We start from the raw sequence: 56,838 nt of genomic DNA, 5'->3' as shown, positions 1-56,838 counted from the left end.
GGCCGGGCAGGGGACGCCTTCCTCGTTCGAGGATGTACCTCGGTTCCGGGCGGCGCGAACGCTCCGTCACGGGCGGTGCCGTTCCGGCGGGGAGGATCAGCAGGAGGCCCGGACTTTGGGGAGCACCTCGGCGCCGAGGCGGGCGATATTGCGGCGGGTCAGCGCCGGATCGCCCGCGCCCTCCACCAGGAGGACCAGGTGGCGCACGCCGGTGTTCGCGATCGTGGCCAGCATCGTGTCCGCGCAGTGCCCGGGTGAGCCGACCGGGTGCAGCCGGCAGAGCAGGTCGGCGTACTCCACCGGGTCCCTCGGGACGTAGGGGCGGTCGTCCACCGGCCGATAGCCCGCGAGCCCGGGGCCGAGCCACCGCGGCAGCGACGCCATCATCGTCGCCACCGCCTCCCGGGTCGTGTCCGCGACATAAGCCACCCCGGCCGCCAGGTGACCACTCTCCGCGACGGCATGCACGGTGTTCGGTGCCTTACGTGCCGCGGCGTACGCCTGGACCAGGGCGGCCTTCTCCTGGTCGCCGATGTGCATGCCGAGCAGCATGGGCAGCTCGCGCGCGGCGGCCAGCCGCACCGTCCCCGCCGAGGTCGCCGCCACCACCGGGCGCATCGGGGTGCCGGGACGGGGGACGATCTCGACCTCGCGGAACCGGAACCGCTCCCCCTCCCCCGCCACCCGTTCCCGGCCGAGCGCGGCGAGCAGCAGGTCCAGGCCCTCCTCGAAACCGTTCTCGTACCGGTCGAGCCCGGTGCCGAAGACCTCGAGGTCCACCCACGGCCCGCCCCGGCCGACGCCGAGCCGGAAGCGCCCGCCCGAGACCCGGTCGAGCAGTGCGGCCTGCTCGGCCAGTGCCACCGGATGCCAGGTCGACAGGACGCTCACCGCCGTACCGACCACCACCCGCTCGGTGCGGCCCAGCACGTACCCGGCCAGGGTGACCGCCGAGGGGCACACGCCGTAGGACATGAAGTGGTGCTCGGCGATCCACACGTCGTCGAATCCCGCCCGCTCCGCGGCCACCGCGGCGTCCACCGCGGCGGCGAGCGCATCCCCGTGCCCCATGCCCGGGAACCCCGCGACCGGCAGGAACACCCCGACCCGCACCTCATCGCCCATGCCTGACACCCTTTCACCGGCGCCCGCGATCATCCAGCATCGCCTGTGGGATGACGACGGCGAAGTGCGTCGTCAAGGCCGGCGACACGGACGAGGTGGCCGCGCTGACCGCCCGCGCCGTCTTCTACGCCCGGTGCGGCGCGCTGGAGGACCTGGCCTACGCCGTCGAAACGGGCCTGGAGGCCTACCTCACCAAGACCCTCGCCGCCCTCCCCTGGCTCTATCCTGCGCGATAGACCCCTGGGCCACGCGCGTCCCACCTCGACGTGAGCGGTCCTGCTGCGTACCCCGTTGACCTCGATGAACTGGCGGAAGTTCCAGGCCTGGATGGCCGGGCGAGGAGATCATCGAATGTCCGCCCGGCGCGGGGCGGGTCGCACGATCGTCCATGTCCGTCCCGGCGCGCGGGAAATCGAGTGGACCGCGGACGAGGCACCGTTACCATGGCGGTTATGTACCGAGCGTAGGACACCTCGATCACAGCAGGGGATGGCGCACCCGGAGCCGGCGAGCCCGGTGCGACGGCCATCCTCCGTTCACGTCTGCCGTCGACAGCGAGCCGCCGAGCCGCTGCCCGACCGGCTGAACGCAATCCACCTGTGAGCGATGTGCGGGCGTCCAGCACGCCCGGAAATGGATGATCCATGGAACTCCACGAGTACGCACGGTACGACGCCGTTGGTCTTCACGACCTCATCACCACAGGTGAGGTCACCGTCGAGGAGGTCGAGGCGACCGCCCGTACGGCCCTGGCCGAGGCGAACGCCCACGTGAACGGCCTGGCCATGCCGCTGTTCGACGCCCCGCTGTCCCACTCCGGTGATGGGCCGTTCGCCGGAGTGCCCTTCCTGATCAAGGACGCCGGGCCGATGGCGGAGGGCGTGCCGTTCTTCATGGGCAGCCGTGGCCTGGGCAACGTCCCGGCCCGGCACGACACCGAGCTCATGCGCCGTTTCCGTGGTGCCGGTCTGGCCACGCTCGGCCTGACGGCCATGCCGGAACTGGGGCTCAACTTCGCCACCGAACCGGTCAGGACCGGAGCGGTACGCAACCCGTGGAACCCCGAGCGCGGCGCCGGAGGGTCCAGCGGGGGCGCGGCCGCACTCGTGGCGGCAGGAGCCGTCCCGCTCGCCCACGCCAGCGACAGCGGCGGATCCATCCGCGTTCCCGCCTCCTGCTGCGGCCTGGTCGGGCTCATGCCCTCGCGGGGGCGCACCTCGTGCGGGCCCAACCTGGGGGAACCCATTTTCGGGCTCTCCTACGACTTCGCCGTGACGCGTACCGTCCGCGACGCCGCCCGGTTGCTGGACGCGCTCCGCGGACCCGGCGTGGGCGACAAGTACACCGCCCCGCCGCCCGGCCGGCCGTTCGCCGACGAGCCCGGCGCCGATCCCGGCCGGCTGCGCATCGCGCTCATGACGCGGCCCTGGTCGGAGGTTCCGGTCGACGCGGAGGTGGCCGCCGCCACCACGCGGGCCGCACATCTGCTGGAGGAACAGGGGCACCATGTCGAGGAGGCGCGCCCCGCGCTGGACTGGGACATGGTCATCGAGGCCATGGTGGCGCCACATATCGCCTTCCTGGCCGGTGTCTTCCGCCACGTGCCGCGTCCGCCCGACCCGGCGCTGCTGGAAGGCATGACCCGGCGGATGTTCCAGGAGACCGCCACCTTGACGGTGCTGGACCTGATGGCCGCCTTCGACGCGCAGAACCGGATCAGCAGGGCCGTCGGCGGCTTCTTCACCACCTACGACCTGCTGGTCACTCCCACCGTGGCCCGGCTGCCCCTGCCGCACGGGACGCTGCGCTACGACACCCCGGACCACACCGTGGCCGGCTGGGTCCGCTCGGTCTTCGACTACGGGCCCTTCACCGCGGTGTTCAACATCACCGGCCAGCCCGCGATCAGCCTCCCGCTCGGCCAGAGTGCGGACGGGCTGCCCATCGGCGTGCAGATCGTGGCGGCGTACGGCCGGGAAGACCTCCTGCTGCGCGTCGCCGGCCGGTTCGAGCAGACCGCGCCGTGGCGCGCCAGGGTTCCACCGCTCTCGTGCGTACGAGCAGCCTGACGCCATGTGTCGCATGCCCGTGACCGCGCCGCGGATCGTGGTGCGGTCACGGGCGTGGCGTCCGCTCGGGTCAGCCGGCCTGGTCGCCGGAGGGGAGGAAGGGGCTCTCCTCGTCGATCGGGCCGGACCGCCCGACGCCGGTGTGCTGCTCCGGGGCCGCGATGCCGACCGGGCGGCGGGCGGGGCCCTCGTGGCCGATCCGGCGGCGGCCGCGGTCCTCCTTGCGGGAGGCGATGTGCTCGCCGCGCGCGGTGGCGCTCGCGCCGACGCCGAGCGGCGAGGTGGCCTCGGTGTCCATCGGGGACACGCCGTGCCGTTCCACCTCGCTCATCACCCGCGGCGGGCGGTAGCCGCCACGTGGCGGGCTGTCGAACGCGCGGTCGCCCGCGGTGGCGACGTCCCGATGGACCTGCCTGCGGATCTCCTCCATGTCCGGCGTGCCGCCGGTGCCGGACCGTCGCCGCTGCGCCATCGTGACCACCCCCGTGGAGGATGACCGTCACCGGCCATCAAATAAGACATCTGCCACCACAAAGGGATATACCCATCTATTCAGCAATGGATAGGGCCCGCCTGGCAGCGACCAGCCTGTTCGTCGATCTCCTCGACGACCGCGGCACGGTGGTCACTTGGCACGGGGGCGGCGGGTGCGGCGGGCAGCGGTCAGCAGATGCGCGGCAGCGGGTCGCCGACCAGGACGTCGACGATGCGGGTGCCACCGAAACCCGTCTTGAGCAGGACCAGCCCGGGTGGGTCCTCGGCGACACGGCCCACGACGGCGGCCTCCTCGCCGAGCGGGTGTGACCGCAGCGCGGCCAGCGCGGCGTCCGCCGACTCCCCCGCCACCACGGCGACCATCCGGCCCTCACAGGCCACGTACAGCGGGTCGATGCCGAGCAGCTCGCACGCGCCGCGCACCACCGGCCGCACAGGAACGGCCTCCTCCGTAATGATCACCGCGACCTCGGACGACCGGGCGATCTCGTTGAGCACGGTGGCCACCCCGCCCCGGGTCGCGTCCCGCAGGCACCGCACCCGCCCGTCCGGGCATGCCTCCAGCAGCCGGGCGGTCAGCCCGTTGAGCGGCGCGGTGTCGGAGACCAGCTCGGCCTCGATGTCGAGCCGGCCGCGCGCGAGCATGACCGTGACGCCGTGCTCGCCGATCGGCCCGGACACGATGACCGCGTCACCGGGACGGACGGCGTCGGCGCCGAGCCGGACTCCCGATGGCACCATGCCGACGCCTGCCGTGGTGATGTAGCAGCCGTCGGCCTTTCCGCGCTGGACCACCTTGGTGTCACCCGTGACGATGGTCACCCCCGCCGCCCGCGCCGCGCCGGCCATGGTCGTGGCGATGCGGCGCAGGTGCTCGACCGGGAAGCCCTCCTCGATGATGAACGCGGCCGACAGGTGCGCCGGCCGCGCCCCGCACATCGCCAGGTCGTTGACGGTGCCGTTGACGGCCAGGTCGCCGATGTCGCCACCGGGGAAGAACAGCGGGGTCACCACGTAGGAGTCGGTGGTGAACGCCAGCCCGCCCGTCGTCGCCGGGCCCCCCGCCCCGCCGCCGACCGGCTCCCCGACGTCCAGGCTCACCCCGTCCGGGGCCCGGCCGTGCGCGGCCTCGCCGTCCAGTCCTCCCCCGTTCTGGGCTCCGCCGTCCGGGGCCTCACCGTCCGGCGGGGCGGTGCCGGGATGGAGGTCCAGCACGGCGCCGTCGGCCAGCGGCTCCAGGTGCGGGTTGCGGAAGGACGGCAGGAAGACGGCCTCGACCAGGGTGCGGCTCGCCTTGCCGCCGGCGCCGTGCGCGAGGGTGACGAGCTCCTCCCGCAGCCGGGGCCTGCTGCGGCGCGCGCGTTCGATGCGCTCCAGGACCAGCTCCTCGCGGTTCACGTGCGTGTCGCCTCCTTGACCCGGTCGCGCGAGAAGCGGCCGAAGTTGTAGTACGCGGCGCAGGCGCCCTCGGAGGACACCATGCAGGTGCCGATCGGCGTCTCGGGGGTGCAGGCGGTGCCGAACACCTTGCACTCCCACGGCTTGAGCACGCCCTTGAGCACCTCGCCGCACTGGCAGGCCTTGGGGTCGGCGACCCGGGCGCCGGGGACCTGGAAGATCCGCTCGGCGTCGAACTCGGCGTACCGCTCGCGCAGGCACAAGGCGGAGTCGGAGATGAAGCCGAGGCCCCGCCATTCGAAGTGCGGGCGCAGCTCCATCACCTCGTTGATCACCGCGAGCGCCTTGGGGTTGCCGTTCCAGGGCACCACCCGGCCGTACTCGTTCTCCACCTCGGCCCGTCCCTCGGCGAGCTGGAGCAGGTTGCGGTGGACGGCCTGCAGGACGTCCAGCGGCTCGAAGCCGGCGACCACGATCGGCTTGCCGTACTCGCCCGGGATGAACTCGTACGGCCGGCAGCCGATCACGGTGGAGACGTGGCCGGGGCCGATGAACCCGTCGAGCCGCAGGCCGGGCGAGTCCAGGATCGCCTTGATGGCCGGAATGATCGTCACGTGGTTGCAGAAGACCGAGAAGTTCGCGATGCCCTCGGACGCGGCGCGCATGATGGTCATCGCGGTCGACGGGGCGGTGGTCTCGAACCCGATGGCCAGGAAGACCACTCGCTTATCCGGATTGTCGCGCGCGATCTTCAGGGCGTCCAGCGGCGAGTAGACCATGCGGACGTCCGCGCCGCGCGCCATGGCGTCCAGGAACGAGCCGTTGCCGCCGGGGACGCGCATCATGTCGCCGAACGTCGCCATGATCACGCCGGGCTGCGCGGCGATGGCGATCGCGTCGTCCACCCTGCCCATGGGGATGACGCACACCGGGCAGCCGGGGCCGTGGACCAGCGAGATCCCTTCGGGCAGGTAGTCCTCCAGGCCGTGCTTGTAGATCGTGTGGGTGTGCCCGCCGCACACCTCCATGAACTTGTACGCGCGGCCGGGCTCGCACAGGCCGGCGATGCGGGCGGCCAGCGCCCGCGCCATGCCCGCGTCGCGGTACTCGTCGACGAACCGCATCGGCCTCACCCCTGCTCGATCACCGAGTCGCGCAGGGCCGCGATCTCGTCCTCGTAGGCCTGGCCGATGCTCTCCAGGAAGTCGAGCGCCGACCGGGCCTCCGCCTCGTCGATCTTGGACAGCGCGAAGCCGACGTGGATGAGCACCCAGTCGCCCGGCGCGAGCGGCTCTCCCTCAAGCAGGCCGATGTTGATGGCCCGCCGTACCCCGCTGACGTCGACCTTGGCCAGGTCAGGACGATCCGACAGGATTTCCACGATCTCCCCGGGAATCCCCAGGCACATGGGTCGCCTCCGCGAGCTGGATGGATTCGAGGACGAGATCGTCGCCGCCCTCGGTGTCGACATCGGTGGTGCCACAGGCCGGGCACACCGCATAGGGGTCCACCGAGGTGGTGGTGGTCCCGCAGTCCCGGCAGGTGAGCCGTACGGGGAGGGTGACCAGGTCGAGGCGGGCGCCCTCGGCGAGCGTCCCCTCGGTGACCAGGCTCCAGGCGTCGTTGATGGACGGTTCCGCGACGCGGAGCAGGGCTCCCACCTGCACCCGCGCCCGGCGTACCCGCCGGCCGTCCGCACGCTTCTCGACGGCGGCGAGGATCGACTCGGCGATCCCGAATTCGTGCACGGTCTACCTCTTCTCGATCTCAAGGTCGGTGTCCGCCACGCCGCGCCCGCCGCCGCCCGCGCCTTGCGGGCGGCGGGCGGGGGCGGGCTCGGCGGCGGTCGCGGGGGCGGCGCTCACATCTGGCGGATCTTCATGTACCGCTTGATGTCGGGGATCGACCGGTACACGATGACGCCGATCCCCACCATGACGGTCAGCGTGAACAGATGCCTCATCCGCCATCTCCTCTCCTGTGTGCTCTTCCGCACCGCCTCCGGTACGGACTCCTTGGCGGCCGGCCGTACGGTCCGCCGCGCGGCTCGCCGTCGGGGCCACCGCGCGGGCTCCCCCGGCGCCGGCGGCAAGCTCGGCCGAGATCTCCGGCGGGAGGTCCGCGATGAGGTCGAGGACGAGGTCCGCCGCCGGGCCGACCGCCGCGGCGACCGGCGGGCTCAGCTCCATGCCGGGCGAGACGTCCGCCGGCGCGCACCCGACGAGCAGGACCGGGACCACGGGCCGGCCGAACGTCCCGGCCAGCGCGAGGACCGCGTCCGGGGTCATGTCGTGGGCGTCGACGAACGTGCCGGGCGCCTGGTCGGGCGAGGGCAGCAGTACGCGCAGGGTGCCGGGCGGGTCGTCCCGGGCCGCCACGGTGTCGACCAGGACGGCCAGGTCGTACCGGCCGCCGGTCAGCTCGTAGGCCAGGTGGACGCCGCGGATGCCGAAGTCGGACACCATGACCCCCTCGGGGACGCCGGCGGCGGCCAGGTGCCGGGCCACGGCGACGCCGAAGCCGTCGTCGCCGAGGAACACGTTGCCGACCCCCGCGACCAGGACGTTCATCGCTCCGCCTCCCCGCCGCCGGCCGCGACCGGCTCCACCTCGTCGGGGGCGAAGTACAGGAATCTGCCGTGCGAGCGGTGCAGGTCGGCGCCGGGGTCGTCCTCCAGGACGACGGCCAGGTAGCTCCCGCCGTCGACGTCGCGCAGCACCGCCTCGACCTGCGCGGTCCGGCCGGTGAGGAACATGTCGTGGGCGTCGGCGCGGCGCGCGCCCGGGGCCAGCCGGACGCGACTGCCCCGGCCGATCTCCACCCCCGCGACGGTCACCCGGCCGCCGTCGATCCCCTCGGTCCATGGACCGGCCAGGAGGTCACCCATCGGATCACCCGGGGAACCGGGCGACGGATCGGCCATCGGCCCGGCCGCCGGTCGCGACGGCGCCGCCGCGGACCCGTCCACCGGTCGCGATGACCCCGCAGGGGATCCGTCCACTGATCGCGATGACGTGCCCCGCCGGACGGGTCCGCCGGCGGGACCCGCCTGCCGGCCAGGGCCGGGCGCGCCGGAGGGCGAGGGCACCGCGGGCGTCCGCGCGACCGGGCCGAGGTGGCGGATCGCGCCGTGCAGGCGGTCCAGCAGCTCGGGCGGCAGCTCCCCGGCCCGGTCGATGATCTCGGCCGCGCGCGGATCGGTGGCCCGCGCCTCGCGCTTCTCCGCTTCGGTGAGGGTGTGCGTCCGCAGGTGGAGCAGCTCGTCGATCTCGGTGCCGTCGAACAGCTCGCCAGGGCTCTCCGGGGCGATGCCCGGGTGGTCGTACAGGATGATCGGCGACGACAGCACGGCGTCGCGGTGCCCGGGTCCGCCGACGAGCACCGGGAAGGTGCCGGCGTTGCGGCAGCCCTCGGCGGCGCGGCGGGCCCACTCCGGTGGGTCCACGAGCGACAGGAACGACCCGGCCGTCACGCCGAGCACGAGGTGGGCGGCCACGAGCGAGTGCCGCAGCGCCTCCTCCCGGGTGGCCGCGGGCGGCGCCTCGGCGGCGTTCTCGACCCGCACCCGCAGTTTGAGCAGCCCGTACGGGCCGTCCTGCCGCTCGGCCGCGAGCCGGAGCACCGCCCGCACCGGCCGATGGACGGTGACGACGCGACCGGCGACCTGCCCGGACGCGGCCACGATCGGCTCCTCGGCCCGGTCGCCGGGCAGCCGTACCGGGATGACCCGCTCGGCGCCGAGCAGTCCCGGCATCGGTACGACGGCCTCCACCTGGCGCGCGGTGGCCTCGTCGAACGTGAGGTGGGTGGTGCCGTCACAGGTCAGCTCGGCGACCGGTGTGAAACCGCCGTCCCGCGCCCGCTCGACCCTGCGCTCCTTGACGTGCAGGAACCGCAGGCGCAGGCGCAGCAGGGCGTGCGCGCAGCCGTCCAGCAGGCATTCGGTCACGCTCGCGGACGGCTCCCCCGTCTCGGTGTACGCGGGCGGCACCAGCACGCCGAACTGCCAGCGCACGCGGTTCTTCACGGCGGAGGCCCGGTAGGGGTAGAGGAGGTACCCCTCGTACAGGACCGCGTCGGCCACCGCGCGGGCGAGGTCCATCGCCCCGTTCCTCCGCGGCCGTCCCTGCGCGGCCTCGGACGGCGACCGCGCCGGTCGTGGACCCGGCGCTCCTCCGGCGCTCATCCGCGGGCCTCCTTCAACAGGGCTTCCATGGCCTCGTCCCAGGTGGGCAGGGCGCGCTCGGACTTGAAGCGCTGCAGTGCCCGGAGCGTCCCGGTGCCCAGGCGCAGCCAGCCGCCGCCGGGGAAGTAGCGGTCGAGCATCTCGCGCCACACCTCGACCGGCAGGCCCTGGCGCGCCTCGCGGTCCCACGGCACCTGCCGTACGGTGAAACCCTCCCCGTCCCTGGCGAACACGGTGCCGCTGAACAGCAGCAGCAACGGCACCTCGCCGTCGTCCAGGGCGGCGAAGTACTTGCCGGCGGCCACCTCCAGGTCGTAGCCGCACGGCACCGGCAGGTCGATCTCCGTGCCGCCGGTGAACCTCGGCACCAGCGTGGAGACGTTGGCGAACACCAGCGGGCGCAGCGTCTCGCCCCATCGGGACGGGTCCCCGAACAGGTCGGCGAGCAGTTCGCTCTCCGCAGGGGCGTACCGGCGCCGCTGGGGCTCGATGCGGATCTGGCAGCGCAGCGCGATGGCGTGCACGGCGTCCTGCTCGGGCGCGGTGATCGCGAGCCGGAACAGCAACGTCGGGAAGGCGCCGTAGGGATCGGCACGCACGCCACGGCACTCGAAGCCGATCTCACTCATGGCCGCGCCTCCCGTCCCGCGCCGTCACCGGCGCAGGCTCGTCCAGAACCCGGACCGCTCCCCTGCCGCCCGCCCGCATCGCCACCACGACCCCGGTCACCACCGGACGCTCCGCGCGTGCGAGCGGCAGCGGACGCGGCGAGATCGGGTCCGGCGGGACGACCGGTCTCGGCGATCACTTCGCCGCGGCGGCGGAGCCGGTCGAAGAAGGCGTCGATGGCCCGCGCCGCCTCCGGCCCGCCCTGGAACCCCTTCCAGTGCACGCGCACCAGCCCGACCAGCTCGTAGCAGGCGTCGATCGGGACCAGATAGCAGGCGAAGCCGTCCTCGCGGCGGTCCACGAGGTACGCCTCGACGTCCGGCCGGGCCGTTGGCAGGCCGGGGTTGGCGGCCAGCACCCGGTCCCAGGCGGACAGGTCGAGCAGCGACTCGGTGGCGCCGCCCGGGCTGGGATAGAACGCCACGAACCGGCCGAGGGCCGAGTTGTGGAACAGGAAGGCCGTGCGCACCGGGATCTGCAGTTCCGTCCAGTCGGCCTCGCTCATCCGCAGCGACGGGACGTACAGGTAGCGCTCGGGAACCGCCTGGTAGCGGCCCTGGACGACGGTCCCGCCGGCCGAGAGCAGCATGCGGCAGGCGCCGCAGACGCACAGCAGGGCCCGGGTGCCGGTGTCCACGGCGTGGCCGTGCCGCTCGTCCAGCGGCTCGGCGCACATCTCGCACGCCTCCTTCTCGGGCGTGCGCGGCTCCCGGAACCGCCGCAGCACCAGCGGACCCCCCTGGCCCGCCTCGGACGCTCCCCCGGCATCGGAAATTTCAGGTCCTGCCCCACCGCTACCGGACGTCCCAGAGCCGGCTGCCCCCGCCCCGGACGGCCCAGGACCGGAGGAAGTCCCAGAACCGGACGTTCCAGGACCGGAGGAAGTCCCAGAACCGGACGTTCCACGGGCAGAGGAAGTCCCAGGGGTGGACATTCCGGGGGCGGATGTCATCCGCCCGGACGTCGCAGGACCGGAGGAAGACCCAGGGGCGGACGTTGCGAGGCCGGAGGACGTTTCGGCGCCGGACGGTGCCGCGTCGGACGTACCGGGGCCGGACGTTCCGGGGGGCGGTGCGGTCATCGCGCGGCCTCCTCAGGGAGAGGACGGGAGTCCGGGGGGCGGCGCTGGATTTGTAGCAGGGGCGGCTCGGGCTCGGCCGGGGCCTCGACCTCCAGCCGGGTCACCTCGGGGGCGGCGCGCAGCACCGCGCGTTCGACGGCCCCGGCGACCGTGGCCCGGGACGAGGCGCAGCCGTGGGAGCCGCCGGACAGACGCAGCCGCACCACCCCGCCCGGGTCGACGCCGAGCAGCTCCACCCCGCCCTCCCGCGGACCGAGGGCGGGGTGGAGCTCGGAAAGCGCGGCGCGCACCCGCTCCTCGGTGCCGAGCGGGTGCAGGTCGTGCAGAACGAGCAGCCCGGAGACCAGCTCGTCTCCGGTCAGCCCGCGCAGCACCTCGGCGGCCTCCGCCCCGACCACGATGTCCATGATCCGCTCCAGCCCCGCGCCGTACAGGCCGACCAGGCTGCGCACCAGCTCTTCGGCGCGGGCCCGGGCCGCGGGGTCGGCGAGCGCGCCCAGCTCGTCGATCAGCGCCTCGACCCGCTCGCCGGCCGCCCGCACGTCCAGCGCCTGCCGCCGCCGCGGCGCGCCGCCGCCGCGCTCGCCCGGCACCCCGTGAGCGCCGGAACGATCACCCGCATGCGGGCCAGGACGCCCGCCGGGCCCCGGCTGCGGTGCGGGGCGATCGGCGGGCGCCGGTCGCGGGGCGGGGCGCTCAGCCGGCATCGAAGGCATGAGGAGTGTGGACCTTGCGAAGCTCCCGGCCCTGGCCGAGGGACATGTGCACCCCGCACGGCAGGCACGGGTCGAAACTGCGGATCGCGCGCATGATGTCGATGCCCTTGAAGCTGTCCGGTGGGTTCTCCTCGAAGATGGGCGTGTTCTGCACGGCGTCCTCGTACGGCCCCGGAGTGCCGAGGCTGTCGCGGGAGCTGGCGTTCCACGGCGTCGGCGGGTACGGATGGTAGTTCGCGATCTTGCCGTTCCTGATGACCATGTGGTGGGAGAGGACGCCGCGCACCGCCTCGGTGAACCCGCAGCTGATCGCCTCCTCGGGCACCTCGAACGGCTCCCAGGTCTGCGTGTGCCCCCGCCGCACCTCGTCCAGGCCCTTCTCGGCGAAGTACAGGGCGCAGGCGGCGGCGTACGCCTGGAAGTAGGTGCGGGCGCGGTTGCGTTCGATCGCGTTGGACAGCGGCTCACCGTTGTGCCGGGGGATCTTCCACTCGAACGTGGTCTCCGGCTTGGTCGCGGTCCGCGGCAGGCGGATGATCACGCTGTGCCCGGTGGCCTCGATGCCCCCGATGTCGACCCGGCCGTTCAGCGCGGTCGACCAGAGCCGGGCGATCGGCCCGCCGCCGGTGTCCAGCGGCAGCATGTCCTTGCCGTCGAACCAGCGGGGCGACATGACCCAGCTGTACTTGTCGGCGAAGTCGCGCTTCTGCGGGCGCGGGATCGTGTACTGGTTCCAGGGGTGCCGCATGTCGACCGGGTTGCCGAGCGGGTCGTGGGTGACGAACGGCTCCTGACCCGCCCAGTCGTCGTAGTAGGAGCTGCCGAGCAGGATGCGCATGCCGAGGTTGATGTCCACCAGGTCGTTGGTGACCAGCTCGCCGTCGACGATGACGCCCGGCGTGACGAACGCCTCCCGGCCCCAGTCGCCCATGTTCGCGTAGGTGAAGTCGCAGTGGTCCGGGTTCTGCAGGGTGCCCCAGCAGCCGAGCAGCACCCGCCGCCGGCCGACCTCCTCGTACCCGGGCAGCGCCTCGTAGAAGAAGTCGAACAGGTCGTCGTGCATCGGCACGACCTTCTTCATGAACTCCACGTACCGCATGAGCCGGGTCAGGTAGTCGGTGAACAGCTGCACCGTGGCGATCGTGCCGACCCCGCCGGGGTAGAGGGTGGAGGGGTGGACGTGCCTGCCCTCCATCAGGCAGAACATCTCGCGGGTGACCCGGCTCATCACCAGCGCCTCGCGGTAGAACTCCCCTTCGAGCGGGTTGAGCGCGCGCATGATGTCGGCGATCTTGCGGTAGCCGTGCGCGGCGGCGTTCGGGGACTCGGTGCGCTCGGCCTGCTCCAGCACCCCCGGGTTGGTCTCGCGGACCATCCGCTCGCAGTAGTCCACCCCGACCAGGTTCTCCTGGTAGATGCAGTGGTCGAACATGTACTCGGCGGACTCGCCCAGGTTGATGATCCATTCGGCCAGCGCGGGCGGGCGCACCCCGTAGGCCATGTTCTGGGTGTAGACCGAGCAGGTGGCGTGGTTGTCGCCGCAGATGCCGCAGATGCGGCTGGTGATGAAGTGCGCGTCGCGGGGGTCCTTGCCCTTCATGAAGACGCTGTAGCCCCGGAAGATCGACGAGGTGCTGTGGCACTCGGCGACCTCTCTGGCCTTGAAGTCGATCTTGGCGTAGACGCCGAGGCTGCCGACGATGCGGGTGATCGGGTCCCAGGCCATCTCGACCAGGTCGCGGTTCTTCTCGGTGGTCATGTGTCAGCTCCAGGGCGCGCGGTAGCCGGTGAGCAGGGCGCGGCCCTTGGCCCGCCACTTCGGCTCCTTGTCGACGGTGTGCAGCGTGATCTCGCGCAGCTTGCGGATGAGGACGCCGTACACGGTGCTGACCGAGGAGGACACCATCGCCCCGGGCGGCTCGTCCATGAACGGCATGAACTTGTCCGGGAAGCCGGGCATGGTGCAGGCGATGCAGATGCCGCCGACGTTCGGGCAGCCGCCCAGGCCCATCATCCAGCCGCGCTTCGGCACGTTGCACTTGACGACCGGCCCCCAGCACCCGATCTTCACCAGGCACGTGGGCGAGTCGTAGGCCATGGCGAACTGGCCCTGCTCGTAGTACCCGGCCCGGTCGCACCCCTCGTGGACGGTCTGGCCGAACAGCCAGGTCGGGCGCAGCGCCTCGTCCAGCGGGATCATCGGGGCCTGCCCGTTGAGCTGGAAGAGCAGGTACAGCAGGGTCTCGGACATGTTGTCCGGCTGGACCGGGCAGCCCGGCACGTTGACGATCGGGATGCCGGCCTTGGACCGCCAGTCCCAGCCGAGGTAGTCGGCCAGCCCCATCGACCCGGTCGGGTTGCCCGCCATGGCGTGGATGCCGCCGTAGGTGGCGCAGGTGCCGGTGGCGACCACGGCGGTCGCCTCGGGGGCCAGGATGTCCAGCCACTCGGGCAGGGTCATCGGCTGGCCGGTCTCGGGGTTGTTGCCGAACCCCGACCAGTACCCCTCCTGCTTGATCGACTCGTTGGGGATCGAGCCCTCCACGACCAGTACGAACGGGTCCAGCGCGCCGCGCGCGGCCAGGAAGTACCAGTCGATCATGGCGTCGGCGCCCTGCATCGGCCCGCTGTGCATGTCGATCAGCGGCCAGTGGATGTCCACCGCGGGCAGCCCCGGGATCGCGCCGAGCGCGATGTCCTCGATCGCGGGCTGCGTCGCCGCGGTGAGCGACACCGAGTCGCCGTCGCAGCTCATGCCGGCGTTGAGCCAGAGGATGTGGACCAGGGGCTCGCCCTGCTCCCGTTCCCTGCGCTCGGCGGCCTCCGTCTTGGTGGTCCTCGTGGTCATGTCCGCCTCCCTCACTCGTGGCCGGCGTCCGCGGGCGCCTTGGCGCCCGGCCGCGCGACCTGACCCGCGACCGGCGCCGCCGGGCCGTCCAGCAGGTGCTGCGTGACCTCCCAGAGCACGTGGTAGATCGTCGTCTGTGCCTCCTGGATGCGGTGCACGGACGTGGACGGGATGACGAAAAGGTGGTCCAGGACGTCCAGCTCGGCCAGCTCGGCGAACCGCCCGCCCTGGTAGCCGGCCAGACCGATGGTGAGCAGCCCTCGCCCCCGCGCCTCTTCGAACGCCTGGACGAGGTTGGCGGAGCCGCCGCTGGTGGACAGCCCGAACGCGATGTCGCCGGGCCGGGCCAGCGCGGCGATCTGCCGGGCGAAGACGACGTCGAAGCCCACGTCGTTGGACAGGGCCGTGACCACGGCGACGTCCGAGGTGAGCGCGAGCGCCGGCAGCGGACGTCCGAAGCGGGGACGCAGATGGAGGGTGGCGACCTCCTGGGCGTCGGTGCTGCTGCCGCCGTTGCCGAAGGTGAACAGCCGGCCGCCGGCCGCGAAGCGTCCGGCCATGTCCCGCGCGCACGCGGCGAGGCGCTCGGCGTGCATCTCGCCCACCTGGGCGCGCAGCCGCAGGATCTCCCCGGCCTTGGTCACGGTGGAGCGCACGGCCTGCTCCTCCAGCTCGGCGCGCTCGCCCGCCGTCCCCTCGCCCGGCCCGCGCAGGAAGGGGTACAGGCGGCGCATCCCCTCGGCCGCCTCGTCAGCCCCGCCCATCGGCGCCTCCCTGGGCGTCCGGGCGGGTGCGGGCGTGGAAGACGTGCACCAGTTCCCACAGGACGTGGTACATGGTCACGTGGATCTCCTTGACCACGGCGGGGTCGGCGGACCCGGCGATGAGCACGTGGTCGACGGCGGTGCTGCGCGCGATGGCGCCACCCTCGGCGCCGAGCAGGGCCATGGTGAACAGGCCCAGCTCGTGGGCGGTCTCCAGCCCTTTCAGCACGCTCGTGCACCAGCCGTCCGGCGAGACGCCGAGCGCCATGTCGGCCGGCCCGGCCCACTGCCGCACCTGGTGGGCGAAGACCTCGGCCAGCCCGTCGCGGGCGCCGACCGCCGAGACGGTGGCCGCGTCGTTGCCGAGCGCCATCGCGGGCAGGGCCCGCTTGCCGACGATGACCGGATGCATGAACTCGACGGCGATGTGCGAGGCGTCGGTGCCCGCGCCGCCGTTGCCGAAGACGATGAGCTTGCCGCCGCGGTGGAACCGCTCGGCCATGGCCCGGCACGCGCGGGTGATGCGCTCGGCGTCCTCCGCGAGCCGGCGTCCCGCGGGCTCCCGCCTGGCGAAGGCTTCGCTGACCGCCTCGCGCGTGGTCGACGTCCCAAGCATGTTCACGCTCCGTTATGTACCGTAGTCGCCAGGCTACGATCCGTACACATGGCACCGACACCCCAAGCCGGACAACCCGCAGTAAAGGCTTGATCCCCGGCACCTGGCCGGCACCGCACGCAGAGCGGCGGGGCCTCAGGCGCCGGAGGGGAAGTCGCGCGGGAGCGGGCCGAGCTCCCATTCGCCGGCCCCGTCGAGCGGCTCGACCGCGCGGGTCTCGTCGAAGTGCAGCACCGCGTCGAACTCATCGCGCAGCCGCGCACGGAAGTAGTGCCGGCCCCGCTCGGACCTGGGGCGGTACACCGCCGGGATCATCCGCTGCGGCCGCGCGGAACGCAGCACGTCCGAGCTGCGCGGGGCCGCGGCGAACCAGACCAGGAAGCGCTTCTCGCCGACCTCGTGGAACAGCTCCTCGACGCTGTCGGACAGCGCCGGGCGCAACCAGGTGCGCCGGGGCTCGCCTCCCCACTCGCCGGCCGCGGTGACCGCGCCGGTGTAAGTGGTCATGCCGATGATCCGGCAGGCGTCTCCGTGCTCCTCGCGGACCAGCCGGCCGAGATTGACCTCGCCCCGGCAGGCCGCCTCGGTCGCGCTCGCGTCCCCGGCGTGCGCGTCGTGCGCCCATACGACGATCTTCGCGGGCGAGCCGCGTTGCCGGCCGAGGTGCGCGGCCAGGGTGTCCAGCGTGGTCGCCATGTGGCGGTCGCGGTGGTTCCACGCCGAGATGCGGCCGCGCAGCAGCGAGCGGAAGTGCTCGCCGGCCTCCCACATGGCCGCCTCGTCGAGCTGGGCCGCGAACAGCTCGTCCTGCGGCAGCAGGCCTCCCTCACGGGTCGCGTGCGCCGCCGCACGCCGCCGCTCCAGCAGCCAGGTGATCATCTCCTCCTCGTCGCCTCCGCCGTCCCGGCAGGCGGGGCTGAACCCGTACGGCCGGTCTTCCGGGCCGATGTGGTCGAAGGCGGCGTACTGCTCGCGGGCGCGGGCCGCGGCCTCGGGATCGGTACCCTCCAGGTACGCCACGATCTCGTGCACGCCACGGTGCGCGCCGTGCACGTCCAGCCCGTAGAAGCCGGCCCGGCCGGACGGCGCGCCGTCGTTGTGCTCGCGCAGCCAGCCGACGAAGTCGAGCACCACGGCGTTGCGCCACATCCACCGCGGGAACGCCTCGAAGCCGCGCAGCGCCTCCTCGGCGGTCCGGTCCGCGCCGTGTCCGTGGACGTACCGGTTGACCCGGTAGGCGTCCGGCCAGTCGGCCTGCACGGCGACGGCGCAGAAACCCCGTTCCTCGATCAGGCGCCGGGTCAGGGCGGCCCGCGCCGCGTGGAACTCGTGCGTCCCGTGGGAGGCGCCGCCGATCAGGACGAAGCGCGCGTCGCCCACCAGGTCGAACAGCACCTGCGCCGCGGGGGCGGCGTTCTGCACCGGCACGGCCTCCGCGCGCAGCGCGGCGACCTCCCCCGGCCCCTGAGCGGCCGCCCTGGCCGGCGCGGACGTCGCCGACGCGCGCAGCAGGTCGCGTACGTCCTCCAGGGTCACCTCGGCGTACTCCCAGTAGGAGGTGTCGGGCACGAAGAACGGCGAGGGGGTGGTGGCGATGACCACTTCGTCCGCCATCTCCCGCAGCTCATCGTGGGTGGCCGCGGAGCAGGCGGGCAGCGCGACGACGACCCGGGCGGGCCGCAGCCGCCGCAGGGCCTTGAGCGCGGCCTTCAGGGCCGACCCGGTGGCCAGGCCGTCGTCCACGAGGATGACCTCCCTGCCCTCGACCGGCCGGGCCGGCGCACCCTGCCGGAAGTGCCGCTCCCAGTGGGCGATCTCGCGTCCCTCCCAGCTCGCGACGTGCTCGACGACCTCCGGCGGGATGGCCAGCCCTCGGACCACGTCGTCGTCGAGCGCGATCTCACCGTCCCCGGCGATCGCGCCCATGGCGAGGTCCTCTTGCCCGGGGACGCCGAGCGTGCGGGTGACGAAGACGTCCAAGGGCGCGCCGAGCGCTCTGGCCACCTCGTACCCGACCGGGGCGCCGCCGCGGGGCAGCGCGAGCACCAGCAGGCCGGGCCGGCCGCGATAGTGGTCGAGCAGGCCGGCCAGCGCCCGACCGGCATCTCTGCGGTCGTAGAAGAGGCGGTCCGACATGCGGCCTCCCTGACGTGCGCGGAGGCGGACCACCCCCCGTGGCACGGCACTCGCCGGCGCCGTCCGGGGCGGCCCGGCCCATAACGACGAGCCTACGCCTTCTCTTCGCCGCCCCCTGGCCCGCCGGTCTCGGCGCCACGCGGACTTGGGAAATCCCACCAAAAACCGCTTATCCCTTGAGGGTCGCCAAATGCCATAATTCCCCGCTGTACTGAAATAGTGGCCACAAAGGTTTTCCGGCGGTGAATCTCTTTCGCCCCATCGCCCGCCGGGCAGGAGAAACCGTAATTGACACGCTGAAGATCGTGGCCCCATAATCGATGGGTCCGCGCCGGCCAGGGAAAGCGGCGGACGACAAGACCCCCCGTTTCGACGTACACGACCATTCCCCCGACCCCGGCGAACAGCGCGCACTTCACGGCGTTCGACCGATTCATCCTGGCCATCCAGTGCTTCATCCGATTCCCCGGTACGCTCCGCCCCCGCTCCCGGAGAACACCGAGGCATCCGGCCGTCCGCGTTTTCCATGGCGTGCGGATGAGCCCGCAATACGGCCGGCCCGGCCGCACCACGGCGCCCGCAACCGCCGTACCAACCGCACGATCCGGGCGACCGGCAAGCCCTTCCACTGCGCACCGCACGACCCGGAGCCATCCGGGAAATCTCGCTCCTGCTTTCAGCGTGTTCCTCGTTCGATGCGATAGGGATTGGTGGTGCGGTCGTGACCCAGACGACCAGTGAGACGACAGGCACGGAAAACGGCAGGCCGCAGCAGAGCCTGGCCACTGCGGCGGCGCGCAACCTGGCGACGACCACCAAGTCGCAGCCGCAGATGCAGAACATCTCCTCCCGGTGGCTGCTGCGCATGCTGCCCTGGGTCAACACCCCCGGCGGCGCCTACCGCGTCAACCGCCGCCTCACCTACGCCATCGGGGACGGGCGGCTGAGCTTCACCAACCAGGGCAACGACGTACGGGTCGTCCCCCCTGAGCTGCGCGAGCTCGCGTTGCTGCGCAGCTTCCCCGACGACGGCATCCTTGAGGCCATGGCCGGCCGCTTCACCCAGCACCAGCACGAGCCCGGCGACACCATCGCGCAGCTCGGCGAGGCCGCCGACGGGCTGATCCTCATCGCGCACGGCAAGGTCAACAAGATCGGCGTCGGCGAGTACGGCGAGCAGACCACCCTGGCCGTCCTGGCCGACGGCGAGTACTACGGCGACCACGCCCTGGCCGACGCCGATCCGGCACCCTGGGAGCACACGATCAGGGCGGTCACCCCCACCACCACGCTCACCCTCTCGCGCCAGGCGTTCCTGGAGCTGATGGACCAGGCCCCCGTGCTGCGCGAGCACGTGGAGGAGCAGCGCCGCAACCCGCGGCCCCCGCACAACAAGCACGGCGAGGCCGCCATCGAGATCACCTCGGGCCACTCCGGCGAGCCCGCGCTGTCGACCACGTTCGTGGACTACGAGGCCAACCCGCGCGAGCTGGAGCTCAGCGTGGCGCAGACCGTCCTGCGCATCCACACCCGGGTCGCCGACCTGTACAACCAGCCGATGAACCAGACGCAGGAGCAGCTCCGCCTCACCATCGAGGCGCTGCGTGAGCGCCAGGAGCACGAGCTGATCAACAACCCCGGGTTCGGGCTGCTGGCCAACACCGACCTGCGCCAGCGCATCCAGACCCGCACCGGCCCGCCCACCCCCGACGACCTGGACGAGCTGCTGTGCCGCCGCAGGAAGTCGCACTTCTTCCTGGCCCACCCGCAGACGATCGCGGCGTTCGGGCGCGAGTGCAACCGCCGCGGCATCTACCCCGACACCGTCCAGTTGCTCGACCACACCGTCCCCGCCTGGCGCGGCGTCCCGCTGCTGCCGTGCAACAAGATCCCCATCACCAAGACCCGCACCAGCTCGATCTTGGTGATGCGGGTCGGGGAGGACGACCAGGGCGTCATCGGCCTGCACCAGACCGGCCTGCCCGACGAGTACGAGCCGAGCCTGTCGGTGCGCTTCATGGGCATCGACGATCGGGCCATCATCTCCTACCTGGTCAGCGTCTACTACTCGGCCGCCGTTCTGGTGCCGGACGCGCTCGGCGTGCTGGAGCACGTCGAGATCGGCCACTGAGCCGAGCTTCGCCACCCGACGTCGCGGCCGCCCGCCGACACCGCTCAGGCATCGACGCCCTGAGCGGCCGCCGGCGTCCGCGGTCGGCGGCCGACGTCGAGATCGGCAGCCGGTGACGTGCGACCGGGCATGCCGTTCAGGAACACACCGGGTGACGCCCCGGGGCCGCGCGCACGGCCCCGGGGCGCCGCCTCTCGCTGGACAACCACGGCAGGAAGGGGTGTCATGCGCATGATCGGCACCAAAGGCGAGGTCGGGAAGGAGCCAGGCGCATGGCAAGGACGGTGACCAGCGGTCGTACGGCCGCTGAAGTGCTCGCGTGGAGCCGCGACCTCACCGGGCCACCGATGCGGGCCGCGGTCGACACCCTGCCGCCGTCGATGCGGCGCATCGCCGGCTACCACTTCGGCTGGCTCGACGAGCACGGGCGGCCGGCGTCGGGCGGGGCGGGGAAGGCCGTCCGGCCCGCGCTGGTGCTGCTCGCCGCCGAGGCGGCCGGGGGCTCGGCCGAGGACGCCGTCCCGGCCGCGGTGGCGGTCGAGCTGGTGCACAACTTCTCTCTGCTGCACGACGACGTCATGGACGGCGACGCGACCCGCCGCCATCGGCCCACCGCCTGGAGTGTGTTCGGGGTCAGCGGGGCCATCCTCGCCGGAGACGCCCTGCTGACGCTGGCCTTCGACGTCCTCGCCACCGCCTCCTCCCTCCGTACCCCAGAGGCCGCGCGGGTGCTGAGCGCCGCGGTGCTCGACCTGGTGGAGGGCCAGAGCGCCGACACCTCCTTCGAGACCCGCGAGGAGGTCACTCTGCCCGAGGTGGTGGCCATGGCCGAGGGCAAGACCGGCGCGTTGCTGGCCACCTCCTGTGCGCTCGGCGGCCTGGCCGGCGGAGCCGGTGTCGAGCGGGTCGAGTGCCTGCGCGCGTTCGGCGCCCGGCTCGGCCTGGCGTTCCAGGTGGTGGACGACCTGCTCGGCATCTGGGGCGACCCCGCGGTGACCGGCAAGCCGGTCCACTCCGACCTGCGCAACCGGAAGAAGTCCCTCCCGGTGGTCGCCGCCCTGACCTCCGGCACCCCGGCCGGCGACGAGCTGGCCGCCTTCTACCGCCGCGAGCAGACGCCGTCCCCCGGTGAGCTGGCCCACGCCGCCGGCCTGGTCGAGGCCGCCGGCGGCCGGGCCTGGGCGCAGGCCTACGCCGACGAGCTGCTGGGTGAGGCCCTGGCCCACCTCACCGCCGCCACCCCCGCACCCCGCCCCGCCGCCGAACTCCACGCCCTGGCCCACCTCCTCACCCACCGCGACCACTGACCTCCGCCGCCATCGCTCAAAGGGCTCCACCGCGGGGAGAGAGCCCACCCCGGTCCGGCAAATCTGCCACGCACCTTCCGGCAGATCTGCCACGACAGCCACGGCGAACGGGCTCCAGGCTCGTCGTCCCGCCGGCGGGCTAACGGCCACCGGACGCGTTCCCAGACCGCTGCATGGGTTGGTCGTCCTGGTCAACTGACGCCTTGAGGGCACCGGACTCGCAGTCACGAGCGGAGAGCAGGAACCAGAGGACACATCGAGAGCCCTCCTCCGTGAAACCCCAGCGTACGGACAAGGTGCGTACCAACCGAATTCCGCGGCCGGAGGTTGCGGGCTCGTCGTCGCTACCAGTAGAGGAAAGAGCGGGAGTGGTCTGCGCGCCCTGATCGATCACCTCGATCCGCACATCGCCGTTCACCTCGATCCGCACACTCACCTCGATGCTGGTGGAGTCGGTGTGTACCAGGGAGTTGGTGACGGCCTCCGACAGCAGCAGTACCGCGTCGTCCCGGCGAGGATGACCGGCGAGGGCCTTGCTCAGCCAGTGCCGGGCCTCGCCCACGGAGGTCGGGGTGGCGGGAAAGGCGGTGGACTCCGTCCGCCGGTCGAAAATGGTCATCGAATCGTTCGTCCTTCTTGTGCGGGGAGAGAAATCGAAGGGCCACGCGGCACGGTGCCCCGACTGCGTCCGATCTCGCCGTTCACCAGCGTCACCGAACGTGTCGGTGCAATCATCTAGGGTGATCGGCGCTGGTCCCAGACAAAGAAGTGGGCGGGCAGTGGTCGCGCCGGACCACGCTCGCGAGAATCATGAGGGGTGTCATGAGCGCGGACCCGATCGACCCGCACGCCTCCCTCTGGCACCTTTTCGGCGCGGTCATGCGCCGCTGCCGGGAAGGAGAACGCAAAATTGCGCTGCGCAGAGCGGCAGCCGATCTTTACATCGACTTCTCCAACCTCGCCAAATGGGAGCGCGGCGAACGCACACCTCCACCGGACATGATCCAGCGCCTGGACCAGGTGTACGGCGCGCAGGGAATTCTGACCGCCCTTTATGGCATGCTGCTGCGCCTTAACGCCGTCGCCGAATCGGAACGGGTTAGCGCGGGTATGTCTCCGGCAACCCCCCGACATCGCGATGGAGACGATGACATGGAACGCCGGACCGCCCTTCAACTCCTCGCCGGACTCAGCACTGTCGGCGCCATCGGGGTCTCCGGCGAACCCGTACGCCAACTGCTCGACGCCTCCTTGGGGCAGGAATACCGCGCCATCGAAGAATGGGAAGTCGTCTGCGCCGACCACCTCCACGCCCTGCGTACCCGTCCTCCAGTACAGGTGGCCACCGACCTACTCGTCGACCTACTCGCGCTACGCCACCAAATCGACACCGCACCTCCCACCGTCGCCCCCGACCTGCACCGAGTCATGGCTGTGCTCGGTGACATCCACGCGAGCGCTCTGACTCGGCTTGGCGACCACGGAGCCGCGATCCGCTGGTGGCGGACAGCCCGTCAATCCGCCGACACCAGCGGCGATCTGGGATTGCGGCTACTGGTACGGGGAGACGAAGCAGGACATGGTCTGTACGGACAGCGTGCTCCAGAAACCGTGCTCCATCTTGTTCGCCAAGCCCAGCACCTGGCCGGCGGATCGACTGTTGATTTCCTGACCACGGAAGTAAAGGCCCTGTCCCTGCTTGGTCGGCATGACGAGGCGCTCGCCGCATTGAACACTCTGCACACGTTGGCGGAGAAGGGAGTGGCCGCAGACCGCTACGGCTTCTGGAGTCCTTCGCAGGTCCACTTCGCCGACAGTTGGGTGTACGCCGCCACGGGCCATGAGGCGAGGGCGGACACCGCCCGAGAGAGCGTCCTGCAGATCACGCGGGATTACCAGTACCGGGCGAACGTGCAGCTCCACGAGGCGCTCTGCATGGTGGTCCAAGGCGGTATCAATGAGGGCATGCGTCACGCGATGACGACGCTCGACTACCTTTCACCCGCCTACCGCAGCCGACACATCATCGAAACCGGCCGTATGGTGCGCCAGGCCGTACCACGCGACCGGCAGAGCCAGCCCTCGGTCACCGAGTTCCGCGTGCTACTCGCCCACCAGCCGACCATCAGCTCCTGATGCGCCCAGCGGTTGCACTTCAGCGCAATCATCATTCTTGGAGCAGTAGTTGCCTCCCTTGCTCGGCGGCGTCCCAGCAGACGGGACCCCACCGCCGTTTCGCCTTGAGCGGGGAGGCTGGTACCGCGAGATGGATCTTCATGTAACAGAGCAGAAAATCCACTCACGGCTCTCGCAGTCTCCCCGCCCGAGTGATTATGCTGCTGCTAGCCCTTGCATGCGGAGGTCAGCAGCATCGCTAGTGCTGAGGCCACCAACAGCAGGACGCAGAGACGGACGGTGCGGGGCGTGCTTCGAATCGTGTCCCGCACCGTCCGCGATACCTCGCGAATCACGACGATGCGCCAATCGTTCATTTCGGACATTGTTCACCTCCCTTGCAGGTAGGTGCATCTCGCCAACGAGCAGAACTCTAGCCGCTAACCCCCCAGGGCACTTTGATCAGTCAGTCGCCGGGCGACGGGATGGTTGAGTACGCATACCACTCGGATGGGTTGAGTTCATCCGCAAGTCAAAAGATGCGCCTCCCCGGCTCTGATGTGCCTGGATTCGACATGTACGATTTCGACACCCGGGTGCGAACTCTCGGGAAAAGGCGACGAGAAGAGTTCCTGAATGCATATCGATCTTGCTCGTGCCCGACTTGAGTCGGCGGCGAACTTCACACAACTCTCACCTGAGAGCCAAGCTGTAGTTAAACGTGCCATACGGACCGATTTCAGACAGTTTGAGCTTAAGGAGCCAAAGGGCACACTGGGCGTAGGACTGCATGTACTCACCTGCCAGCGAGAAGAAAAGAGCGTCGTAGAAAGAGTTGAACAAGTCAACATCTACACCCCGGAGAAAAGAAGTGTACCCCGCTTAACAAGCCGACTCCACGACGAACGTCATCAGGTTTGGGAGGTTCGACGCCATATTCATGGGAGTGCGCCCACGATTTGGGTGCACGAGCTCCCCGAAGAGGCGCTTAGAATATACCTTTACGTCCTGGCCGACTGGCTTGGCCCCGATGGGGCGAGTTTTCTCAAAGGAGGGAGCGTCAGCATAGAGAAGCTTTTGACGCAGGCGTTCTTTCAGACGGTAGATCTAGCCGGCACGACAGTACCCAGCCCCCCCACCAGCACCGACGAATCGAGTGATTCTGCAATAGCCGCACTCGAAGCCGAGATAATAGAGGAGCGCAGCTCGGGGGCCTCCACCAAGCGACTAAAAGAGCTGGCCGTAGCTCTATACTCAGAGGGCGGAACAAATATTCTTCGTATTAGTCGACTGACCGGTCTGGCAAGAGACACAATTTACAGAGCTCTTGATCAGCAAGATGTCAGGCCGATTAAAGAACGACTGCAGGTCGAGGTCCAGCGCGAGCAAAGCGAACACGAAAAGTTCGATCGGTTCATCGCCGATCTCATGCAAGGGCGAGCCAAATAACAATGACCCTGGCCGCGAATATCCCGTGATCCGAGCATGCTCGTCAGCCCTACCCGAAGGCCATCGGAACGAGACACAAGCGTGACGAAGAGCATTCGAGCGCGGCCAATCATCCACCACATTGGCTATGTCTTCGCTCGCGATCGGTTATGACGGCCACACACGCAATCATCAGATCGGACGTGCGCGGACGCTAAGCGATCTGAACCGCCTGGAAGCAGACGGGGCGTGCAGTTCCTGGCTCGTCGAGCATCTAGGGCACGACGGCGGGGTAGTCAAGGACTGCCTTGGTGCCATCGCGATGGCCGCCCGGTGCGATGAGTGCGCTGGTAGCCCCTGTACGGGTTGTCGTCACGGTTGCCGGGCAGTTTGGGGTGGACGCTCGCCGCGCCCCCGCGCCTCGTGGCGGGGATCATTTCACGAGGGTGGCGAGGATGCGGTCGAGGGTGGCGAGGTCGGCGGGGTCGAGGTCGAGCAGGGGCGGCGGGGGCTCGCCGAGGATGCGCTCGGCGATCTCGGCGGTCTTCTCGCCCTCGGGGGTGGCCGTCACGATCTTCTGACGGCGGTCGTCGGGGTGGACGTCGCGCACGACGAGGCCGCGGCGGACGAGGTCGTCGACCACGAGCGTGGTGTACGGGGCGTCGGTGGCCAGCACGGCCGCCAGCTGCCGCATGGTCATGGGCGCCGCGGCCAGGTGGCGCAGCGCCTTGGCCCGGATGAAGCTCATGTCGAGGGCGGCGGTGACCTCCTTGCGGCGGTCGTACCGCTCAAGCACGAGTGTGCGCAGGCCTCGCCAGACACGGGCGGCCATCTGGGGGTCGTGGCTCATTGCGTGACCGGGATCCTCGTGTCGTCGACGGAGAGGTGCGCCGCGGTCCGCTCCGCGGTGCCCTTCGCCCATCTGCCCGTGGTGATGATACCCAGGACGAGCACGAGCGTCCCGTACCCGGCGATGATCCACCAGCCCGCTCGACCGGCCGTGGCGAAGCTCTCGCGCAGCGATCCGGACAGCCCGGTGGCGAGCACCGAACCGGCCACGGCGACGCCGAGCGACTGGCCGACCTGCCGGCTGGTGGAGGCGACGGCCGCGGCGACGCCGGCCTGGGAGAGCGGCATGCCGGAGACGGCCGTGTTGGTGATGGGGGCGTTCACCATGCCCGAGCCGAGGCCGAAGACGGTGTAGCTCGCGAGGACCCACAGCAGCGAGGTGTCCGGAGTGAGCCGGGTGAGCATCAGGCCGCCCACGGTGAGTGCCACCCCGGCGATGATCAGGGACGGCCGTGGCCCGCGCTCGCCGACCAGCCGGCCGGACAGCGGCGCGCCGACCAGGGTCAGCACCGCGATCGGCAGTGTGCACAACCCCGCCTGGAACGGGGAGAGGCCGCGCACGTCCTGCAGGTACAGGGTGTTGAGGAACAGGAAACCGCCGTAGGCCGCGAACGCGCTCACCGCGATGACCGACGCGCCGGAGAACGGGGCACTGCGGAAGAACCGCAGGTCGATGAGGGGCTCCGTACGGCGGCGCTCGTAGGCGATCAGCCCGGCGAACCCCGCGGCGGCGGTGAGCACGATCCCGGCGATCAGCGGCGAGCGCACTCCCAGGCCGGGTGCCTCGATGATGGCGAACGTGAGCGAGGCCAGGGTGACGATGACCAGCACCTGCCCCACCGGGTCGAGGCGGCGTGGGCGGGCCGCACGGGACTCGGGCACGAACAGGGCGGTGAGCACCAGCGCGGCCAGCGCGACCGGCACGTTGATCCAGAAGATGGCGCGCCAGCCCACCGAGTCGATGAGCGCGCCGCCGACGAGCGGGCCGAGGCCGATGCTGATGCCGACCACACCGCCCCACACGCCGATGGCGCGGGCGCGTTCTCTGCGGTCGGTGAAGGTGTTGGTGATGATCGACATGGCCACGGGGTTGAGCATCGAGCCGCCGATGGCCTGCAGCACGCGGAAGGCCACCAGCCAGCCGAGGCCGGGGGCGAGGCCGCACAGGGCCGAACCCGCCGCGAACACCACCAGGCCGATCTGGAACGTGCGCCGGCGGCCGATGCGGTCGCCGGTGGAGCCGGCCAGGAGCAGGAGGCCGGCCAGCACGAGGGTGTAGGAGTCGATGGTCCACTGCATGCCCGACACCGGCGCGCGCAGGTCACGTGCGATCGCGGGGAGGGCGACGTTCACGATGGTGTTGTCGATCCCGACGAGGAACAGGCTCATGCAGCAGATGATCAGGACGAGTATCCGCCTGCGGCGGCTGAGCTCCGGCACGTCTGCCCCTTAGTTGTACGGATACAATCTTTTCAATAGTACAACCAACGTCGCCGATAGCCTGATTTATGCCCATGAACTGCGGATATAACAAGCGCAGCGCGGGAAGGACGACCATCGTGGGGTGGGCGACGACCGGCCATCCACGGCGGACCCCGTTCCCGGACGTCCGCCGGGGTGGCGCACAGCGCGTTCAGGCCGGGCTCCGCCGTCGCCACGCTCCAGGGGGACGGCTGCCTGCCTCGCCGTGGCCGCGGCCGATCTCGTCCGGACGCGGCCACGGCATCGCCCGTGCCGCCGTCCCCCACCCGGCTCGTGGGCGCTCCCGGTCGCGCCCCGGGTGAGGAGGCGAGCGAGATGCCCGGTAACAAGGCCGTGGCCTACCTAGGGCCCGGCAGGGTCGAGGTGCGGGACACCGACTACCCCGAGTTCGAGCTGAAGGACGGGCCGGGCGTCAACCCGGCCAACATCGGCCGCAAGGTCCGGCACGGCGCGATCGTGAAGGCCATCGCGACCAACATCTGCGGCAGCGACCAGCACATGGTCCGGGGACGCACCACGGCGCCCCCCGGGCTCGTCCTCGGACACGAGATCACCGGCGAGGTCGTGGAGACCGGCCCGGACGTCGAGTTCGTCAGGACCGGCGACCTGGTGTCGGTCCCGTTCAACATCTCCTGCGGCCGGTGCCGCAACTGCAAGGCCGGCCGGACCGGCATCTGCGAGAACGTCAACCCCGACCGGCCCGGCGCGGCCTACGGATACGTCGACATGGGCGGCTGGGTGGGCGGGCAGGCGGAGTACGTGCTGGTGCCCTACGCCGACTGGAACCTGCTCCGCTTCCCCGACAGGGACCAGGCGATGGAGAAGATCCTCGACCTGGCCATGCTGGCCGACATCTTCCCCACCGGCTACCACGGCTGCGTCACCGCCGGAGTGGGGCCCGGCTCGGTCGTCTACATCGCCGGGGCGGGCCCGGTGGGCCTGGCCGCCGCGGCCTCGGCGTTCCTGCTGGGCGCCGCCGTGGTGATCGTCGGCGACCTGAACGGAGACCGTCTGGCGCAGGCGCGCGGCTTCGGCTGCGAGACGGTCGATGTGTCGCAAGGCGAGCCGAAGGACCAGATCGAGCAGCTCCTGGGTTTCCCGGAGGTGGACTGCGCCGTGGACGCGGTCGGTTTCGAGGCCCACGGGCACGGCGCCGAGGCCGCGACCGAACGCCCGGCGACCGTGCTGAACAGCCTGATGGACCTCACCCGGGCGGGCGGCTCCATCGGCATCCCCGGTCTCTACGTCACCGGCGACCCGGGGGCCGCGGACGAGGCGGCCCGCCAGGGAGCGCTGTCGCTGCGGCTGGGTCTCGGCTGGGCCAAGTCGCACGCGTTCTTCACCGGCCAGTGCCCGGTGATGCGGTACAACCGGCAACTCATGATGGCGATCCTGCACGACCGGGTACGGATCGCCGACGCGGTCAACGCGACGCCCATCCCGCTCGACCAGGCCCCGCAGGGGTACGCCGACTTCGACAGGGGCGCGGCGCGCAAGTTCGTCCTGGACCCGCACGGCATGCTGACACGACGGTCATGAGCCCGGACGCCGGGCCCGCGGGCGCACCAGAGAGGGCCGAGACCGGCGATGCGCAGCCCGAGAGGCGGCTGGACGAGGGCCGGAACGCCAGTGGTCCCGCCCTCCGGGGGACCCCCTGTCCGGAGTGCGGGACCACTTGGTCGTGCGGTGTTGGTTGCGGGCCCCGCCCCGGCTGTCGTGAGCCTGGGCAGGGTCCGCGGTCTTGGGTGATCACCTGATCAGGCGGACCCGATCAGGTGATCATGCGATCAGTTGATCGGCGGGTAGGCGTTGGCGAGCAGCTGGCGGAACTGCGCCGAGAACCACTTGCCGGAGATCGGGGCGTTCGGGAGAGCGCCGGTCCGGTTGTTACCGTTGCGGTCGTTACCGGTGTAGGTCGGGTCGCACATCCGGTCGAAGCCCTTGCCCTCGTTGTTCGGGATCTCCTCGCTGGCGCCGTCCGACTCGCCCGGCGGCTTGATCCAGACGTAGGCGTCCAGACCGGTCGCGGGGTTCGCCCGCGGCCGCTCGCCCATGCCCGCACCGCTCTGGTTGCACCAGTTGCCGGCGTGGATACGACGGTCGACCCGGGAGTCGTTCACGAAGGTGTCGACGTTGGTGCTGGTGCTGGGCGCGGCCGGCCTGGCGGAGCCGCCCCAGCCGTTGCGCGAGGTGTCGATCAGCATGCCGATGTTGGAGTTGAAGCCCTGCGAGACCAGTTCCTGGCGGAACGCCTGGGCGTAGCCGAGCTCATCGACGTAGTAGTTCCAGTCCACCCACTTGGACTGACGCACCGACTGGCCGTTCACCTGGGTGTTGATGGTGAAGTGCGGCTCCTGCAGCGCGGAGTAGTTGGCGGTGTTGGTGATGAAGCCGTCCACGCTGGCGAAGCCGGCGGTGGTGCCGCGCACGGTCTCGGCGAAGAGCTGGGCGGAGGGACGGAAGTTGCTGTCCCAGCCGAGCCAGCCGTGGTGCCCGGCGTCGACGTAGGTGTAGACGTTCTGGATCGCGTGCAGCTTGTTCAGCGCGTACCGCACGCCGTCGACGTAGGCGCCGCTGGACTTGGCCTCAGCGCACGCCGCCAGGTTGGTGTTGGTCACCAGGTTGGGCAGCGAGTCGATCTCAACGATCGTCACGATGCGCAGGTTGGAGTACTTCGAGTCGCCCAGGATGGCGGCGATCGGGTCGATGTACTCGGTCTTGTACCGGGCGAGACCGTTCTCCGAGATCTTCAGCTCACCGTTGGAGGCGAGAGCGGAGCAGTCGCGGTTCGGCAGGTTGTAGATGACGAACTGGATCGTCAGCGGGGTGCTGCCGTTGGCGGCGTCCTGCTGCACGGCCGCGTCGAGGTGCGCGCGCACGCCCTTGGCGCTGGAGGAGCCCTCGATGGCCGCGATGCGGTCGATCCACACGCCGGTCGAGACGTTGGCGACGGCGGAGCCGCCCGGCTCTGCCGCGGCCTGGGTCGACCAGTCGCTGTTCACGTAGCCGGTCGCACCCGCGTACGGGTTGTCGACGTGCCCGGGGTTGGTGCCGCCGTCGTTGTCGGCCTCGGTCGCGGTCACGTTGACCGACGTGAGACCGGAGGATGCGACGGAGATCGACCGCGTGCCGCTGGTCGTGTCGCTGTCCTCACGGGCCGACAGGGTCACGTTCTGCGCCGTGTTCCAGTTCGACGAGGTGAAGGTCAGGCTGGACCCGCCGGTCACGGTGATGTCGCTGTCGCCCGAGCCCGCGGTCGAGGTGACCGTCACGTTCGAGCTGGGCTGCCGCGCCAGGCGCACGCCGTAGGTGGCGGTGCTGCCCTCGGGAACGGTCACCGAGGTGGGGCTGACGACCAGCGCCTGCTGCCCCGGCGAGGGGGACGGCGACGGGGACGGCGAGGGGCTCGGCGAGGGGGAGGGACTCGGCGAGGGGTTGGAGCCGCCGTTGCAGGTCGTGCCGTTGATGGCGAAGCTGGTCGGGCTGGCGTTCGAGCCGCTGAAGGTGCCGTTGAACCCGAGGGTCCACGAGGCACCGGAGCCCTGGCTGCCGTTGTAGGACTCGTTCCGCACGGAGACGTTGGAGCCCGACTGCGACCACTGGCCGCTCCAGCCGTTGGACACCCGCTGACCGTTGGGGAAGGCGAAGGTCAGCGTCCAGTTGCTCAGCGCGTCACCGAGGTTCTTGACGGTGATGTTGGCGCCGAACCCGCCGCCACCTTCCCAGGACTTGGTATAGGTGACATCACAGGCGACCGCGGCGTTGGCCGAGGTCTGTCCGGCGGCGAGGCCGATGCCGGTGAGCACAAGGGCTGTCACCGCCGTCAGTCCTCGTCGCCAGTAACTCTTTCGGGGGCCCATTGTCTGTTTCTTCTCCCTCATGAAACTGATGGGGTCGCCGCCTTCTTGAGGCGGCCAAGCAGCACCCAGCACGACGTCGGCGGTGGGAGCGCTCCCATCGTCTGAGTGTTTCGACAGGATGTACAGCACATTGCGCGACGCCTCCCCCGGCACGCCAGCCTGTGCCATCGACCTCCGCGTACATACGCACAATGACCTCGGCAAACCCGCACCTCGCTCCGGCCGTGGAACACGGAGGTCGATGAAACATTCATCTAGATCGGGGGTCATCGCCGGATCTTTCCCATGGTCATCCGCCCACGGCCGTCCCACCGGCGACCGCCGCGCCCGTACCGATCGCCGCCACGCGCTCGGGCCGCCGTAGGTGGCCGGCCGAAGCGGTAGGGTCGCCAGTGATCACGCCCCCGAGGAGGCCGGGATGACGGACCTGCCGCGCATGTCGTTGTCGGGCATCGTGCTCGGCGCGCCCGACGCCCGCGAGCTGGCCGCCTTCTATCGCAGGCTCCTCGGCTGGGATGTCACACAGGACGAGCCCGACTGGGTGAAGCTCGTCCCGCCCGGTGGCGGTCCCGGCCTGTCCTTCCAGACCGAGGCCGTCTACGTCCGTCCCACCTGGCCGGCCGGGCCGGGAGACCAGCAGATGATGATCCACCTGGACATCGAGGTCGACGACCTGGACGCCGCCGGAGCACACGCCGCCGCCGCGGGCGCGACCCTCGCCGGCTTCCAGCCGCAGGACGACGTGCGGGTGTACCTCGATCCCGCCGGCCACCCTTTCTGCCTGTTCCTCGCCGACTGACGGCGTTCGCCGCCCCGCCGGCCGGCGTTCCGGAGCACACCTGAGGTCCGGGCCGCGCGGACGCGTCCTCATCGCGGGCTCGGCGCAGGCGCCAGGATGCGGCGGACGGCGTCGGCGAGGTCCCGGGCGACCTCGGGTGCGGCGGCGACCTCCTCCGGAAGCGTCACCGGGGTGGGGACCAGGATGGCCCTCGCCCCGGCCGCGCGAGCGGCGGCCACGTCACGGCCGATGTCGCCAACCACCACGCACGCGGCGGGGGCCACGCCGAGCGCGCCGGCCGCCCGGATGATCAGGCCGGGCCGGGGCTTGCGGCAGTCGCACCCGTCGCCGTCGTCGTGCGGGCACACCGCCCAGACGCCGAACGGGCCGAGCAGCTCCTCCACCCGGGCGTTCACCCGGCGCAACGCCTCCGCGCCGATCAGTCCCCTGGCCACCCCCGCCTGGTTGGTGACCACGCCGAGGGCCAGCCCCGCCTCGCGCAGCCGGTCCAGCGCGGCACGCGCCCCCGGCATCGGGCGCACCAGACCGGGGTCGGCGTTGTACGGGACGTCCTCGACCAGCGTGCCGTCTCGGTCGAACAGCACCGCGTCGGGGCGAAGGTCCATGGGCACCGGCCACCTCCAGCGGACGTCTGCCCCTTCCAGGCGAGCACAAAACGATCACTTCCGCCAGGTGACCACCCCGGCCGGCATCGGTTTCGGCCGGGCCTCGTCCGAGGACCGCGCCGAGGAGGGAAAAGCGGTGACCCGATCTCTCATGTCCCATGGCCCAAGTGGCCGGCTCAGGTGGTGAAGATGTCGAGCCAGACGGTCTTGCCCCGGCCGCTCGGCGAGTTGCCCCACGTCGCGGCCAGCCCGCTGACGATGATCAGGCCGCGGCCGTGCTCGGCGACGGCGTTGGCCTCCTCGGACAGGACGATCGGCTCGGGGACCGCCGGGTTGGGGTCGGTGTCCCTGACCTCCAGGTGGATGCGGTCGGGATATTCGCGCAGCCGGACCTCCACGTCGCTGTCGGCGTGGGTGAGCGCGTTGGTGACCACCTCGGAGGCCATCACTTCCAGGTCGTCGGCCAGCTCCTCCAGGCCCCACTCGCGCAGGTGGCGCCGCACGAACCTGCGGGCCGCCCGCACTCCCTGCAGGTCGTGCCGCTGGATGGCCATGCGGTCGATACGGCAGCGCTCGCCGCTCGGATATCCCTCGTACCGGGCCAGCAGGACGGCGATGTCGTCGCGGCGCGTCTCGTGGTCGGGGGCGACGGCGATGACCCGGTCGGCGATGCGCTCCAGGGACGTCTCGCCCTGCTCGACCGACCCCAGCAGCGCGTGGGCGCTCATCACCGGGTCGCCGTTCGCCGGACGGGCGAGCCCGTCGGTGTAGAGCATGAGCAGCGCGCCCTGGCGCAGGACGATCTCGGCCGTGCGGTACGCGCCGTTCATCGGCACGCCCAGCGGCACGTTCGCCGGGACGTCGGGCACGGTGATCGTGCCGTCCGGCTCGCGCACCAGTGGGACCGGATGGCCGGCGAGCGCCACCTCGGCGCTCCCGGTCTGCGGGTCGATGCGCACGAAGCAGCAGGTGGCGAGCAGGTCGGTGTCGAGGTCGGCGAGCAGGTCGCTGGAGCGGGCGAGCACGCCGGCCGGGTCGTGCCCCTCGGCGGCGTAGGCGCGCAGGGCGCTGCGCAACTGCCCCATGACCACCGCGCTGTCGATGTCGTGGCCTTCGACGTCCCCCACCACCAGGCCGATGCGGTCACCGGGCAGGCAGACCGCGTCGTACCAGTCGCCGCCCATTCCGGTGGCGGTGGGCGCGCAGAGGTAGCGAGCGGTGGTGACCACCTGCGGCAGTTCCCCCAGGGTTCGCGGAAGCAGTCTCTTCTGCAGGCCCTGGGCGAGAGCCCGTTCGTTCTCGCCGCGCTGCGCCCGCTCCACCGCCAGGCCGATCTGGTCGCTCATCATCACCAGGACGGACCGCTCCTCGGCGTTGAACCGCCGCGGCTCCGAGAAGCCGAGGACGCAGGCGCCGACCGGCGCGGCGCGCGACCCGACCGGCAGCACGGCGAGAGCCTGCGCGCCGGGGGCCGTGCCGTGCGAATAGGACGACAGCTCCTCCGGATCGGTGAGGAACAGCGGGGTACCCGTGCGGATCACGTCCGTACAGGGACTGGAGTCGGGCAGCCGGAGGTCCTGTATCTCGTCGTTCAGCCCGGGCAGGCTGCCGGCGTGCCCGTCGATGCGCAGCCGTCCCTCTCTGAGAGTGGCCAGGGTGAGGCAGCGGGCGCCGAACGGCACCAGCATCCGCTGCCCGGCGACCTCGACGATCTCCCGCAGGCTGCTGGCCTCGTTGAGCGCCCGGGTCAGCTTGTACACCTGGTACATGAGCGACGTGCCGTACGACCCGGGCACCTCGGGCAGGCCCCAGCCCGGCTCCCGGCCGGCGCTGTCGTAGATCGGCACGATCACGGGCGCGCGGGGTGCGGTGAGCGGGGCGCCGCGAGCCGCGAAGCCGGCCAGCTCGCCCGCCAGGCCGCCGGCGATGCAGGTCAGGCGCCGCATGTCCTCCTCCGGCAGCCGTCGCCGCCGCGGCGGCACCCAGACGAGGGTGAGCGTTCCGTAGCGGCCCTCCGAGGTGGACAGCGGCACGGCGACGGTCGAGTACGGGAACGGGATCAGCGGCACGATCTGTACGCCGGGGTGGCTGGCCTCCGGGTCTCCCGAGTTCACCGGCTCCAGCAGGCGGAAGGCCAGTGAACTGGCGTAGGGGCCGTCCACCGGCATGCGATCGGGCATGGCGAAGACGGCCGGAGGCGACCCGCACAGCACGGTCGCCGCCAGGTGCGTCCCGTCCTCGGTGAGCAGGTAGACCGCGCCGCAGTAGGCGCCGGTGCGCCGCACCGCCCGGCTGAGCGCAGCGCCGATGACGGCGTCCCGCTCCGGACCGGGCGACGGGACACCGGAGAGGTGGCGGTGGTTCTCGAGCGTCAACCCGCTCCCTTGGCGCTGGACGGCCTCCGTCCCGGCAAGGCGCGGCGAAGGCATACGGACTTCACTCTATCCGCGCAGGTCAGAGGGGCTCCATGGGCCCTGTCGGAGGCAGGGCGGCCGCGCCGCACCGCGATACCGGTTCCGGGTATGCGCACCGGCCCCACGGCCTCCTGCTCGCGAGGGCGTCACGCGTGTTCGCTCACCGGGGAGGGCGGGCGTTCTGTCGCCGAAATTCGCACCGATTCCGCGATTTCTGCGGGCTTTCGACGGACGCACGGATATCTGTCGGTGAACTCTCAGTGAACTGCCAGGAAGCGTGGGTAGCCTGCCACGACATGACATGGCACGGCAAAGTCAATCATGCGCTGACCAAATATGCGGGATTTCAGATCAAGAGAGTCGGGAAAGCGAAGAAAGGGTCTGGTCCGGGCGGCGGCGCATCCGCGTCCGCCGGTGACAGGCGGCTGGTCAGAGCGCCTGCGGACCCGGCGGACCGGCTGCTGGTGGCCCCGATCTTCATCCTCTCGCCGGTCAGATCCGGATCGACATTGCTGCGGGCGACGCTCAATGCGCATTCCATGCTGCACGCTCCCCACGAATTGCACGTACGGCGGCTGACCGTCGGTTTCGGCACCTCGCTCGCGCGGGAGGCGATGGAGGCGCTCGGCCACAATCAGGCCGATCTCGAACACCTCCTCTGGGATCGGGTACTGCACCGGGAACTGGTGCGCAGCGGCAAGCGATTCGTGGTGGACAAGACCCCCGCCAACGCCTTCGCGTTCCAGCGCATCGCCACCTGCTGGCCGGACGCGCGGTTCGTCTTCCTGCTGCGCCACCCCGCGTCCATCGCCCGGTCCTGGCACGAGGCGAGCCCCGGCAAACGGACGCCGGAGGAGGCGGCGCTGGACGCCCTGCGCTACATGAAGGCCGTCCAGCGGGCCAGAGAGGCCCTGCCCGGGCGTCCCACCCTGCGCTATGAGCGGCTGACCGGCGATCCCGAGGGAGAGTTGCGGCGTCTGTGCGCCGCGCTCGACGTCCCCTGGGAGCCGGGCATGCTGACCTACGGGCCGCAGGAGGTGCTGCGCAAGGGCCTCGGCGACTGGAAGGACAAGATCCAGAGCGGGGCCGTCCAGCCGGGGCGCGCCCTCCCGGCGCCCGAGGAGATCCCCGAGGTGCTGGTTCCGATCTGCCGCGAATGGGGCTATCTCCCGGACTCGGCGGAGCCCGCGTGAGGCCGCCCGTGCCCCCGCTCGCCCGCCCTGCCACGCCGGGGGAGGCGCGCCTGAGGATCCAGTACCTGCTCCTGCACGCCTACGGCGTCGGCGGCACCATTCGCACCGTCTTCAACCAGGCCAATGCCATGGCCGCCGCGGGCCACGAGGTCTCCATCGCCAGCGTCGTCCGCCGCAAGGACGAGCCGAGATTCCCGCTGGACCCACGGGTGGAGTTGCTGACCCTGAACGACCAGCGCTCGGGCGTGCCGGCCGACTCGCTGCCCCGCCGGGCCTGGCGCCGGATGCGCGGGAAGATCGTCCCGCTCGGCGAGTTCGCCGCCTCCTATTTCACCGAACGGGTGGAGAAGGCCGTCATCGACCACGTCGCGGCCCTGGACGGCGGTGTCCTGGTGACCACCCGCCCCGCGCTGAACCTCATCGCCGCCCGCCGCGCCGCCCCCGGCGTGCGCAAGGTCGCCCAGGAGCACATGAACCTCGCGACCCACCGCGATACGGTCCGCCGGGAGATCGCACGGCACTACCACGCCTTCGACGCCGTCGTCGTGCTCACCGAGACCGACCGGCGCGCGTACGAGCGGCTGCTGCCCGGCGTGCCGGTGGTGCGCATCCCGAACGCCGTGGACGTACGCGGCCGGGAGCCTTCCCGGCAGGAGAACCCGATCGTGGTCGCCGCCGGGCGGCTGGTGCGGCAGAAGGGCTTCGACCTGCTCGTCCCGGCGTTCGCCGAGGTGGCGCGGCGCCACCCGGACTGGCGGCTGCGCATCTACGGCACCGGCCCGAAGAAAGCCGAACTGGCCGGGTTGATCAGCGCACATGGCCTGCAGGACGTCGTGACGCTGATGGGCCACAGCACAGGGTTCGACGAGGCGCTGTCCGAGGCGTCGATCTTCGCGCTCAGCTCGCGGTTCGAGGGCCTGCCGATGGTGATGATCGAGGCCATGGCTCACGCCCTTCCGGTGGTCGCGTTCGACTGCCCGACCGGCCCGGCCGATGTGATCACCCATGGAGTGGACGGGTTGCTGGCCGGGCGCGAGGACGTGGCCGGGCTCGCCGCGGCCCTGGACCGCCTGATCACCGACACCGCCCTGCGCCGCCGCATGTCCACCGCCGCCCGGCTCGCCGTCCAGGACTACTCTCCCGAGATCGTGATGCCCCGCTGGGAGGCCCTGTTCCGCGGCCTGTGACGCCGCCCGCTCACACGCTCGGGGCCCCACGCACCGCACGCCGGCCGCTCGCGCTCCGCCGCGGCCGGCGGCCCGGTTCGTGGGCGCCATGTCACATGGCAGGACCAAGGTGGTGTCGAACCCGTATAGGGATCTTGTCGATATACCGACATTCCTGGAGATTGCGGTCAATCCCCCGCTCTAGGAGGCCCTCGTGCCACGAATACGAGCAACCCTCGCCGTCGCCGTCGCCGCCCTGACCGCGATGGGCGTCACCCCGGCGCAGGCGGACGCCGCCCCCACGATCACCGTCGAACAAGGACGCACCCAGCCGGTGTTCTCCTACGCCGACGCCGTCCGCGAGCACGTCTACGTCCAGTCGCCGGTGGACAGCGACGCGGACGGCCGTCCCGACCGCGTACGGGTGGACATCATCCGGCCCAAGGAGTCGGGCCCCGGTCTCAAGGTGCCGGCCATCATCGACGAGAGCCCGTACTACGACAACTCCGGGCGCGGCAACGAGTCGGAGCGCAAGATCTACGACGAGAACGGCGAACCGGCCAGGTTCCCGCTGTTCTACGACAACTATTTCGTGCCCCGCGGGTACGCCGTGCTGAACGTCGACATGATCGGGACCACCCGGTCCGACGGCTGCCCGGACGTCGGAGGCCGGGCCGACGTGCTCGGCGGCAAGGCCGTCATCGACTGGCTGAACGGCCGCGCCCCCGCCTTCCGCGAGGACGGCACGCCCGCGGCCGCCGACTGGAGCACCGGCAAGGCCGGCATGATCGGCAAGTCCTACGACGGCACGCTGGCCAACGCGGTCGCCGCGACCGGCGTCGAAGGGCTGGAGACCATCGTCCCGATCTCGGCGATCAGCTCCTGGTACAAGTACCAGCGCTCCAACGGGGTGATCTACAACTACAACTACATGTCCTACCTGTCGCGTGTGATCGACACCGACGGGCTCACCACGTGCGCGGCGAACCGAGCGCGGCTCGACGCCGGCGCCGACGACGCCACCGGCGACTACAACGCCTTCTGGGCCGAGCGCGACTACGTCGCCGGGTCGCTCGGCGACGTCTCCAAGGTCCACGCCAGCGTCTTCGTGGTCCACACCGTCAATGACCTGAACGTCAAGCCCGACCACTTCTCCACCTGGTGGCAGGCCCTCGCGGCGCGGGGCGTGCCGCGCAAGATCTGGGTCGGCAAGTACCAGCACGTGGACCCGTTCGACTTCGAGGGACGGCGTGAGATCTGGGTGGACACGCTGCACCGCTGGTTCGACCACTGGCTGCTCGGCGTGCGCAACGACGTCATGCGGGAGCCGCGCGCCGACGTGCAGGTCGGCCCGGCCGAGTGGATCAACCAGCGCGACTGGCCGGCGCCGATCAGCGTGGACGTGCCTCTGCGCCCCGCCGCCGACGGTTCGCTCGGCCTGCTCCCGGCCAGGAACGGCGCGACCGCCTCGTTCACCGACGTCCGCCAGTCCGAGGACGCGATGGTGGCCGACGTGGGCACCGCCAAGCCGGGGCGGGTGGCGTTCACGACCGGCGAACTGCCGTTCGACCTGCGGCTGTCGGGCACGCCGGTCGCGGACCTGCGGGTCTCGCTGGACGCGCCCACCGCGAACCTGACGGCTCTCCTCGTCGATTTCGGGGAGGAGAGCCGGATCGACTGGCGTCGCGGGCAGGGCATCACGACCCTGGCCGAGGAGGACTGCCACGGCGAGAGCACGGCCGCCGACGACGGCTGCTACAAGAAGACCGTCACGAACATGGCCACCCGGCCGCTGGAGATCGTCGCCCGCGGCTGGATCGACGCGCGCAACCGTGACTCGCTCACCAGTCCCTCCCCGATGACCCCCGGCGTCTCCGCGCGGATCAGGTGGAAGACCCTCCCGCAGGACTACACCTTCAAGAAGGGCCACCGCATCGCCCTGGTCGTCGCGGGGACCGACTCCAGCTACAGCGGCGAGCCGGCGACCGGCGCGACCGTGACATTGGACCTGCCGCGGAGCAAGGTGGAGATCCCGCTGGTGCTCGGCGCAGGCAAGGGCCTGGCCGACCGCGACCTGCCGAAGGGCGGCGGATGGCACGGCCCGCGCAAGGTGGAGCTCCCGGTGCCGGACAACCGCCTGTACTGATCGGCCGCAGCGGGGCACGGCTCGGCCCCCTCGGGCCCGGCGGCGCGCGCCGCCGGGCCCGCCCGTCTCTTCCCCGGTCCGGCCGGCCCCTCCGCCCGGGCCGGTACGGCACCCGCGCCACCCCGCCCGGCGCGGGAGCCGTACCGCCGGCTCAGCGCGGCACGCGCCCGACTCCGCCGAGCACCCGGAGGCCGGACGGCGGGCCGGGCTCGCCGTCCGGACGCCACTGCTGTACGTCCACCAGGCCCGGGCGGACGAACTCCAGCCCGTCGAACAGGGCGGAGATCTGTCCGGGGGTGCGGAACACCGCCGGGCACGCCGTCTCGTCGAAGATCTCCTGCAGCGCCCGCAGCGTCTCCGGCGCCGTTCCATCGTCGGCGCCGTGCGAGACGACCAGCAGGCTCCCGGGGACCATCAGCGTGCGGAAGACCCCCAGGATCGCCCGCGGGTTCTCCGGGAGGTAGTGCAGCAGCGACGTCGCCATCAGCGCGAACGGCCGGTCGAAGTCGACGAAGGGCCGCAGGGCGTGGACGATCCGCTCCGGGTCGCGGACGTCGCCCCAGACGAACTCGGCGCCCGGGCGCAGCGCCCGGCCGTAGGCCAGCACGACGGGGTCGATGTCGACGCCCACCACCGTGACCTCCGGGTCGGCCGTGCGTGCCACCTCGTCGAGATCCGGCGGCACCGGGATGCCGGGGCCGAGTTCGACGATCTGGCCGACCTCTGCCGCGCAGAACCGTGCGGCGCGCAGCGCGAAGGCGCGGCCCTCCTGCGCCAGCAGGTCGGCGTCCGGCAGCACCTCCCTGATCCGGGCGGCGGTCTCCCGGTCGGCGGCGAAGTTGTCCTTGCCACCGAGCAGGCAGTCGTGGATCCGCGCGCTGGTCGGCCGCGCGGGATCGATCCACCGGTCGGACGCCTCCTTCCGGCGCCACGCCGGCAGGAATGGCGAGGCCGTGACATGGCGGTCAATCATGATTTCCTCCGTCGATGTACGGAGCCGTCACCGCCGGACTCCTTCCCCCGTCGGCACTAACGGATTACCTCTTTCCTGCGATTCGGCCAGGAATCTATTGAGCGGCCGCGCCGGGCGACCGCGGACGGAAACCTCGATGACGTCGCGCGGGAAACGTGCGTCGCCGGGGAGTTGTGTGCCCGCTGAGCGGTGACGTCCACCGATCCAGCGCCGACGGGCCCACAACGCCCCCGCAATATCCGACATGTTCCCCATTCGTCCTTTAGGTCGACAAGTAGGATTTTGGCTGCTATCCCCGACATGGCTACCCCTGACAGGGACAGCGGACGCGGTCCGTGATCGGCCGATCGCGAGGTCAGCCGGATTTCGGCGATCCGACGACCACTCACGGTCACCGAACGACATTCAATAGGGCGGTATCCCGGTTGAATCTCCGGCCCGCGTCGCGCTTCTCCGGGAGTGCACGACATCTCCCGCACATGTCGCAATCGGTGCTTCAATTCCGTTTCGCCGACATAAGCGGCGATCTATACGCTATGGCAGCATGAGCAGCGTCCAGCCCCCTTCGTTCGGGGAATATGTGCGCCACCTGAGGTCGTCGCCCACCGCTCCCGGCTTCTCCCCCGGCCCGCCGGCCCGCCGGCAACCACTCAGCCGCGAGAAGCTCGCCGTCGCGACCGGCATCAGCCAGAGCTACCTGACCAAGCTCGAACAGGAACGCAACATCCACCCCTCCCCAGAGGTGGTGGACCAGCTCGCCACCGCGCTCGAGGTGAACGCGGTGGTCAGGAAGCACATGCACGACCTGGTGGCCTACACCCAGGCCAGGCCGGTCGGCGGGGCCGCCCCCGGGCCGCGCCCGGAGATCACCGCCGAGGAGCGCGAGCACATCGAGGCACTGCGCCCGAACCTCGCCGGCTGGGTCGACGACGCGTGGTGGGTGCTATACGGCAACGGGGAGTACAGCCGCATCTACCGGCGGCTGGACGAGGTGGGCAACGTGCTCATCTGGTTCTTCGCCGTCCCCGAGTCACGGAAGATCATGATCGAGTGGGAGGTCGAGGCGCGGCTGACGGTCGCCTGGCTGCGCACGCACATGGTCCAGCGGGCCGATGACCCGTCCTTCCCGAACGTCCTTGCGGAACTGTCGCGGTTCTCCGATTTCGTGAACATGTGGCGCCGGCAGGAGATCTTGATGGGCCGGCACACGCCGTACATGCGGGTGCGCGACCTGGACACCGGCGAGGAGCTGACCCTGCTGGCCAACGTGTACCGCCATCCCGATCCGACACGGGGCGTTCAGCTCTATATCGGGTCGCGGCATGAGAGCAAAGAACACCGCTAGATCCACCGTCTCAGCCCTTTTAGCCGACATACGGTTACGAATGGTGTGATTTGGTCGGCCTCCGCGAAATCGTTATTCTGCTGTCGTGTCAAACGTCAAGGTTTCTGAGCTGTTCGATCCGCTCGCGTGGGACGAGGTCAAGGGGTTCGACTTCACCGACATCACCTACCACCGCTCGGTGGAGACCCGGCACGGCAAGCGCGTCGTGCGCATCGCGTTCGACCGGCCGGAGGTCCGCAACGCCTTCCGGCCGCACACCGTGGACGAGTTGTACCGCGCCCTGGACCACGCACGGATGAGCTCCGACGTGGGCTGTGTGCTGCTGACCGGGAACGGCCCCTCCCCCAAGGACGGCGGCTGGGCCTTCTGCTCGGGCGGCGACCAGCGCATCCGCGGGCGCTCGGGGTACCAGTACGCCAGCGGTGAGACGTCCGACACCATCGACCCGGCGCGTGCGGGCCGGCTGCACATCCTCGAGGTGCAGCGGCTGATCCGCACGATGCCGAAGGTCGTGATCGCCGTCGTGCCCGGGTGGGCCGCGGGCGGCGGGCACTCCCTGCACGTGGTCTGCGACCTGACGCTGGCCTCGGCCGAGCACGCCAGGTTCAAGCAGACCGACGCCGACGTCGGCTCGTTCGACGCGGGCTACGGCTCGGCCTATCTCGCCCGGATGACCGGCCAGAAGTTCGCCCGGGAGATCTTCTTCCTCGGCGAGGACTACACCGCGGCCGAGATGCACGCCATGGGCGCGGTCAACCGCGTCGTGCCGCACGCCGACCTGGAGACGACCGCCCTCGACTGGGGCTGGAAGATCATCGGCAAGTCGCCCCAGGCGCAGCGCATGCTGAAGTTCGCCTTCAACCTCGTGGACGACGGCCTGGTCGGGCAGCAGGTGTTCGCGGGCGAGGCGACCCGGCTGGCGTACATGACCGACGAGGCGGTGGAGGGCCGGGACGCCTTCCTGGAGAAGCGCCCGCCGAACTGGGAGTCCTTCCCCTACTACTACTGACCCGGCACCACGGGCACGCCGCGCGGGCCCGCGCCCGCGCGGCGCCCGCGGCGTTCCCGTCCCGCTCCGGGCCTTTCCGTCTCCGTCCGTCCCCCTGTCTCCTCCTGTCTCCCCACGCGGCCGTCGCGCGCGCCGGGGCGTGAGATCGTCACCACTCTCTAGGAGTCACTTTGGCCATCGCGTACGTCAATGGGCGGCATCTCGGCTACTCCGACACCGGAGGCGACGGGCACCCCGTCATCCTCGGCCACGGCTACTTCACCGACCATTCGGTTTTCGCGGCCCAGGCCGAGGCGCTGCATCCGCGATGGCGGGTCATCGCCTGGGACGCGCGCGGGCACGGCGCCACCGCCGACGACGGCGAGCCCTGCACGTACTGGGACCAGGCCCGCGACGTCCTCGGCCTCATGGACCACCTCGGCCTGCCCCGGGCCACCGTCGGCGGCATCTCACAGGGCGGGTTCATCGCGCTGCGCACGGCGCTCCTCGCGCCCGAACGCGTCAGCGCCCTGATCCTGTCCGACACCGAGGCCACGCCGTGCGACCCGGCCGACAAGGCGGGCTACGGGCAGATGTTCGCGGCCCTCGCCGAGCACGGCCCCATCGACGACCTGCTGATCCCGCTCTCGCGGCAGATCATCGGCGACGACCCGCACGCCGACGAGTGGCGTGAGCGGTGGAAGCACGTCGTACTGCCGCTGGGCGCCGCGGCCGGCTGCCTGCTGGAGCGCGACGACGTCAGCGACCGGCTGGCCGAGATCACCTGCCCCGTCCTGCTGATGTGGGGCTCAGAGGACCGCTCGCTGCCCCGGGACCGCATGGACCTGCTCGCCGAGCGCCTGCCCGCCGCCACCCCCGTGCGGGTGATCAGCGGCGCCGCGCACACTCCGGCGCTGACCCACCCGGCGGAGGTCAACCGCGTCCTGCTGGAGTTCCTCTCCACCAGCGCCTCCTCCGCCGCCGCCTGACCCGGCCGACGCCCGCCGACAAAGCCCAGGCGCGCCCCGATCGCCCTGGGCTCGGGGTGAGCCTGCACGTACGTAGGCGGCGGAACCTCGTTTCGATCTCGCGGCCACGCCGCACCGCTTCCTCGGGCCGTCAACAGTGGGGTGCTCGCGGTCAAGCGATTGCGGTGATGTCACCGTTGTCGAAGTAGATGGCCTGGTGAAGGCGTCCGCCGATAGCGGCGGCGTAGCGTGCGAGTACTTCCTGTCCGGAGATCTTGCCCGGTTCGATCTGGGAGACCCGCCCCTTGGTCACCCCCATCCGTTCGGCGACCTGTTCCTGGGTGAGGCCGCGGGTCCGGCGGATTTCCGCGAGTCGATGTCCGAGTACTTCGGCGAGGAGTTCGCCTTTGCCTTCGGCCACAGCGGCTTCCCCGCCTGCTCGCTCGACATGCTCGGCCCGGATGTCGCTCCATCGCGAATAACCGCTCATCGTCCGTCTCCCTCCTCTTCCTCTTCCGCACGGGACCGCAGATAGATCCCGTATCGCTTCTCGGCTAACGGGACCGCCTCTTCGTACCATTCATTCCACCGACCGGCCTTGTCAGCGGCCACCAGGAGGATGCTGGACCTCCATGGATCGAAGGCGAACAGGATGCGTACGGTGTCCGGTCCGTGAATGTCACTGTCGCGTCGGTGGGCGAGTGGGGATCAACCGGTCGTGATGGGGTCCTCTGGGCAGTGGACCGCCACTGGGCTTCCCTCTGAAAACGGGCAGGGCGTCCATGATCTCGATCATGGACGCCCTGCCGGTTGCCGTGCGCCGCCAGGGACTCGAACCCCGGACCCGCTGATTAAGAGTCAGCTGCTCTAACCAACTGAGCTAGCGGCGCTGGAAGCACGACAAGATTAGCGCACTCTCCGTCCCACTTCGTACCGCTTAGGCGGTCGGGTGGCCGCAGGACGCCGTCCGGCCTCTCGTGGACGCCGGACGGAGTTCAGCTCATCCGGCGGAGGATGCGCGCCGCGGTACGGGCGAGCACCTCCACCTGTTCCTCGTTCAGGTCGGCGTGCGCGTCGCCCAGGATGTACCTCGCGGCCTTGCGCGGCAGGAACAGGATCAGCCCTTCGGCGGAGACGAACGGGCCCCGCAGACGCCCGCCGTGCACCGCCAGCAGCGGGGAGATCTCGACCGGGACGCCGGACTCGCGGCTCAGGAGCTCACCCATGGCCGCGGCGGCGTCCACGAGTTCCTTGGCCACCTTCGAGCCGTACTTCTCTCCCAGGAAGAGCCGGCCGCCATAGGCCGCGATGTCGGTGTCGGGGGACCACGCCTCGTTGTCCACGATGTACACGCCGCCCGGCCCGATCACCAGGTGGTCGATGGACGCCTTGCCGGGGACGGCCCGCCCGTCCAGGACGCGGTACCCGTGCTTGCGCAGGCTGCGCCGGAGCAGCCGCCCGGTGCGGACCGCGCCGCTGCGCTTGCCGCGCCAGACCGCGGTGGCCTCGAACATGCGCCAGGAGATGACCGCGTCGGCGCCCCAGACCAGCCCGCCGCCCACGATGCCGAAGAGGAAGGGCAGCGGGGCGCCACGGTAGAGGGCGAGGGCGAAGATCAGGATCGCGCCCGCGCCCGCCATGAAGTGACGGCGGCGACGGCGCTCGGACCTGGTCTCCCGCCATCGGAGCTCGTACATCACCGATGGCGAGCCCCACTTGAACTTGTCGTCAGGCGGTACGTAGATGGAACCATTGGGCACCGGAAACCCCCACGATTTCGGGCTCAGTCGACTACGTTGTGGAATACCCAATCCGGGGCTCCAACTTGTCCAAGGTTACGGAACAACCCCCTCCACGCCACAGCGCGGGCCGGTGAGAATCCCGATTCCGGGGGCAAGTGGGCACTCCGGAAGGCGCGATGTCACAGAGCGTTAACCGACCAGTCGGTATGCTGCTGGCATCGCGATACAGGGGAGGCGTCCGAAATGGCGCGCAACGGGGCCCGGCGGCCGGCCACCACGGACGACGCCCCGGCCGACGGCACCGGGACGGGCGGGCCGGGCGAAGGCAGGGCCGGGGGCGCCCGGGCGGACGAGCCGGTCCGGCGGCGGCTGCTCGCCGAGGCGACCCGGCTGTTCGCCGAGAAGGGCTTCGAGAACACCTCGGTGCAGGAGATCGTCGGCGCCGCTGGGGTGACCAAAGGGGCGATGTACCACTATTTCGGCTCCAAGGATGATCTGCTTAAGGAGATCTACGCCCGCGTACTGCGGCTGCAGATGGAGCGGCTCGACCGGTTCGCCGACGCGCCGGGGCCGGTCGCCGAGCGGGTGCACGCGGCCGCCGCCGACGTGGTCGCCACCTCGGTGGAGAACCTCGACGACTCGAAGATCTTCTTCCGGTCGATGCACCAGCTCGCCCCGGAGACCCGCAAAGCCGTGCGGGCCGAGCGGCGCCGCTACCACGAGCGCTTCCGCGACCTGCTCACCGAGGGGCAGCGGGCCGGCGTCTTCCGCGACGACGTGCCCGCCGACCTCGTCGTCGACTACTTCTTCGGCTCGGTCCACCACCTCGGGAGCTGGTACCACACCGACGGTCCGCTGGCGGGCGCGGAGGTCGGCCGCCACTTCGCCGACCTCCTGCTCGCCTCTCTGCGCCCCTGACGGCGACCAGGCCGGCTCAGGCGGGGAGCGGGGCGGGCAGATCGGCGAGGTCGGCGAGGGCGTCGCGGTGGTCGCCGGGCGTGCCGAGCGCGATCTCGTCGGCCTTCGCGCGCTTCAGGTACAGGTGCAGCGGGTGCTCCCAGGTCATCCCGATACCGCCGTGCAGTTGCAGGCACTCCTCCGCCGCGTGCACGGCGGCCGTCCCGCACCACGCCTGCGCGACCGCCACCGCCAGCGCGACCTCCCCCGCGCCGCCCTCGTCGGCGGCCCCGGCACCCGGCGTCCTCGCCAGGGCGTCGGCCGCGCCGCGCGCCGCCGCCCGGGCCTGGACGATCTCCATCCACAGATCGGCGAGCCGGTGCTTCAGCGCCTGGAACGAGCCGATCGGCCGGGCGAACTGATGACGTTCCTTCACGTGGGCCAGAGTCGTGGCCAGGCACCACTCGGCCAGCCCGAGCTGCTCGGACGCCAGCAACCCGGCCCCCATCGCTAGCGCCGCGCGCAGCGGCGCGAGGTCGGCGCCGACCGGCCGGCCCGGCGTGCCGTCGAAGGTCACCATGGCCACCGGCCGGGTCAGGTCCAGCGAGGTGACCACCTCGACGACCGCGTCGGCGGCGTCCACGGCGTACAGCGCACCGGAGGCGGGGACGATCAGCAGGTCCGCGGCGTCGGCTCCCGCCACGGCCGTGACCCGTCCGGTCAGCCGCCCTGCCTCGGCCCGCACGGCGGCCGGCGGGGTGCTCAGGGCGTACGGCGAGGTGGCCAGCGAGACGGCGAGGGCGGCCGTGGTCTCGCCGACGGCCAGTTCGCCGAGCAGCTCGCGGGCGGCGTCCCCGCCGCAGCGCACCAGCGCCCACGTCGCCATGACGGCGCTGGTGAGGAAGGGCACCGGGGCGACCGCACGGCCGAGCTCCTCCAGCACGACCGCCGCCTCGCGCGCCGAGGCCCCCGCGCCGCCGAGGTCCTCGGGGATCAGCAGCCCGGCCGCGCCGATGTCCCGGGCCAGGGCCTTCCACAGCTCGGCGTCGCGCCCCGGGGCGCTCTCGGCCCCGGCGAGCACGGCCGCGGGCGGGCACCGGTCGGCCAGCAGGTCGCGGACGGCGGCGCGCAGCTCCTCCTCGACCTCGGAGTACAGCAGGGTCATCGCGGCAGGTCCTTCCAGGGGACGTTCTTGTCGGCGCGGGGCTCGGCGGGCAGGCCGAGCACCCGTTCGGCGATGATGTTGCGCAGGATCTCGGAGGTGCCGCCCTCGATCGAGTTCCCCTTGGCGCGCAGGTAGCGGTAGCCGGGGCCCCGGCCGAAGAAGTCCACCGACTCCGAGCGGCGGAAGGTCCAGTCGTCGTACAGCAGGCCCTCCTCCCGGCGCATCTCGACCTCCAGGCCGGACAGCGCCTGGTTCAGGCGGGCGAAGGCGAGCTTCACCCCCGAGCCCTCCGGTCCCGGAGCCCCGGCGGCGAGCTGCTCACGCAGCCGCGCCCCGGCGAGCCGGGTGACCTCGGCCTCGACCCACAGGTCGAGCAGGCGCCGGTGCAGGTCGTGGGTGCGCAGCTCCGGCCGGTTCCGCCAGGTCTCGGTGATCTCGGCCAGCATCCCGCCGCCGCGCCGCCCGGGCGCGCCGCCGATCGCGACCCGCTCGTTCATGAGCGTGGCCTGGGCGACCCGCCAGCCGTCGCCCACCGCGCCCAGCCTCAGGTCGTCGGGCAGCCGCACCCCGGTGAGGAACACCTCGTTGAACTCGGCCTCACCGGTGATCTGCCGCAGCGGGCGCACCTCCACGCCGGGGGCGCGCATGTCGCACACGAAGTACGTCAGGCCCTGGTGCTTGGGGACGTCGGGGTCGGTGCGGGCGACGAGGATGGCCCAGCGGGCGAAGTGGGCGCCGGAGGTCCACACCTTCTGCCCGTCCACGACCCACTCGTCCCCGTCGCGTACGGCGCGGGTGGCCAGGGTGGCGAGGTCGGACCCGGCGCCCGGCTCACTGAAGAGCTGGCACCAGACCTCCTCGCCGGTCCACAGCGGCCGCAGGAAGCGTCTCTTCTGCTCCTCGGTGCCGAAGGCGAGGATCGTGGGCGCCGCCATGCCGAGCCCGATGGCCAGCCGGCCGACGTCGTGCTGCGGCGTGCCGGTGAGCGCGCGCTCGACCACGCTCTGCAGCTCGCGCGGCGCGCCGAGCCCGCCGAGGCCCTCGGGGAAGTGCACCCAGGCCAGCCCGGCGTCGAACCGCGCCCGCAGGAAGTCGAGCGGCGGGGTGGCCGCCGGGTCGTGCCGCGCGAGGAACGCGCGGACCCGCTCCTCGACCGCCGTCTCGTCCACTGTCACGAACAGGTCCCTTCGATCGTCCCTATCGGAATACGGCCTCCCCCGAGGAGCGGGGTCATCCGCCGGAGTACGTCACCCCGCCGGGGCATGCCGGGCATGGGGAGAGCAGGCCGGCGCCCGCCGGTACGGAGCGCGGCGGGCGGGGCGGCCTCATTCGACGGTCAGGTACTTCTTCAGCTCGCGGCGGGCCAGAGAGCGCTTGTGCACCTCGTCGGGTCCGTCGGCGAGCCGCAGCGTACGGGCCGCCGCCCACAGCCCGGCCAGCGGGAAGTCCTGGCTGACGCCGCCGGCTCCGTGCACCTGGATGGCCTTGTCCAGGATCCACTCCACATCACGCGGCGTGGCGATCTTGATGGCCTGGATCTCGGTGTGCGCGCCCCGGTTGCCGACGGTGTCCATCAGCCAGGCGGTCTTGAGCACCAGCAGCCGCAACTGCTCCACCTTGACCCGCGACTCGGCGATCCAGTCCTGGACCACGCCTTGCTGGGCTACCTGCTTGCCGAAGGCGACACGGGCCAGGGCCCGGCGGCACATCAGCTCGATCGCCCGCTCGGCCATGCCGATCAGGCGCATGCAGTGGTGGATGCGGCCCGGCCCGAGACGCGCCTGGGCGATGGCGAACCCGCCGCCCTCCTCACCGACCAGGTGGTCCACCGGGACGCGGACGTCCTCGAACCGCACCTCGGCGTGGCCGCCGTGGTCGCCGTCGGTGTACCCGAACACGTGCATGCCCCGCTCGACCGTGACGCCGGGAGTGTCACGGGGCACCAGCACCATGCTCTGCCGCCGGTGCTCGGGGCCCTCCTGCGCGGTCTTGCCCATGACGATGAAGATGGCGCAGCGCGGGTTCATCGCCCCGGAGGCGAACCACTTACGGCCGTTGATGACGTACTCGTCACCGTCGCGCACGATCGAGGTGGCGATGTTGGTGGCGTCCGAGGAGGCGACCTCGGGCTCGGTCATCGCGAACGCCGACCGGATCTCGCCGTCCAGCAGGGGCCGCAGCCACCGGTCGCGCTGCCACGCGCTGCCGAAGGTGGCGAGCAGCTCCATGTTCCCGGTGTCCGGCGCGGCGCAGTTGGTGGCGGGCGGGGCGATGCGCGGGCTGCGGCCCATGATCTCGGCGAGCGGGGCGTACTGCAGGTTGGTCAGCCCGGCGCCGTACTCGCCCGGCAGGAAGAGGTTCCACAGGCCGCGCCCGCGCGCCTCCGCCTGGAGGTCCGCCAGCATGGGCGGGGCGGTCCAGCCGCTCTCGGCCGCCTGCCACTCGAAGGCCTCCTCCGCGGGGTACACGCACTCGTCCATGAACTCCAGCAGGCGCTTGCGCAGCTCCTCGGTGGTGCCGTCATAGGCGAAATCCATCAGCCCTCCAGTGCGTCGAGTGCGTGCAGGCCGTGCGCCACCAGCGGGGCGACGTGGCCGCCGATGTCGTCGAAGCCCTCCCCGACGGTCAGGCCCTGGGTGTGCCGGAAGTGGATGCCCTCGGCGATCACCGCCAGCTTGAAGCACGCGAGCCCGATGTACCAGCCCAGCCCGGACACGTCCAGGCCCGCGCCGCGCGCGTACCGCTCCGCCAGCCCGGCCCGCGCCGTCCCGGCGGCCGGGCCACCGCCGGTCGCGGAGCCGTCCCCGAGGGTGGGGTCCTCGGCCGCGGCGGGGCGTCCGCCGGTGTCGAGCTCGGCGAAGTCGCCGTAGAGCAGGAAGAGGGCCAGGTCGGTGAGCGGGTCGCCGAGGGTGGACATCTCCCAGTCGAGCACCGCGGCCACCCGTCCGTCCGCGATCAGCGTGTTGCCCGGCTTGTAGTCGCCGTGCACGATCGTGTGGCGCTGGGTGGCCGGGACGGACCGCGCGAGGCGGCCGGGGAGGTCGTCGATGCCGGGGATCTCCCTGCTGCGGGAGGCGTCGAGCTGGCGCTTCCAGCGCCGGACCTGGCGCTCCAGGAACCCGTCCGGCCGGCCGAACGTGGCGAGCCCGACGGCGGCCGGGTCCACGGCGTGCAGCCGGGCGAGGACGTCGGTCAGCTCGGCCTCGATGGCGGGGGTCGCCGGCGGCTGAGCGCCCTCGACGTACTCCATGACGTAGAAGGGCGCTCCGATGACCTCGGGGTCCTCGCAGAGGTGGAAGGTGCGCGGCACGGGGACGCCGGTGTCGCGCAGCGCGGTCATCACCTGGTACTCCCGGGCCATGTCGTGCGCCGTGGCCAGGACGTGCCCGAGCGGCGGCCTGCGTACGACCAGACGGTGCCCGCCGTCGTCCACGAGGTAGGTCAGGTTCGACTTGCCTCCGTGGATCACCTCGGCGCTGAGCGGGCCCGCGGCGAGGCCGAGCCCGCCCAGATGGGCCGCGAGCCGGCCGAGGTCGAGGCCCGGTGGGCCGGCGTCGTTCCGTACGGGCATCGCGCTCCCCAGTCGTCCCAGTCCCCGGAGCGTACCGACCGGACGGTATGCGTGTCGACATTCCTCCGGCACGGCCCAGCCTACGGCCGGGAGGGTCCGGCGGCACGAGATCACCACCGTCACCGGAGCTGGGGAGCACGTTCGCGAGGGCCCACGGCTCTCCCGATCACGGAGATACGGGATCTTCCCCACCAGGTCGCCCGGGTCATCTGGCCCAGGCGGACGAACGCCGGATCGCAGGACCGGGTCGCTCGGATCGGCTGCGGACGCGGTCGTACCGGATCAAGCTCGGCCGATGGGGTCCGCGCCGCTCGCGGGCCCGGCGAGCATCCCGTGCAGCACCTCGCGCATGCCGCTGCGCAGCGCCTCCTGCGTGGGGGTGCCGCCCGCGCCGGCCACCGCGTCGAACAGCACGCCCTCGGCGAAGGCGACGAACTGCCGGCCGTGCCGTTCGGGGTCGCGGGAGCCGGCCGCGGCCAGCACGGCGGCGGCGACCTCACGGAAGCGGCGTCCCGCCTGGTCGTACACCTGGCGCAGGTCGGGACGGCGGGTCGCCTCCAGCGCCAGCTCGTACCGGGCGAGCGCGGTGCGCCGGTCCTCGGTGAGCCGGCGGTACAGGAGCGTGGCCATCAGGTCGGCCAGCCCCGCCGCCGACAGCGACCCCGGCGGTCCCGGCGAGGGGGTGGCCGCGAAGTACGCCTCCTCCAGCGCGGTCAACCGGGCCAGGGTGAGCGCGAGGAGCGCCGCGCGGGTGCGGGCGAGGTTGGAGGTGGAGCCGAGGGGCAGGCCCGCCGCCTCATCCACCGCGCGATGGGTCAGGCCGCGCATCCCGCGCTCCACCAGCAGCGTTATGGCCGTCTCCGCGACGAGTTCCTCCCTGTGCACCAGACCAGACTACATGTGTAGTAGCGTTACTACAGGTGTAGTGGAGGAGGGGACATGTCCCAGGCCGTGGTGATCGGCGGTGGCATCGGCGGGCTGACCGCGGCGGCGGCCCTCGCGCGGGAGGGGTGGTCGGTCACCGTGTGCGAACGGGCGCCCTCCCTCGCCCCCGTCGGCTCCGGCCTCGCCATCGCCCCCAACGCGCTCAGGGCGCTGGACACGATCGGCGTGGGCGACGAGGTGCGCGAGCTGGCGGCGATCCAGGGCCCGGCCGGGATACGCAGGGCGGACGGCCGGTGGCTGCTGCGCACCAGCGCCGAGGCCGCCCTGGCCCGGTTCGGCGAGCCCACCGTCGTGCTGCTCCGCGCCACGCTGGTCGACCTGCTCGCGAGCCGGATCCCCGCCGGAGCACTGCGTCTGGGCACGACCGTCCACGGCGTCGACCCGGGATCCGGGCGGGTCACCACCAGCGGTGGCGAACTGGCGGCCGACCTGGTGGTGGCGGCGGACGGCATCGACTCGGCCGTCCGCCGCGCGCTCTTCCCCGGGCATCCGGGCGCCGTCCATTCGGGGGTGACGAGCTGGCGGCTGCTGGCCGACCGCCCGGCGGGCGAGTCGCACGGCGGCGAGTCGTGGGGGCGCGGCACGCTCTTCGGCGTGATCCCGCTCGCGAACGGCCTGGTGTACTGCTACGCCACCGCCCCCGTCCCCGTCCCCGGCGACGCGGCTTCGGTGCCGGACGGCACTTCGCGGACCGCAGGGCGTACCGGCGACGGCTCGGCGGCCGGTGGCGGTCATGAGCTGGAAGGCACCGCCGGCGAGGACGGTCGGCGGACCGAACTGGCGCGGCTGTTCGCCGGCTGGCACGACCCGATCCCCCGGCTCATCGCGTCGGCGCATGCGGGGTCGATCCTGCGGCACGACATCCGCTGCCTGGCCGCTCCCCTGCCCGCCTTCCACTCGGGCAGGGTGGCGCTGCTCGGCGACGCGGCGCACGCGATGACCCCCAACCTGGGGCAGGGCGCGTGCCAGGCGATCGAGGACGCGGTCGTGCTCGCGCGGCTCGCGGGCGATCTTCCCGCCTACACCAGGGCCCGGCTGCCCCGCACCACCATGATCATGCGGAGGTCCCGTGCCCTCTGCCGCCTCACCCGCTGGTCCAACCCGCTGGCCGTCGGCGCCAGGGACGCGGCCATGGCACTCGCGGGGCGTGCGGGCGATGTGACCCTCCGCCGGTTCGACGACGTCTTCACCTGGCGCCCGCCCCGGTGACCAGGCGCTATCTGATCCCGGCCTCGACGCCCGCCTCGGAGGAGACCGGAAGGGGAATGTCCGGGTGCGGCGGGCTGACGGCCTTGGTGCTCTCGGGGGCCAGGCGGCTCAGAGTGATCGTTCCCGCGATGAGCACGGCCGCCGAGACGACCGCCGGGATGACGTCACCGGCGCCGCTCGGCAGCGGCTCGCCGAGCAGGATCGCGCCCGCGAGCACCGAGGTGATCGGGTCCACCACCTGGACCCCGGCATAGGCGATCCCGAAATATCCGACCGCGTAGGACTTCTGCAGCAGCACGATGGCGAAGACCAGCAGCACCGGGATGGCCAGGGTGAACCAGTGCAGCAGCCGTGACAGGTCGCCGCCGAGGCCACCGCCGACGACCCGTACGAACGTCGACACCGACGCGGTGACCGACCCCGCGCCGATGGACAGCAGCAGCGCCTTGGCCGAGCCGCGGACGCGCCGGGCGGCGAGGTTGCACACCGCGACCACCACGCCGACGACGGCGAGGAAACCGATCGCCTCCGGCGTGGACAGGACCGGCCGGGTGTTGGTCTGCGGGATCAGCAGCATCAGCCCGAGGAGCCCGGCGGCGACCGCGATCGAGCCGAGCACCTCCGGCCGGCGCGGCCGCCGGCCGTGCAGCACCGCCGCCAGCGGGACGGCGAAGACGAGCGTCGCCACGCTGACCGGCTGGATCAGCACCAGCGGGGCGAAGCTCAGCGCCACGGCGTGCAGCCCGGCGCCCAGCAGGCCGATGACGCCGCCGATCAGCCATCGCGGCCGGCGGACGAGCTTGAGGTTCGCGCCCCCGTGGACGGCCTCGTACTGCTGCAGCGCCGCGCCGCCCGCATAGCCGAGCGCGCCGACCAGCGCGATCGACACGCCGAGCCAGATCATGAGGTGCCACCGGCGGGTGGCACGCGGACAGCCAGGAGCGCATGTGAGGTCATCAGAGGGAGCACCCGGTCAAGCTTAGGGACTAATTTCGAGGACACGGTCGCCCTTGGCCGCATTACCCCACGAACGGCGACATATGCCCACCCCTAAGATTCCCGCCGGTCACCCGGCGCTGGGCCTCGCCGGCACCCCGCCACCGGCCGCCGCAAGCGATGCCGCGCCCCGCCCGTCCCGGCCTTGAGCCCGCCGGGCGTCACGGCGGGCCCGGTCCGGGTCAGGAACGCTGGGGGCACACGCAGAACAGGTGACCCTCCGGGTCGGCGAGCACGACCCAGCCGTCCCCGGGCTGGAAGTCCGGCTTGGTGGCGCCCAGCTCGAGGTACTCCTTGACGGCCTGGTCGACGTCCGGGACGCGGAAGTCGAGGTGGAACTGCTTGTCCGGGCCCGGCCACACGGCCGGCTTCCGCTCGGGGACCCGGCCGAAGTAGATGTTCGTCGTCCCGTCCCCGACTGCGGCGTACTCCGCTTCGGCGTACTGCACCTCGAACCCGGTGATGGCGGCATAGAACTCGGCGAGCTTCTTCGGCTCGGCACAGTCGATGGTCACGGCGATCAGAGTCGCTTTCGTCGTCATGCGCTCCATCGTGGCCGCCATACCTGTCACCCAGTGTCAGGTACGGAAAGAACCCTGTGGCCCGCACCGCCGCGGCGGCAGGCGGACGGAGCGGGCGGACGCGGCTACGCTGGCCGCGTGCGTCCGATTTTGTGCGTTTCACCGCCGCCCGCCGCTTAGCGGGCGGTTCCTCGTCTTGAGACCGGGTCTGGACGGCCCGGCGAGTGGATGCTGCCCGCAGTCCGGGGCCTTTTCCGCTTCCACTCCTCCGGAGAGAGTTCATGACGCACGTCTCCGTACGGCGAGGCATGCTGTACGTCATCATCGCGGCCGCCATCTGGGGTACGGGCGGCCCCGCAGCGGCGCTGCTGTACCAGGTCAGTGGGCTCGGACCGCTGGCCGTCTCCTTCTGGCGCTTCGTCTTCGGCGCCCTTGTGCTGTTCGCCGCGGCCCGTCTGCCGGGGCTCGGCGGGCCGCGTCCCGCTTGGGCGGGGCTGCTGACCGTGGGGGCCGGGCTGGCGGTGTCCCAGGCGGCCTACTTCGCCGCGGTCGCGGTCGGCGGGGTCGCCGTGGCGACCGTGGTCACGCTCGGGACGACGCCGTGCCTGGTCGCGCTGGGGGCGCGGTTCGTCCTGGGGGAACGGCTCGGGCGCCGGGGTGCGGCCGGCATGGCGCCGGCCCTGGTGGGGCTCGCGCTGCTGGCCGGCGGGCCGTCGCAGGTCTCGGTGGCGGGAGTCGGCCTGGCTCTGGCCTCCGCGGTCGCCTACAGCGGGATCACCCTGCACTCCCGGTACACGCACGCCGACCGCGCGTCAGGCCCGCGTACCCGCCCCGGGGATGCCCGGGGCGGACGGCCGCCGGTGATCCGGGCCGATGCCTGCGGAGAAGGTCCGGCCATCGCGAGCGAAGAAGCGCCCGCCGGAGGGTCCGGGTCCGCGGCGTACGGGGCGGCGATGTGGGGGTTCACGGTGGGCGGACTGCTGCTGCTTCCCGTCGCCGCGCTCGAAGGGCTGGCCCCGAGCGGGAGCGGGGCGGCCTCGGCGGTGCTGCTCGGCTACCTCGGCGTGGCGCCGACCGCGCTCGCCTACAGCCTGTTCTTCACAGGGCTGTCAGCGGTGCGGGCCACGACGGCCTCGATGGTGACCCTGCTGGAGCCGGCCGGGGCGACGCTGATCGGCGTCCTCCTGCTGGGGGAGCGGCTGACTCCGGTGGCCGCGGTGGGCGCGGCCCTGATGACGTGCTCCGTGCTGCTGATGGCGGCGGCCGAGCCGCGCGAGGGCCCGCGGTGACGATCCGCGGTCATCAGGAGAGTTCTCCCTGACGTCCGGCCCGGGGCGCCGAACACCTCGGGCCGGCGTGCTGCTCGGGTCTCCGGTGCGGGGCATGCCCGGCTCCGGTCGTCGGTGCCGAGCCGGGCGGCCTCGGGCCGGGTGGCCCGGCCGGGGCCGTCCGGGCGCCTCGGCCCGCCACGCTCGGGCGAGGCCCGTTCCGGCCGGCAGCGAGCGCGGCCGGGGGAGGTTTCCGGGAGGCGTGAGGGGAAAGACCTACCGGATTCCAAGGGGAAGGTGGCGGCGATGGGTGCCGAGGCAGCCGGGCTGACCCGCCGGCAGGTCCGCCTGGTCTTCGCGGGGCTGATGGTGGCGCTGCTGCTGGCGGCGCTGGACCAGACGATCGTGTCCACCGCGCTGCCGACGATCGTGGGCGATCTGAAAGGCCTGCAGCACATCGGCTGGATCGTCACCGCCTACATCCTGGCCTCGACCATCGGCCTGCCGATCTACGGCAAGCTCGGCGACCTCATCGGCCGCAAGATCGTGTTCCAGGCCGCCATCGTGATCTTCCTGGTGGGGTCGGTGCTGTGCGGCATGGCGCGGAACATGCCGCAGCTCATCGCCTTCCGTGCCCTGCAAGGGCTCGGCG

General features: G+C 71.5%; 51 protein-coding genes and 1 tRNA gene. 18 read left to right on the top strand and 34 right to left on the bottom strand.

Features of this window, described 5'->3' with window-relative positions; all coding sequences use genetic code 11:
- Window positions 1–96 precede the first annotated feature (96 nt).
- Window positions 97–1,125 (bottom strand): LLM class flavin-dependent oxidoreductase, encoded by a 1,029-nt coding sequence (locus IEY93_RS09100; protein ID WP_443728972.1) that lies wholly within the window; start codon window positions 1,123–1,125, stop codon window positions 97–99.
- Window positions 1,126–1,175: 50 nt separating this feature from the next.
- Between IEY93_RS09100 and IEY93_RS09095 the strand changes: the two genes are divergently transcribed.
- Together IEY93_RS09095 and IEY93_RS09090 are read left to right on the top strand one after the other, a co-directional pair.
- A complete protein-coding gene (locus tag IEY93_RS09095) occupies window positions 1,176–1,361 on the top strand; it encodes a hypothetical protein (protein WP_189162534.1) in 186 nt (61 codons plus the stop codon).
- A gap of 408 nt (window positions 1,362–1,769) precedes the next feature.
- Complete coding sequence (locus IEY93_RS09090; protein WP_189162533.1) at window positions 1,770–3,194, top strand: amidase; 1,425 nt, start codon at window positions 1,770–1,772, stop codon at window positions 3,192–3,194.
- A gap of 70 nt (window positions 3,195–3,264) precedes the next feature.
- Here IEY93_RS09090 and IEY93_RS09085 read toward each other — a convergent pair whose 3' ends face one another.
- The 15 genes from IEY93_RS09085 to IEY93_RS09015 all read right to left on the bottom strand — a co-directional run bounded on the left by IEY93_RS09085 (window position 3,265) and on the right by IEY93_RS09015 (window position 18,103).
- Window positions 3,265–3,666 carry a hypothetical protein gene (locus tag IEY93_RS09085; protein WP_189162532.1) on the bottom strand — a complete coding sequence of 134 codons (402 nt, stop codon included), beginning with the start codon at window positions 3,664–3,666 and terminating at the stop codon, window positions 3,265–3,267.
- Between the two features lie 191 nt (window positions 3,667–3,857).
- Window positions 3,858–5,087 (bottom strand): hydrogenase expression/formation protein HypE, encoded by a 1,230-nt coding sequence (gene hypE / locus IEY93_RS09080; protein ID WP_229690996.1) that lies wholly within the window; start codon window positions 5,085–5,087, stop codon window positions 3,858–3,860.
- Window positions 5,084–6,211 (bottom strand): hydrogenase formation protein HypD, encoded by a 1,128-nt coding sequence (hypD, locus tag IEY93_RS09075; protein WP_189162531.1) that lies wholly within the window; start codon window positions 6,209–6,211, stop codon window positions 5,084–5,086. The genes hypE and hypD overlap by 4 nt, the downstream gene beginning before the upstream one ends.
- Before the next feature lie 5 nt (window positions 6,212–6,216).
- Window positions 6,217–6,468, bottom strand: coding sequence for a HypC/HybG/HupF family hydrogenase formation chaperone (locus tag IEY93_RS09070; protein ID WP_372444505.1), 252 nt, complete (start codon window positions 6,466–6,468; stop codon window positions 6,217–6,219).
- Window positions 6,443–6,835, bottom strand: coding sequence for a hydrogenase maturation nickel metallochaperone HypA/HybF (locus IEY93_RS09065; RefSeq protein WP_189162529.1), 393 nt, complete (start codon window positions 6,833–6,835; stop codon window positions 6,443–6,445). The genes IEY93_RS09070 and IEY93_RS09065 overlap by 26 nt, the downstream gene beginning before the upstream one ends.
- Window positions 6,836–6,838: 3 nt before the next feature.
- A complete protein-coding gene (locus IEY93_RS39925; RefSeq protein WP_203968658.1) occupies window positions 6,839–7,657 on the bottom strand; it encodes a hydrogenase maturation protease in 819 nt (272 codons plus the stop codon).
- The gene (locus IEY93_RS09055) at window positions 7,654–9,189 is read right to left on the bottom strand and encodes a hypothetical protein (RefSeq protein WP_189162528.1); all 1,536 of its coding nucleotides are present in this window, start codon (window positions 9,187–9,189) and stop codon (window positions 7,654–7,656) included. The genes IEY93_RS39925 and IEY93_RS09055 overlap by 4 nt, the downstream gene beginning before the upstream one ends.
- Before the next feature lie 80 nt (window positions 9,190–9,269).
- On the bottom strand, window positions 9,270–9,902 hold the full coding sequence (locus IEY93_RS09050; RefSeq protein WP_189162527.1) for a DUF6084 family protein: 633 nt from the start codon (window positions 9,900–9,902) through the stop codon (window positions 9,270–9,272).
- Window positions 9,899–10,669 (bottom strand): DUF5947 family protein, encoded by a 771-nt coding sequence (locus IEY93_RS09045; protein WP_203968657.1) that lies wholly within the window; start codon window positions 10,667–10,669, stop codon window positions 9,899–9,901. The genes IEY93_RS09050 and IEY93_RS09045 overlap by 4 nt, the downstream gene beginning before the upstream one ends.
- A 350-nt stretch (window positions 10,670–11,019) precedes the next feature.
- Window positions 11,020–11,616 carry a NifU family protein gene (locus IEY93_RS09040; protein WP_189162526.1) on the bottom strand — a complete coding sequence of 199 codons (597 nt, stop codon included), beginning with the start codon at window positions 11,614–11,616 and terminating at the stop codon, window positions 11,020–11,022.
- Window positions 11,617–11,719: 103 nt separating this feature from the next.
- A complete protein-coding gene (locus IEY93_RS09035; RefSeq protein ID WP_189162525.1) occupies window positions 11,720–13,498 on the bottom strand; it encodes a nickel-dependent hydrogenase large subunit in 1,779 nt (592 codons plus the stop codon).
- Window positions 13,499–13,501: 3 nt separating this feature from the next.
- Complete coding sequence (locus IEY93_RS09030) at window positions 13,502–14,587, bottom strand: NADH-quinone oxidoreductase subunit B family protein (protein ID WP_189162524.1); 1,086 nt, start codon at window positions 14,585–14,587, stop codon at window positions 13,502–13,504.
- 11 nt (window positions 14,588–14,598) lie between these two features.
- Entirely contained in the window at window positions 14,599–15,351 is a 753-nt protein-coding gene (locus IEY93_RS09025) for a D-sedoheptulose-7-phosphate isomerase (protein WP_203968656.1), read from the bottom strand.
- Window positions 15,338–15,967: a D-sedoheptulose-7-phosphate isomerase gene (locus IEY93_RS09020; protein WP_189162523.1), complete on the bottom strand. Its 630-nt coding sequence runs from the start codon at window positions 15,965–15,967 to the stop codon at window positions 15,338–15,340. Before IEY93_RS09020 ends, IEY93_RS09025 begins: the two co-directional genes overlap by 14 nt.
- 135 nt (window positions 15,968–16,102) lie before the next feature.
- The gene (locus IEY93_RS09015) at window positions 16,103–18,103 is read right to left on the bottom strand and encodes an erythromycin esterase family protein (RefSeq protein ID WP_189162522.1); all 2,001 of its coding nucleotides are present in this window, start codon (window positions 18,101–18,103) and stop codon (window positions 16,103–16,105) included.
- A 721-nt stretch (window positions 18,104–18,824) separates the two neighbouring features.
- Here IEY93_RS09015 and IEY93_RS09005 point away from each other — a divergent pair.
- Both IEY93_RS09005 and IEY93_RS09000 read left to right on the top strand, forming a co-directional pair.
- Window positions 18,825–20,234 carry a family 2B encapsulin nanocompartment shell protein gene (locus tag IEY93_RS09005; protein ID WP_229690995.1) on the top strand — a complete coding sequence of 470 codons (1,410 nt, stop codon included), beginning with the start codon at window positions 18,825–18,827 and terminating at the stop codon, window positions 20,232–20,234.
- Between the two features lie 272 nt (window positions 20,235–20,506).
- Window positions 20,507–21,541 (top strand): family 2 encapsulin nanocompartment cargo protein polyprenyl transferase, encoded by a 1,035-nt coding sequence (locus IEY93_RS09000; protein WP_189162520.1) that lies wholly within the window; start codon window positions 20,507–20,509, stop codon window positions 21,539–21,541.
- Window positions 21,542–21,680: 139 nt separating this feature from the next.
- Here the strand turns inward: IEY93_RS09000 and IEY93_RS08995 are convergent, their stop codons facing one another.
- Window positions 21,681–22,160: an ATP-binding protein gene (locus IEY93_RS08995; protein WP_189162519.1), complete on the bottom strand. Its 480-nt coding sequence runs from the start codon at window positions 22,158–22,160 to the stop codon at window positions 21,681–21,683.
- Between the two features lie 203 nt (window positions 22,161–22,363).
- On the opposite strand from IEY93_RS08995, the gene IEY93_RS08990 reads away from it, so the two are divergent.
- Complete coding sequence (locus IEY93_RS08990; protein ID WP_189162518.1) at window positions 22,364–23,677, top strand: helix-turn-helix domain-containing protein; 1,314 nt, start codon at window positions 22,364–22,366, stop codon at window positions 23,675–23,677.
- Window positions 23,678–24,292: 615 nt separating this feature from the next.
- Window positions 24,293–25,105, top strand: a complete 813-nt coding sequence (locus IEY93_RS08985; protein WP_189162517.1) for a hypothetical protein — start codon at window positions 24,293–24,295, stop codon at window positions 25,103–25,105.
- 412 nt (window positions 25,106–25,517) lie between these two features.
- On the opposite strand, the gene IEY93_RS08980 is transcribed toward IEY93_RS08985, so the two are convergent.
- Window positions 25,518–25,934: a MarR family winged helix-turn-helix transcriptional regulator gene (locus tag IEY93_RS08980; RefSeq protein WP_189162516.1), complete on the bottom strand. Its 417-nt coding sequence runs from the start codon at window positions 25,932–25,934 to the stop codon at window positions 25,518–25,520.
- Window positions 25,931–27,373 (bottom strand): MFS transporter, encoded by a 1,443-nt coding sequence (locus tag IEY93_RS08975; RefSeq protein WP_189162515.1) that lies wholly within the window; start codon window positions 27,371–27,373, stop codon window positions 25,931–25,933. The genes IEY93_RS08980 and IEY93_RS08975 overlap by 4 nt, the downstream gene beginning before the upstream one ends.
- A 357-nt stretch (window positions 27,374–27,730) precedes the next feature.
- Between IEY93_RS08975 and fdhA the strand changes: the two genes are divergently transcribed.
- Complete coding sequence (gene fdhA, locus IEY93_RS08970; protein ID WP_189162514.1) at window positions 27,731–28,954, top strand: formaldehyde dehydrogenase, glutathione-independent; 1,224 nt, start codon at window positions 27,731–27,733, stop codon at window positions 28,952–28,954.
- A 248-nt stretch (window positions 28,955–29,202) separates the two neighbouring features.
- Here fdhA and IEY93_RS08965 read toward each other — a convergent pair whose 3' ends face one another.
- On the bottom strand, window positions 29,203–31,233 hold the full coding sequence (locus tag IEY93_RS08965) for a glycoside hydrolase family 6 protein (protein WP_275412015.1): 2,031 nt from the start codon (window positions 31,231–31,233) through the stop codon (window positions 29,203–29,205).
- Window positions 31,234–31,693: 460 nt separating this feature from the next.
- On the opposite strand from IEY93_RS08965, the gene IEY93_RS08960 reads away from it, so the two are divergent.
- Window positions 31,694–32,074, top strand: coding sequence for a VOC family protein (locus IEY93_RS08960; RefSeq protein WP_229690994.1), 381 nt, complete (start codon window positions 31,694–31,696; stop codon window positions 32,072–32,074).
- Window positions 32,075–32,142: 68 nt separating this feature from the next.
- Here IEY93_RS08960 and IEY93_RS08955 read toward each other — a convergent pair whose 3' ends face one another.
- A complete protein-coding gene (locus tag IEY93_RS08955; RefSeq protein WP_189162512.1) occupies window positions 32,143–32,679 on the bottom strand; it encodes a D-glycero-alpha-D-manno-heptose-1,7-bisphosphate 7-phosphatase in 537 nt (178 codons plus the stop codon).
- A 176-nt stretch (window positions 32,680–32,855) separates the two neighbouring features.
- Window positions 32,856–35,054, bottom strand: a complete 2,199-nt coding sequence (locus IEY93_RS08950) for a SpoIIE family protein phosphatase (protein WP_189162511.1) — start codon at window positions 35,052–35,054, stop codon at window positions 32,856–32,858.
- Between the two features lie 92 nt (window positions 35,055–35,146).
- Between IEY93_RS08950 and IEY93_RS08945 the strand changes: the two genes are divergently transcribed.
- The 3 genes from IEY93_RS08945 (at window position 35,147) to IEY93_RS08935 (ending at window position 39,598) form a co-directional block, all read left to right on the top strand.
- A complete protein-coding gene (locus IEY93_RS08945) occupies window positions 35,147–36,286 on the top strand; it encodes a sulfotransferase family protein (RefSeq protein WP_307837596.1) in 1,140 nt (379 codons plus the stop codon).
- Window positions 36,283–37,473: a glycosyltransferase family 4 protein gene (locus tag IEY93_RS08940; RefSeq protein WP_229690993.1), complete on the top strand. Its 1,191-nt coding sequence runs from the start codon at window positions 36,283–36,285 to the stop codon at window positions 37,471–37,473. Before IEY93_RS08945 ends, IEY93_RS08940 begins: the two co-directional genes overlap by 4 nt.
- A gap of 193 nt (window positions 37,474–37,666) precedes the next feature.
- The gene (locus IEY93_RS08935) at window positions 37,667–39,598 is read left to right on the top strand and encodes a Xaa-Pro dipeptidyl-peptidase (protein ID WP_189162509.1); all 1,932 of its coding nucleotides are present in this window, start codon (window positions 37,667–37,669) and stop codon (window positions 39,596–39,598) included.
- Window positions 39,599–39,749: 151 nt separating this feature from the next.
- Here IEY93_RS08935 and IEY93_RS08930 read toward each other — a convergent pair whose 3' ends face one another.
- Entirely contained in the window at window positions 39,750–40,571 is an 822-nt protein-coding gene (locus tag IEY93_RS08930; RefSeq protein ID WP_189162508.1) for an SAM-dependent methyltransferase, read from the bottom strand.
- A 544-nt stretch (window positions 40,572–41,115) separates the two neighbouring features.
- On the opposite strand from IEY93_RS08930, the gene IEY93_RS08925 reads away from it, so the two are divergent.
- The 3 genes from IEY93_RS08925 (at window position 41,116) to IEY93_RS08915 (ending at window position 43,893) form a co-directional block, all read left to right on the top strand.
- On the top strand, window positions 41,116–41,916 hold the full coding sequence (locus IEY93_RS08925) for a helix-turn-helix domain-containing protein (RefSeq protein ID WP_189162507.1): 801 nt from the start codon (window positions 41,116–41,118) through the stop codon (window positions 41,914–41,916).
- Between the two features lie 85 nt (window positions 41,917–42,001).
- On the top strand, window positions 42,002–42,925 hold the full coding sequence (locus tag IEY93_RS08920; protein ID WP_189162506.1) for a 1,4-dihydroxy-2-naphthoyl-CoA synthase: 924 nt from the start codon (window positions 42,002–42,004) through the stop codon (window positions 42,923–42,925).
- A 170-nt stretch (window positions 42,926–43,095) separates the two neighbouring features.
- Window positions 43,096–43,893, top strand: coding sequence for an alpha/beta fold hydrolase (locus IEY93_RS08915; protein WP_189162505.1), 798 nt, complete (start codon window positions 43,096–43,098; stop codon window positions 43,891–43,893).
- Window positions 43,894–44,044: 151 nt separating this feature from the next.
- On the opposite strand, the gene IEY93_RS08910 is transcribed toward IEY93_RS08915, so the two are convergent.
- The 4 genes from IEY93_RS08910 to IEY93_RS08895 form a co-directional block, all read right to left on the bottom strand.
- A complete protein-coding gene (locus tag IEY93_RS08910) occupies window positions 44,045–44,362 on the bottom strand; it encodes a helix-turn-helix domain-containing protein (RefSeq protein ID WP_189162504.1) in 318 nt (105 codons plus the stop codon).
- Complete coding sequence (locus IEY93_RS08905) at window positions 44,359–44,550, bottom strand: type II toxin-antitoxin system RelE/ParE family toxin (RefSeq protein ID WP_203968666.1); 192 nt, start codon at window positions 44,548–44,550, stop codon at window positions 44,359–44,361. Before IEY93_RS08905 ends, IEY93_RS08910 begins: the two co-directional genes overlap by 4 nt.
- A gap of 138 nt (window positions 44,551–44,688) precedes the next feature.
- A tRNA-Lys gene (locus IEY93_RS08900) sits at window positions 44,689–44,762 on the bottom strand.
- A gap of 105 nt (window positions 44,763–44,867) precedes the next feature.
- A complete protein-coding gene (locus IEY93_RS08895; protein WP_189162503.1) occupies window positions 44,868–45,632 on the bottom strand; it encodes a nuclease-related domain-containing protein in 765 nt (254 codons plus the stop codon).
- Window positions 45,633–45,857: 225 nt separating this feature from the next.
- Between IEY93_RS08895 and IEY93_RS08890 the strand changes: the two genes are divergently transcribed.
- Window positions 45,858–46,532: a TetR/AcrR family transcriptional regulator gene (locus IEY93_RS08890; RefSeq protein WP_189162502.1), complete on the top strand. Its 675-nt coding sequence runs from the start codon at window positions 45,858–45,860 to the stop codon at window positions 46,530–46,532.
- Between the two features lie 16 nt (window positions 46,533–46,548).
- Here the strand turns inward: IEY93_RS08890 and IEY93_RS08885 are convergent, their stop codons facing one another.
- From IEY93_RS08885 to IEY93_RS08865, 5 genes are all read right to left on the bottom strand, one after another.
- Window positions 46,549–47,676, bottom strand: coding sequence for an acyl-CoA dehydrogenase family protein (locus IEY93_RS08885; RefSeq protein WP_189162501.1), 1,128 nt, complete (start codon window positions 47,674–47,676; stop codon window positions 46,549–46,551).
- The gene (locus IEY93_RS08880) at window positions 47,673–48,851 is read right to left on the bottom strand and encodes an acyl-CoA dehydrogenase family protein (protein ID WP_189162500.1); all 1,179 of its coding nucleotides are present in this window, start codon (window positions 48,849–48,851) and stop codon (window positions 47,673–47,675) included. The genes IEY93_RS08885 and IEY93_RS08880 overlap by 4 nt, the downstream gene beginning before the upstream one ends.
- 150 nt (window positions 48,852–49,001) lie before the next feature.
- A complete protein-coding gene (locus tag IEY93_RS08875) occupies window positions 49,002–50,213 on the bottom strand; it encodes an acyl-CoA dehydrogenase family protein (RefSeq protein WP_189162499.1) in 1,212 nt (403 codons plus the stop codon).
- Entirely contained in the window at window positions 50,213–51,247 is a 1,035-nt protein-coding gene (locus tag IEY93_RS08870) for a phosphotransferase family protein (RefSeq protein ID WP_189162498.1), read from the bottom strand. The genes IEY93_RS08875 and IEY93_RS08870 overlap by 1 nt, the downstream gene beginning before the upstream one ends.
- Before the next feature lie 282 nt (window positions 51,248–51,529).
- Window positions 51,530–52,132 (bottom strand): TetR/AcrR family transcriptional regulator, encoded by a 603-nt coding sequence (locus tag IEY93_RS08865; RefSeq protein ID WP_229690992.1) that lies wholly within the window; start codon window positions 52,130–52,132, stop codon window positions 51,530–51,532.
- A 54-nt stretch (window positions 52,133–52,186) separates the two neighbouring features.
- Between IEY93_RS08865 and IEY93_RS08860 the strand changes: the two genes are divergently transcribed.
- Window positions 52,187–53,401, top strand: coding sequence for an FAD-dependent oxidoreductase (locus IEY93_RS08860; protein WP_189162497.1), 1,215 nt, complete (start codon window positions 52,187–52,189; stop codon window positions 53,399–53,401).
- A gap of 7 nt (window positions 53,402–53,408) precedes the next feature.
- Here IEY93_RS08860 and IEY93_RS08855 read toward each other — a convergent pair whose 3' ends face one another.
- Window positions 53,409–54,305: a DMT family transporter gene (locus tag IEY93_RS08855; protein ID WP_189162496.1), complete on the bottom strand. Its 897-nt coding sequence runs from the start codon at window positions 54,303–54,305 to the stop codon at window positions 53,409–53,411.
- A gap of 274 nt (window positions 54,306–54,579) precedes the next feature.
- The gene (locus tag IEY93_RS08850; RefSeq protein WP_189162495.1) at window positions 54,580–54,939 is read right to left on the bottom strand and encodes a VOC family protein; all 360 of its coding nucleotides are present in this window, start codon (window positions 54,937–54,939) and stop codon (window positions 54,580–54,582) included.
- Window positions 54,940–55,199: 260 nt separating this feature from the next.
- On the opposite strand from IEY93_RS08850, the gene IEY93_RS08845 reads away from it, so the two are divergent.
- Both IEY93_RS08845 and IEY93_RS37950 read left to right on the top strand, forming a co-directional pair.
- On the top strand, window positions 55,200–56,207 hold the full coding sequence (locus tag IEY93_RS08845; protein WP_189162494.1) for a DMT family transporter: 1,008 nt from the start codon (window positions 55,200–55,202) through the stop codon (window positions 56,205–56,207).
- A 285-nt stretch (window positions 56,208–56,492) separates the two neighbouring features.
- On the top strand, window positions 56,493–56,838 hold a 346-nt coding region (locus IEY93_RS37950; RefSeq protein ID WP_229690991.1), incomplete at its 3' end, for an MFS transporter.

The sequence above is a fragment of the Sphaerisporangium melleum genome (assembly GCF_014646695.1).
Lineage (GTDB): Bacteria > Actinomycetota > Actinomycetes > Streptosporangiales > Streptosporangiaceae > Sphaerisporangium > Sphaerisporangium melleum.
Note: the sequence above shows the minus strand (reverse complement) of the source record. Positions and strands in the feature narration are given on the sequence as shown.

What these genes read in the sequence shown, in the direction of transcription:
- IEY93_RS08930 (WP_189162508.1), bottom strand. Translation starts at nt 40,571, where the DNA reads ATGATTGACCGCCATGTCACGGCCTCGCCATTCCTGCCGGCGTGGCGC.
- IEY93_RS08870 (WP_189162498.1), bottom strand. Translation starts at nt 51,247, where the DNA reads ATGCCCGTACGGAACGACGCCGGCCCACCGGGCCTCGACCTCGGCCGG.
- IEY93_RS08875 (WP_189162499.1), bottom strand. Translation starts at nt 50,213, where the DNA reads ATGGATTTCGCCTATGACGGCACCACCGAGGAGCTGCGCAAGCGCCTG.
- IEY93_RS09020 (WP_189162523.1), bottom strand. Translation starts at nt 15,967, where the DNA reads ATGCTTGGGACGTCGACCACGCGCGAGGCGGTCAGCGAAGCCTTCGCC.
- IEY93_RS09100 (WP_443728972.1), bottom strand. Translation starts at nt 1,125, where the DNA reads ATGGGCGATGAGGTGCGGGTCGGGGTGTTCCTGCCGGTCGCGGGGTTC.
- IEY93_RS08960 (WP_229690994.1), top strand. Translation starts at nt 31,694, where the DNA reads ATGACGGACCTGCCGCGCATGTCGTTGTCGGGCATCGTGCTCGGCGCG.
- IEY93_RS08860 (WP_189162497.1), top strand. Translation starts at nt 52,187, where the DNA reads ATGTCCCAGGCCGTGGTGATCGGCGGTGGCATCGGCGGGCTGACCGCG.
- IEY93_RS08990 (WP_189162518.1), top strand. Translation starts at nt 22,364, where the DNA reads ATGAGCGCGGACCCGATCGACCCGCACGCCTCCCTCTGGCACCTTTTC.
- IEY93_RS08845 (WP_189162494.1), top strand. Translation starts at nt 55,200, where the DNA reads ATGACGCACGTCTCCGTACGGCGAGGCATGCTGTACGTCATCATCGCG.
- IEY93_RS08855 (WP_189162496.1), bottom strand. Translation starts at nt 54,305, where the DNA reads ATGATCTGGCTCGGCGTGTCGATCGCGCTGGTCGGCGCGCTCGGCTAT.
- IEY93_RS08925 (WP_189162507.1), top strand. Translation starts at nt 41,116, where the DNA reads ATGAGCAGCGTCCAGCCCCCTTCGTTCGGGGAATATGTGCGCCACCTG.
- IEY93_RS09090 (WP_189162533.1), top strand. Translation starts at nt 1,770, where the DNA reads ATGGAACTCCACGAGTACGCACGGTACGACGCCGTTGGTCTTCACGAC.
- IEY93_RS09095 (WP_189162534.1), top strand. Translation starts at nt 1,176, where the DNA reads ATGACGACGGCGAAGTGCGTCGTCAAGGCCGGCGACACGGACGAGGTG.
- IEY93_RS08985 (WP_189162517.1), top strand. Translation starts at nt 24,293, where the DNA reads ATGCATATCGATCTTGCTCGTGCCCGACTTGAGTCGGCGGCGAACTTC.
- IEY93_RS08955 (WP_189162512.1), bottom strand. Translation starts at nt 32,679, where the DNA reads ATGGACCTTCGCCCCGACGCGGTGCTGTTCGACCGAGACGGCACGCTG.
- IEY93_RS09025 (WP_203968656.1), bottom strand. Translation starts at nt 15,351, where the DNA reads ATGGGCGGGGCTGACGAGGCGGCCGAGGGGATGCGCCGCCTGTACCCC.
- IEY93_RS09050 (WP_189162527.1), bottom strand. Translation starts at nt 9,902, where the DNA reads ATGAGTGAGATCGGCTTCGAGTGCCGTGGCGTGCGTGCCGATCCCTAC.
- IEY93_RS09015 (WP_189162522.1), bottom strand. Translation starts at nt 18,103, where the DNA reads ATGTCGGACCGCCTCTTCTACGACCGCAGAGATGCCGGTCGGGCGCTG.
- IEY93_RS09085 (WP_189162532.1), bottom strand. Translation starts at nt 3,666, where the DNA reads ATGGCGCAGCGGCGACGGTCCGGCACCGGCGGCACGCCGGACATGGAG.
- IEY93_RS08890 (WP_189162502.1), top strand. Translation starts at nt 45,858, where the DNA reads ATGGCGCGCAACGGGGCCCGGCGGCCGGCCACCACGGACGACGCCCCG.
- IEY93_RS09055 (WP_189162528.1), bottom strand. Translation starts at nt 9,189, where the DNA reads ATGGACCTCGCCCGCGCGGTGGCCGACGCGGTCCTGTACGAGGGGTAC.
- fdhA (WP_189162514.1), top strand. Translation starts at nt 27,731, where the DNA reads ATGCCCGGTAACAAGGCCGTGGCCTACCTAGGGCCCGGCAGGGTCGAG.
- IEY93_RS08980 (WP_189162516.1), bottom strand. Translation starts at nt 25,934, where the DNA reads ATGAGCCACGACCCCCAGATGGCCGCCCGTGTCTGGCGAGGCCTGCGC.
- IEY93_RS09035 (WP_189162525.1), bottom strand. Translation starts at nt 13,498, where the DNA reads ATGACCACCGAGAAGAACCGCGACCTGGTCGAGATGGCCTGGGACCCG.
- hypD (WP_189162531.1), bottom strand. Translation starts at nt 6,211, where the DNA reads ATGCGGTTCGTCGACGAGTACCGCGACGCGGGCATGGCGCGGGCGCTG.
- IEY93_RS09000 (WP_189162520.1), top strand. Translation starts at nt 20,507, where the DNA reads ATGGCAAGGACGGTGACCAGCGGTCGTACGGCCGCTGAAGTGCTCGCG.
- IEY93_RS08850 (WP_189162495.1), bottom strand. Translation starts at nt 54,939, where the DNA reads ATGACGACGAAAGCGACTCTGATCGCCGTGACCATCGACTGTGCCGAG.
- IEY93_RS08885 (WP_189162501.1), bottom strand. Translation starts at nt 47,676, where the DNA reads ATGACCCTGCTGTACTCCGAGGTCGAGGAGGAGCTGCGCGCCGCCGTC.
- IEY93_RS08945 (WP_307837596.1), top strand. Translation starts at nt 35,147, where the DNA reads ATGGGCCCTGTCGGAGGCAGGGCGGCCGCGCCGCACCGCGATACCGGT.
- IEY93_RS09030 (WP_189162524.1), bottom strand. Translation starts at nt 14,587, where the DNA reads ATGACCACGAGGACCACCAAGACGGAGGCCGCCGAGCGCAGGGAACGG.
- IEY93_RS08995 (WP_189162519.1), bottom strand. Translation starts at nt 22,160, where the DNA reads ATGACCATTTTCGACCGGCGGACGGAGTCCACCGCCTTTCCCGCCACC.
- IEY93_RS39925 (WP_203968658.1), bottom strand. Translation starts at nt 7,657, where the DNA reads ATGAACGTCCTGGTCGCGGGGGTCGGCAACGTGTTCCTCGGCGACGAC.
- IEY93_RS08910 (WP_189162504.1), bottom strand. Translation starts at nt 44,362, where the DNA reads ATGAGCGGTTATTCGCGATGGAGCGACATCCGGGCCGAGCATGTCGAG.